General features: G+C 68.5%; 56 protein-coding genes and 2 pseudogenes (2 of these 58 running past the window's edge). 26 read left to right on the plus strand and 32 right to left on the minus strand.

Going from position 1 to position 56,706, the window contains the following annotated elements:
• On the minus strand, positions 1-802 hold the 5' portion of the coding sequence (locus BW733_RS09220) for an MFS transporter (RefSeq protein WP_335755074.1). 539 nt of this gene lie to the left of the window's left edge; 802 of the gene's 1,341 nt are visible here — the first part of the coding sequence; its start codon is at positions 800-802; its stop codon lies beyond the left edge, outside the window.
• 162 nt (positions 803-964) lie between these two features.
• Between BW733_RS09220 and BW733_RS09225 the strand changes: the two genes are divergently transcribed.
• The 8 genes and pseudogenes from BW733_RS09225 to BW733_RS09260 all read left to right on the plus strand — a co-directional run bounded on the left by BW733_RS09225 (position 965) and on the right by BW733_RS09260 (position 9,474).
• On the plus strand, positions 965-1,207 hold the full coding sequence (locus tag BW733_RS09225) for a DUF6458 family protein (protein ID WP_077349890.1): 243 nt from the start codon (positions 965-967) through the stop codon (positions 1,205-1,207).
• 187 nt (positions 1,208-1,394) lie between these two features.
• Positions 1,395-2,681 carry a citrate synthase gene (locus tag BW733_RS09230; RefSeq protein ID WP_077349892.1) on the plus strand — a complete coding sequence of 429 codons (1,287 nt, stop codon included), beginning with the start codon at positions 1,395-1,397 and terminating at the stop codon, positions 2,679-2,681.
• Between the two features lie 584 nt (positions 2,682-3,265).
• On the plus strand, positions 3,266-3,490 hold the full coding sequence (locus tag BW733_RS09235) for a hypothetical protein (protein WP_077349894.1): 225 nt from the start codon (positions 3,266-3,268) through the stop codon (positions 3,488-3,490).
• A 109-nt stretch (positions 3,491-3,599) separates the two neighbouring features.
• A pseudogene (locus BW733_RS17855) lies at positions 3,600-3,803 on the plus strand (IS256 family transposase); the annotation flags it as partial.
• A 114-nt stretch (positions 3,804-3,917) separates the two neighbouring features.
• Complete coding sequence (locus BW733_RS09245) at positions 3,918-5,729, plus strand: ABC transporter ATP-binding protein (protein WP_077349898.1); 1,812 nt, start codon at positions 3,918-3,920, stop codon at positions 5,727-5,729.
• Between the two features lie 721 nt (positions 5,730-6,450).
• Positions 6,451-6,957, plus strand: a complete 507-nt coding sequence (locus BW733_RS09250; RefSeq protein ID WP_161490197.1) for a C39 family peptidase — start codon at positions 6,451-6,453, stop codon at positions 6,955-6,957.
• 197 nt (positions 6,958-7,154) lie between these two features.
• Positions 7,155-8,201, plus strand: a complete 1,047-nt coding sequence (locus tag BW733_RS09255) for a hypothetical protein (protein WP_077349902.1) — start codon at positions 7,155-7,157, stop codon at positions 8,199-8,201.
• A gap of 112 nt (positions 8,202-8,313) precedes the next feature.
• Positions 8,314-9,474 (plus strand): DUF2207 domain-containing protein, encoded by a 1,161-nt coding sequence (locus BW733_RS09260; RefSeq protein WP_077349904.1) that lies wholly within the window; start codon positions 8,314-8,316, stop codon positions 9,472-9,474.
• Between the two features lie 107 nt (positions 9,475-9,581).
• On the opposite strand, the gene BW733_RS19380 is transcribed toward BW733_RS09260, so the two are convergent.
• The 9 genes from BW733_RS19380 to BW733_RS09295 all read right to left on the minus strand — a co-directional run bounded on the left by BW733_RS19380 (position 9,582) and on the right by BW733_RS09295 (position 22,071).
• Complete coding sequence (locus BW733_RS19380) at positions 9,582-9,821, minus strand: hypothetical protein (RefSeq protein WP_237268137.1); 240 nt, start codon at positions 9,819-9,821, stop codon at positions 9,582-9,584.
• A gap of 120 nt (positions 9,822-9,941) precedes the next feature.
• Positions 9,942-10,505 (minus strand): NAD(P)-binding domain-containing protein, encoded by a 564-nt coding sequence (locus BW733_RS19385; protein WP_237268138.1) that lies wholly within the window; start codon positions 10,503-10,505, stop codon positions 9,942-9,944.
• Between the two features lie 2 nt (positions 10,506-10,507).
• A complete protein-coding gene (locus tag BW733_RS19390; protein ID WP_237268139.1) occupies positions 10,508-10,654 on the minus strand; it encodes a hypothetical protein in 147 nt (48 codons plus the stop codon).
• A 174-nt stretch (positions 10,655-10,828) separates the two neighbouring features.
• The gene (locus BW733_RS09270) at positions 10,829-11,101 is read right to left on the minus strand and encodes a hypothetical protein (RefSeq protein WP_077349906.1); all 273 of its coding nucleotides are present in this window, start codon (positions 11,099-11,101) and stop codon (positions 10,829-10,831) included.
• 101 nt (positions 11,102-11,202) lie between these two features.
• Positions 11,203-16,701 carry an ATP-binding protein gene (locus tag BW733_RS09275; RefSeq protein ID WP_077349908.1) on the minus strand — a complete coding sequence of 1,833 codons (5,499 nt, stop codon included), beginning with the start codon at positions 16,699-16,701 and terminating at the stop codon, positions 11,203-11,205.
• Positions 16,702-17,029: 328 nt separating this feature from the next.
• Positions 17,030-19,522, minus strand: a complete 2,493-nt coding sequence (locus BW733_RS09280; RefSeq protein WP_077349910.1) for a polynucleotide kinase-phosphatase — start codon at positions 19,520-19,522, stop codon at positions 17,030-17,032.
• Positions 19,515-20,927, minus strand: a complete 1,413-nt coding sequence (locus tag BW733_RS09285) for a 3' terminal RNA ribose 2'-O-methyltransferase Hen1 (protein ID WP_077349911.1) — start codon at positions 20,925-20,927, stop codon at positions 19,515-19,517. The genes BW733_RS09280 and BW733_RS09285 overlap by 8 nt, the downstream gene beginning before the upstream one ends.
• A 57-nt stretch (positions 20,928-20,984) precedes the next feature.
• Positions 20,985-21,515: a hypothetical protein gene (locus BW733_RS18260; protein ID WP_077349913.1), complete on the minus strand. Its 531-nt coding sequence runs from the start codon at positions 21,513-21,515 to the stop codon at positions 20,985-20,987.
• A 31-nt stretch (positions 21,516-21,546) separates the two neighbouring features.
• Positions 21,547-22,071 carry a hypothetical protein gene (locus tag BW733_RS09295; RefSeq protein ID WP_077349915.1) on the minus strand — a complete coding sequence of 175 codons (525 nt, stop codon included), beginning with the start codon at positions 22,069-22,071 and terminating at the stop codon, positions 21,547-21,549.
• Positions 22,072-22,292: 221 nt separating this feature from the next.
• Here BW733_RS09295 and BW733_RS09300 point away from each other — a divergent pair, with 221 nt between their 5' ends.
• Both BW733_RS09300 and BW733_RS09305 read left to right on the plus strand, forming a co-directional pair.
• Positions 22,293-23,747, plus strand: a complete 1,455-nt coding sequence (locus BW733_RS09300; RefSeq protein ID WP_077349917.1) for a sensor histidine kinase — start codon at positions 22,293-22,295, stop codon at positions 23,745-23,747.
• Positions 23,744-24,409, plus strand: coding sequence for a response regulator transcription factor (locus BW733_RS09305; protein ID WP_077349919.1), 666 nt, complete (start codon positions 23,744-23,746; stop codon positions 24,407-24,409). The genes BW733_RS09300 and BW733_RS09305 overlap by 4 nt, the downstream gene beginning before the upstream one ends.
• Before the next feature lie 12 nt (positions 24,410-24,421).
• Here the strand turns inward: BW733_RS09305 and BW733_RS09310 are convergent, their stop codons facing one another.
• Positions 24,422-24,838 carry a hypothetical protein gene (locus BW733_RS09310; RefSeq protein WP_077349921.1) on the minus strand — a complete coding sequence of 139 codons (417 nt, stop codon included), beginning with the start codon at positions 24,836-24,838 and terminating at the stop codon, positions 24,422-24,424.
• A 78-nt stretch (positions 24,839-24,916) separates the two neighbouring features.
• Entirely contained in the window at positions 24,917-26,095 is a 1,179-nt protein-coding gene (locus tag BW733_RS09315; RefSeq protein WP_077349923.1) for an MFS transporter, read from the minus strand.
• A gap of 203 nt (positions 26,096-26,298) precedes the next feature.
• Here BW733_RS09315 and BW733_RS17865 point away from each other — a divergent pair, with 203 nt between their 5' ends.
• A complete protein-coding gene (locus BW733_RS17865; protein WP_152024643.1) occupies positions 26,299-26,571 on the plus strand; it encodes a hypothetical protein in 273 nt (90 codons plus the stop codon).
• A 30-nt stretch (positions 26,572-26,601) separates the two neighbouring features.
• Positions 26,602-26,835 (plus strand): hypothetical protein, encoded by a 234-nt coding sequence (locus tag BW733_RS09325; protein WP_077349927.1) that lies wholly within the window; start codon positions 26,602-26,604, stop codon positions 26,833-26,835.
• 6 nt (positions 26,836-26,841) lie between these two features.
• Here the strand turns inward: BW733_RS09325 and BW733_RS09330 are convergent, their stop codons facing one another.
• Positions 26,842-27,168, minus strand: coding sequence for a dienelactone hydrolase family protein (locus tag BW733_RS09330; RefSeq protein ID WP_202970157.1), 327 nt, complete (start codon positions 27,166-27,168; stop codon positions 26,842-26,844).
• A 168-nt stretch (positions 27,169-27,336) separates the two neighbouring features.
• Here BW733_RS09330 and BW733_RS19395 point away from each other — a divergent pair, with 168 nt between their 5' ends.
• On the plus strand, positions 27,337-27,588 hold the full coding sequence (locus BW733_RS19395; RefSeq protein WP_237268140.1) for a hypothetical protein: 252 nt from the start codon (positions 27,337-27,339) through the stop codon (positions 27,586-27,588).
• Positions 27,589-27,856: 268 nt separating this feature from the next.
• Here the strand turns inward: BW733_RS19395 and BW733_RS18965 are convergent, their stop codons facing one another.
• From BW733_RS18965 to BW733_RS18970, 5 genes and pseudogenes are all read right to left on the minus strand, one after another.
• On the minus strand, positions 27,857-28,180 hold the full coding sequence (locus tag BW733_RS18965) for a glutaminase (protein WP_202970158.1): 324 nt from the start codon (positions 28,178-28,180) through the stop codon (positions 27,857-27,859).
• 235 nt (positions 28,181-28,415) lie between these two features.
• Positions 28,416-29,168, minus strand: coding sequence for a FumA C-terminus/TtdB family hydratase beta subunit (locus BW733_RS20220; protein WP_443081362.1), 753 nt, complete (start codon positions 29,166-29,168; stop codon positions 28,416-28,418).
• A 27-nt stretch (positions 29,169-29,195) separates the two neighbouring features.
• A pseudogene (locus BW733_RS20225) lies at positions 29,196-30,115 on the minus strand (fumarate hydratase); the annotation flags it as partial.
• A gap of 182 nt (positions 30,116-30,297) precedes the next feature.
• Positions 30,298-31,593 (minus strand): ISL3 family transposase, encoded by a 1,296-nt coding sequence (locus BW733_RS09350; RefSeq protein ID WP_077349928.1) that lies wholly within the window; start codon positions 31,591-31,593, stop codon positions 30,298-30,300.
• Positions 31,594-31,909: 316 nt separating this feature from the next.
• Complete coding sequence (locus BW733_RS18970; protein WP_202970159.1) at positions 31,910-32,239, minus strand: ASCH domain-containing protein; 330 nt, start codon at positions 32,237-32,239, stop codon at positions 31,910-31,912.
• Positions 32,240-32,366: 127 nt separating this feature from the next.
• On the opposite strand from BW733_RS18970, the gene BW733_RS09360 reads away from it, so the two are divergent.
• The 4 genes from BW733_RS09360 (at position 32,367) to BW733_RS09375 (ending at position 36,956) form a co-directional block, all read left to right on the plus strand.
• Entirely contained in the window at positions 32,367-33,248 is an 882-nt protein-coding gene (locus BW733_RS09360) for a hypothetical protein (RefSeq protein ID WP_077349930.1), read from the plus strand.
• A 130-nt stretch (positions 33,249-33,378) separates the two neighbouring features.
• Complete coding sequence (locus BW733_RS09365) at positions 33,379-34,665, plus strand: GAF domain-containing protein (protein WP_202970160.1); 1,287 nt, start codon at positions 33,379-33,381, stop codon at positions 34,663-34,665.
• A 250-nt stretch (positions 34,666-34,915) separates the two neighbouring features.
• On the plus strand, positions 34,916-36,475 hold the full coding sequence (gene exaC / locus BW733_RS09370) for an acetaldehyde dehydrogenase ExaC (RefSeq protein WP_077349934.1): 1,560 nt from the start codon (positions 34,916-34,918) through the stop codon (positions 36,473-36,475).
• A 91-nt stretch (positions 36,476-36,566) separates the two neighbouring features.
• Positions 36,567-36,956 carry a DUF779 domain-containing protein gene (locus BW733_RS09375; RefSeq protein WP_077349936.1) on the plus strand — a complete coding sequence of 130 codons (390 nt, stop codon included), beginning with the start codon at positions 36,567-36,569 and terminating at the stop codon, positions 36,954-36,956.
• On the opposite strand, the gene BW733_RS09380 is transcribed toward BW733_RS09375, so the two are convergent.
• From BW733_RS09380 to BW733_RS09400, 5 genes are read right to left on the minus strand one after another with little or no spacing between them, the layout of a single operon-like run.
• The gene (locus BW733_RS09380; protein ID WP_077349938.1) at positions 36,910-37,500 is read right to left on the minus strand and encodes a hypothetical protein; all 591 of its coding nucleotides are present in this window, start codon (positions 37,498-37,500) and stop codon (positions 36,910-36,912) included. The genes BW733_RS09375 and BW733_RS09380 overlap by 47 nt on opposite strands.
• Positions 37,457-37,798, minus strand: coding sequence for a hypothetical protein (locus BW733_RS09385; RefSeq protein WP_152024644.1), 342 nt, complete (start codon positions 37,796-37,798; stop codon positions 37,457-37,459). Before BW733_RS09385 ends, BW733_RS09380 begins: the two co-directional genes overlap by 44 nt.
• A 53-nt stretch (positions 37,799-37,851) precedes the next feature.
• On the minus strand, positions 37,852-38,232 hold the full coding sequence (locus BW733_RS09390) for a hypothetical protein (protein WP_077349942.1): 381 nt from the start codon (positions 38,230-38,232) through the stop codon (positions 37,852-37,854).
• Between the two features lie 58 nt (positions 38,233-38,290).
• Positions 38,291-38,626 carry a hypothetical protein gene (locus BW733_RS09395; protein ID WP_077349944.1) on the minus strand — a complete coding sequence of 112 codons (336 nt, stop codon included), beginning with the start codon at positions 38,624-38,626 and terminating at the stop codon, positions 38,291-38,293.
• A complete protein-coding gene (locus tag BW733_RS09400; protein WP_152024645.1) occupies positions 38,586-39,065 on the minus strand; it encodes a hypothetical protein in 480 nt (159 codons plus the stop codon). Before BW733_RS09400 ends, BW733_RS09395 begins: the two co-directional genes overlap by 41 nt.
• A gap of 253 nt (positions 39,066-39,318) precedes the next feature.
• On the opposite strand from BW733_RS09400, the gene BW733_RS09405 reads away from it, so the two are divergent.
• The 3 genes from BW733_RS09405 to BW733_RS09415 all read left to right on the plus strand — a co-directional run bounded on the left by BW733_RS09405 (position 39,319) and on the right by BW733_RS09415 (position 41,454).
• Complete coding sequence (locus BW733_RS09405; RefSeq protein WP_418361316.1) at positions 39,319-39,735, plus strand: hypothetical protein; 417 nt, start codon at positions 39,319-39,321, stop codon at positions 39,733-39,735.
• 157 nt (positions 39,736-39,892) lie between these two features.
• Entirely contained in the window at positions 39,893-40,441 is a 549-nt protein-coding gene (locus tag BW733_RS09410) for an RNA polymerase sigma factor (protein WP_077349950.1), read from the plus strand.
• Positions 40,438-41,454 (plus strand): hypothetical protein, encoded by a 1,017-nt coding sequence (locus BW733_RS09415; RefSeq protein WP_077349952.1) that lies wholly within the window; start codon positions 40,438-40,440, stop codon positions 41,452-41,454. The genes BW733_RS09410 and BW733_RS09415 overlap by 4 nt, the downstream gene beginning before the upstream one ends.
• Before the next feature lie 98 nt (positions 41,455-41,552).
• On the opposite strand, the gene BW733_RS09420 is transcribed toward BW733_RS09415, so the two are convergent.
• The 7 genes from BW733_RS09420 to BW733_RS09450 form a co-directional block, all read right to left on the minus strand.
• The gene (locus tag BW733_RS09420; protein ID WP_202970161.1) at positions 41,553-42,968 is read right to left on the minus strand and encodes an MFS transporter; all 1,416 of its coding nucleotides are present in this window, start codon (positions 42,966-42,968) and stop codon (positions 41,553-41,555) included.
• Positions 42,969-43,065: 97 nt separating this feature from the next.
• On the minus strand, positions 43,066-43,833 hold the full coding sequence (locus BW733_RS09425) for an ABC transporter ATP-binding protein (protein WP_077349954.1): 768 nt from the start codon (positions 43,831-43,833) through the stop codon (positions 43,066-43,068).
• Positions 43,830-44,627 carry an ABC transporter ATP-binding protein gene (locus BW733_RS09430; RefSeq protein ID WP_077349956.1) on the minus strand — a complete coding sequence of 266 codons (798 nt, stop codon included), beginning with the start codon at positions 44,625-44,627 and terminating at the stop codon, positions 43,830-43,832. Before BW733_RS09430 ends, BW733_RS09425 begins: the two co-directional genes overlap by 4 nt.
• Positions 44,624-44,890, minus strand: coding sequence for an ABC transporter permease subunit (locus BW733_RS09435; RefSeq protein ID WP_077349958.1), 267 nt, complete (start codon positions 44,888-44,890; stop codon positions 44,624-44,626). The genes BW733_RS09430 and BW733_RS09435 overlap by 4 nt, the downstream gene beginning before the upstream one ends.
• Positions 44,869-45,780: an ABC transporter substrate-binding protein gene (locus tag BW733_RS09440; RefSeq protein ID WP_077349960.1), complete on the minus strand. Its 912-nt coding sequence runs from the start codon at positions 45,778-45,780 to the stop codon at positions 44,869-44,871. Before BW733_RS09440 ends, BW733_RS09435 begins: the two co-directional genes overlap by 22 nt.
• A gap of 129 nt (positions 45,781-45,909) precedes the next feature.
• On the minus strand, positions 45,910-47,739 hold the full coding sequence (locus tag BW733_RS09445) for a chorismate-binding protein (protein WP_077349962.1): 1,830 nt from the start codon (positions 47,737-47,739) through the stop codon (positions 45,910-45,912).
• Between the two features lie 250 nt (positions 47,740-47,989).
• A complete protein-coding gene (locus tag BW733_RS09450; RefSeq protein ID WP_077349964.1) occupies positions 47,990-48,421 on the minus strand; it encodes an OsmC family protein in 432 nt (143 codons plus the stop codon).
• Positions 48,422-48,633: 212 nt separating this feature from the next.
• Here BW733_RS09450 and BW733_RS09455 point away from each other — a divergent pair, with 212 nt between their 5' ends.
• From BW733_RS09455 to BW733_RS09480, 6 genes are all read left to right on the plus strand, one after another.
• Complete coding sequence (locus tag BW733_RS09455; RefSeq protein ID WP_077352862.1) at positions 48,634-49,710, plus strand: branched-chain amino acid aminotransferase; 1,077 nt, start codon at positions 48,634-48,636, stop codon at positions 49,708-49,710.
• 408 nt (positions 49,711-50,118) lie between these two features.
• Complete coding sequence (locus BW733_RS17870; protein ID WP_152024646.1) at positions 50,119-50,901, plus strand: hypothetical protein; 783 nt, start codon at positions 50,119-50,121, stop codon at positions 50,899-50,901.
• Between the two features lie 553 nt (positions 50,902-51,454).
• The gene (locus BW733_RS09465; protein WP_077349968.1) at positions 51,455-52,606 is read left to right on the plus strand and encodes an LLM class flavin-dependent oxidoreductase; all 1,152 of its coding nucleotides are present in this window, start codon (positions 51,455-51,457) and stop codon (positions 52,604-52,606) included.
• A 644-nt stretch (positions 52,607-53,250) separates the two neighbouring features.
• On the plus strand, positions 53,251-53,844 hold the full coding sequence (locus BW733_RS09470; protein WP_077349970.1) for a CE1759 family FMN reductase: 594 nt from the start codon (positions 53,251-53,253) through the stop codon (positions 53,842-53,844).
• A gap of 32 nt (positions 53,845-53,876) precedes the next feature.
• Positions 53,877-54,776, plus strand: a complete 900-nt coding sequence (gene mshB, locus BW733_RS09475; RefSeq protein WP_237268141.1) for an N-acetyl-1-D-myo-inositol-2-amino-2-deoxy-alpha-D-glucopyranoside deacetylase — start codon at positions 53,877-53,879, stop codon at positions 54,774-54,776.
• Between the two features lie 116 nt (positions 54,777-54,892).
• Positions 54,893-55,348 (plus strand): hypothetical protein, encoded by a 456-nt coding sequence (locus BW733_RS09480; RefSeq protein ID WP_077349974.1) that lies wholly within the window; start codon positions 54,893-54,895, stop codon positions 55,346-55,348.
• 169 nt (positions 55,349-55,517) lie between these two features.
• On the opposite strand, the gene BW733_RS09485 is transcribed toward BW733_RS09480, so the two are convergent.
• Entirely contained in the window at positions 55,518-56,141 is a 624-nt protein-coding gene (locus BW733_RS09485) for a cation efflux transmembrane domain-containing protein (RefSeq protein ID WP_077349976.1), read from the minus strand.
• Between the two features lie 196 nt (positions 56,142-56,337).
• Positions 56,338-56,706 carry the 3' portion of an HAD-IA family hydrolase gene (locus BW733_RS09490; protein ID WP_077349978.1) on the minus strand. Its footprint extends 270 nt past the window's final position, so the window shows 369 of its 639 coding nt (coding positions 271-639); its start codon lies off the right edge, out of view — the gene reads right to left on this strand; the stop codon is at positions 56,338-56,340.

The raw sequence follows: 56,706 nt of genomic DNA on the forward strand, positions 1-56,706 counted from the left end.
TGCCGCCGAAGGTGAACACGCCGGCAAGGCCGTCACGGAACAGGGCGGAGGCGACGAGGAAGAAGATGGTGTTCGGGGTGGTGCGCCACAGGCGCCGGATCGAGGCGATCAGTTCCCGGTAGGAGCCGATCACACCGAGCGACGGGACCGGATGATCGGGCCGCTTGTCCTTCACGGTGACGAAGAGCGGGATGGTGAACAGCAGCGTCCATGCGCCACAGATCAGCATCGCGATCCGAACGTCGGAGGCGGAGAAGTCGGACCCGCGGACGACGATGATCAGCAGCAGGATCGTGATGCCGCCCAGATAGCCGAGGCCCCAGCCGAGGCCGCTGACCCTTCCCACGTTGCGCGGGGTCGAGACCTGGTCGATGGCTGCGTAGTAGTTGACGTTGGCGATCTCCTGGACGATGTTGCCGCCTGCGAGCAGGATCGCGCCAAGCCAGAAGTACTCCGGGGACGGCGCCACGAAGTACATGGCGGCAGAGATGATCGCGAGGGCCCACGTCTGCCAGCGCAGATTGAACATGCGCCGACCCCTGCGGTCCGACCCCTGGCCGAGCACAGGAGCGAGGAGTGCGATGAAGATGCCCGCGACGGCGGTGGCCCAAGCCAGCTGCTTGGTGCGCTCGTCCGGATCCCCGAAGGCGTCGCTGACCAGGTAGACGGCGAAGACGAAGGTGGTGATGACGCTCGCGAACGGCTGGGTGCCCCAGTCCCACAACGCCCACGCGAACACCTTGCCCTTGGATGCCTTGGTCGAGGCGAGTGCGGTGGTCGGCATCGGTGCGGTGGAACTCACGCGCTCAACCTAACCGGTCGGCGGGCTCCGCGGCGAGGGTCCGGGGCCCGAATCGGGAACCCGTCGCGCGGCGCTGAGCGTGAGTTCAGGTATTTGCTTCACAGAACGCGCAGAGATGGTTACTCTTTCAAGGTTTCAACCGAACGACCTGAGGAGGTCGACATGCGCATCGGCTCTTCCATCGCGCTGATCGTCATCGGCGCCATCCTGGCCTTTGCCATCAATGCCGAGGTTCCCTACATCAGCCTCGACCTGATCGGCTACATCCTGATCGCGGCCGGAGTCATCGGCCTGATCTGGTCCCTGCTGGCTTCCAACCGCAGCCGGGTCTCCGTGTCCAGGACCGTTCAGGACCCCAACACCGGCGAGACCGTCCGCCGCACGGAGACGCGCGACGGCATCTGACCGATAGACGGAACGCGCCCCCGCCCTCCGATGAGGGTGGGGTGCCACCTGTCAAGCCCCTGACAAGGCGCTTGGACCAACCTAACGAAGTGTTCGCGCTCGGTTGTATGGTGGGGTTCCGCACAGCCAGTAAGCCGGCTAATGGGCGCCCATGGAGGCCGTCCGGAAACCAAAGAAAGGCAATCCCATGACCGATAGCGGAGTCCTCAAGTACGGGGAACACGAGCTCGACCTGCCGGTCGTGGAAGCCACGCAGGGCAACGATGGGCTCGACATCAGCAAGCTGCTCGCCACCACAGGCGTCACGACGCTGGACCCGGGCTTCGTCAACACCGCTTCGTGCGTGTCCTCGATCACCTTCATCGACGGTGACAAGGGCGTTCTGCAGTACCGCGGCTACCCGATCGAGCAGCTCGCCGAGAAGGCGACGTTCATCGAGGTTGCCTACCTGTTGATCTACGGGGAGCTGCCGACCCAGGCGGAGCTCGAGGAGTTCAACGACAAGATCGCACGCCGCATGCTGCTCGACGAGCGCATGCGTGAGCTGTTCCGCGCCTTCCCGCGCGGCGCGCACCCGATGCAGGTGCTCGCTGCCGGCGTGACCGCGCTCGGCTCCTTCAACCGTGAAACCCTCGACGTGCACAACGCCGAGCAGGTCGAGGAGGCCAGCCTGCGCCTCCTCGGTGCCATGCCGACCCTCGCGGCCTACGCGTACAAGTCGTCCATCGGCGCCCCCTTCCTGTACCCGCGCAACGCGCTCGGCTACGTGGAGAACTACCTGCGTCTGTCCTTCGGCACGCCGCAGGAGGAGTACGAGATCGATCCCGATGTCGTCCGCGCGTTCGAGACGCTGTTCATCCTGCACGCCGACCACGAGCAGAACGCCTCCACGTCGACGGTGCGTCTCGTCGGTTCCGCCGATGCGAACATCTACGCGTCGATGGCGTCAGGCGTCCACGCGCTCTCGGGCCCGCTGCACGGCGGCGCCAACCAGGCCGTCCTCGAGATGCTGCGTGAGATCTCCAAGGAGGGCCTCGACATCAAGGACTTCGTTGCCCAGGTCAAGGACAAGAAGTCCGGCGTGAAGCTGATGGGCTTCGGCCACCGCGTGTACAAGAACTACGACCCGCGCGCCAAGATCATCAAGGGTCACGCCGACCAGTTGCTGCGCAACTCCGGAACCTCCAACCACCTGCTCGACATGGCGCTCGAGCTGGAGGAGACGGCGCTGCACGATGACTACTTCATCGAGCGCAAGCTGTACCCGAACGTCGACTTCTACACGGGCCTGATCTACGAGGCGATGGGCTTCCCGTCGCAGCACTTCACCGCGCTGTTCGCCCTCGGTCGCCTCCCCGGCTGGATCGCCCAGTGGCGCGAGCAGCACGCAGAGGAGGGCCGCAAGATCGGGCGTCCGCGCCAGATCTACGTCGGTCCCGCAGAGCGCAGCTACGTGCCGATCAACGAGCGCTGAACCTGACCGGAAGAGGGCCCCGCGACGAGAGTCGCGGGGCCACTTTCTGTCTCCAACAGATCCGCTCATGACGGGTGTGCGGATCCGAGGCGGGTTTCCTCCCGTCACGACGAATTAGGAGGCCGCTCAGCGAGGCGTGAGCGCGGACGCGGATCTGCCGTCACGCCTTCTTTCCTGCCCTGATCTCGGGCGGGCCTCGGCAGAAATGGGTCTTCACTGGCGGCAGAGTGGCGTGCCACGATCTGCCAACGCGGATCGGCGTCGACCCGCGGGGAGGGAACCATGTCACTGCGCTCTGTACCCGCCATCGCGGCCGGAGCCGCGCTCGCTTCCACGCTGCTCCCCGCTCCGGCGACTGCCGCAGGTGCGACGACGTACGTCGACTGTTCCGCCCTGTCGGACGGGGACGGGTCGATCGCCTCGCCGCTCAACTCACTCTCGTCGGTCAACGCGTTGACCCTCGGCGCCGGTGACTCGGTCCTGTTCACGAGGGGGTCGACCTGTCGCGGTCAGCTCAAGCCGAAGGGGAGCGGATCCGGGGGCGCTCCGATTCTGATCTCCGACTACGGAGATGCCGCTGACCGGTGGCCATCGACGCAGACGGCGCGACCCAGGCTGTGCTGCTGCGCAACAACGCCCACCTCACCCTCGACCACCTGGACCTGACCGCCCCGGGGGACGGCCGCACCCTCCGTCGCGGCGTCTACGGGCTGCTGCCTGAGGTCACCCTGCAGGAACTCGACATCCACGACGTCAAGGGCTGCATGCCCGCGACGCTCAACCCGTCCGACTCCAGTAGAGCCCCTTAGAGTGGCGTAGCCCCCACGCAGTGGCCATGACCGTTCAAGACGGCAGGGCGGTCACCGTGGGATCCTTCGAGTTCACCTACCAAAGCTCGCTCAAAGGAAATCAGCCACGATGACCGCTCCTCACATTGTCGACCCTGCCCACGTGCTGGGCAACCTGCTGGCCGAAGCGTCTCCGGACATGATGCGCAGCCTGCTGCAGACGATGATCAACCAGCTCCTGTCCGCAGACGCCGACGCTGTTTGCGGTGCCGAATGGCAGCCTTCCGTCGACAGGCGCGAGGGTCAGGAGGGACTGCGGGCGCGCGGGGCCGACCATCTGGGGAGCCCCATGCCTGACCAGCGGCAACGGACGGGAAGGGGAAGGTCGCCGTCGGGGTTAGTGATTGTTGGTGGCGCCGTCTAGAGTGCGGGCCGAAGGGTAGGCAGCATGCGCAGCATCGTCAGGATTCTCGTCACGGCCAGGGAGCTGTGGCACCTCTACATCGGCATCATCGTCGGAGCGGTCGCGATCGCCGCGACGGCGCTGCTGATGCCGTTCGTGATCGCCCGGGCCACCGACACCGTCGTGGCCATGGCCAGCGACAAGGGCGGCAGCATCGCCGACCTGCTCTGGCTGGCAACCGCGCTGCTTGGGCTGTCGTTGGCCAATACGCTGCTGACCAACATCACCGGCTACTGGGGCGACCTGATGGCGACCCGGCTGCGGGCGATCCTCTCGCAGCGCTACTTCCACAAGCTGCTGCGCCTGCCACAGCGCTACTACGACAACGAGCTCACCGGAACGATCATCTCCAGGCTGAACCGCTCGATCACCTCGATCACGGACTTCCTGCAGATGTTCTCCAACAACTTCTTCCCGATGCTGATCACGGTCTTCGCCGTGCTGATCATCTCGCTTGTCTACTCGCCGTGGCTCGCCCTGCTGCTGATCATCATCTACCCGACGTTCGTCTGGCTGACCGCGCTCACGTCGAAGAAGTGGCAGGTGTGGGAGCACCAGAAGAACGAGCACTACGACATCGCGGGCGGCCGCTTCGCCGAGGTGATCGGCCAGATGCGCGTGGTGAAGTCCTTCGTCACCGAGCGCGGCGAGCTGAAGAAGTTCGGCGACCACTACACCGACGCCGTCGGACTGACCGCGTCGCAGTCGGGGTACTGGCACCGGATGGACAGCATCCGCCGCGCCGTCCTAGACGTCGTGTTCTTCGTCGTCTACGCCATCCTCTTCGTGCAGACGGCGCAGGGGGCCTTCAGCATCGGCGTCATGGTGATGCTGATCCAGCTGGTCAACATGGCCAAGCAGCCCGTCACCGGCATGAGCTACCTGGTCGACACGACGCAGCGTGCCATCGCGGGAAGTCGAGAGTACTTCACCGTCATGTCCGAGATCGACGAGCCGAACAACCCGCTCGACCTTGACGAGTCCGGGGCCGTCCAGCCGGTCGTCGAGTGGCGTGAGGACAACCCCGTCATCGCCTTCGACGACGTCAACTTCGGCTACGGCGACACCACCGAACTGGTGCTCAAGGACATCAATCTCGCCATCGACCGCGGCGAGCGGGTCGCCTTCGTCGGCGAGTCGGGCGGTGGAAAGACCACGCTGGTCAACCTGCTGATGAAGCTCTACCCGGCCACGTCGGGAACAGTCGAGGTGCACGGCCAGTCGGTCCGCGACGTCCCGTCCGAGCTGCTGCGCCGCGAGATCGGCGTCGTCTTCCAGGACGCGAGCCTGTTCAGCGGCACCATCCGCGAGAACATCGCCTACGGCCTGGACGGCGTCACGGACGAACAGCTGGAGACGGCGGCCCGACGGGCGAACGCGATGGGCTTCATCTCCCGCCTGAAGGACGGCTTCGACACCGAGATCGGCGAGCGGGGCATCAAGCTCTCGGGCGGTCAGAAGCAGCGGCTCTCGGTCGCGCGGGCCCTGCTCAAGGACGCCCCGATCCTGATCCTGGACGAGGCAACCAGCTCGCTCGACACCAAGTCGGAGCGTGCCGTCCAGGCCGGGTTGGATGAGCTTATGGAGGGCCGCACGACGCTGATCATCGCGCACCGCCTGTCGACCATCTCCTCGGTCGACCGGATCGTCACGCTGCGTGAGGGACGCATCGACGAGATCGGCACACCCGCCGAGCTGGCCACCACCGGCGGCATCTACGCCGAACTGCTCGCGCTGCAGGGATCGACCTCGAAGGCAGACAAGGCGAAGCTCGCCCGGTACGACATCGTCCGCTGAGCCGCCTGGTCCTCACCGCTCGACCCGCGTTGGTCCGGGGCCTGCCCGCTGCCGAGGCCCTGCGTGCTTCGACGCGCCTGTGCCGTGGACCGACGCGGCCCCCGCCACGTTTAGGACCTCCGATCACATCTGTTGCAAAACGATGTTTCGGACCCTATAGCAGCGCTCGGACATTTACGCGCTCAGTGCCGTGGTGGGCGTACCCCAATGCGGCAAGCCCATCGACGAAAGTTGGTAGTTCTGCCCCGCAACCCACATCCTCACCTAATGCACACCTACCGTTCGTAGTAGATCAGCAGTGAGTGATCGGCTCACGGTAGCGCCGACGCACCTAGGGCCTCGATCCTCGTCATAACCCAACCCCGCGGAGTACAAATGCGGCGCACCCGCCAAACAGCAACCAGACTGACTGTGGCGGTCATGACTACGTTCCTGCTCGCCCTGCCTATACATGCATGGGCCGACACTGGCACTGAGACGACTGACGACACCGAGTTCGGACTCGACTACACCCCTCCGAGCGAACGGGATGAGCAATCGCCCGAAGCTGAAGAGCACATCGTGGAAGCACTGCTCGCCTACGAAAGGGTCGCTGGTCTGACAGCGAGCGATCACGCAGCCATCGACGCCGAGCTTGCCGAGATGGAGAAGAACAATCCTGAAGCGGTCCAAGCTGATGTCACGCGCCTCTGTCACCCCACCCACCGCCCGGACTTTCGTGATGACTCACCAGAAGCAGACCAACGGGTACTACTGCGGGCCGGCGACGGCCTCGATGATCGCCAAGTACAAGGGCAAGACCTACTCCCAGGCAACCCTGGCCGGAAGCAGCTACCTGAAGACCGACGCCAACGGTGCAACCAAGTGGGCGCTCAAGGTGATGGCCCCCACGCTGAACAAGATCGTCGGCACCACCGAGTTTCAGCAGATCCAAAGCCCAACGTTGGCCAGCCTGAAAGCCTCGTTCGTCAACAACATCGAAGGAAACTACCTCCCGGTCGCCATCGACACCTACGAGTACGCGAACTCGGCACATTACAACGGTCATCCCAAGAGCAAGAACATTGGGCACTGGATCGTTGGCCACGGGTATAGCGGCAGCGGCAGTACGCTCGCGTTTCATGATCCCGCGCAGGGTGTGTGGTCAGGTGTCACCGTTCCGGAGACCTTCAGCTATTCGGCTTCGGGTTTCCATCAGTGGGTGACGACGAACGGGATCGTCGCGTGACCTACCCGTGTAACGGATTCGGAATGGCAGGGCTGCTCGTCACAGCAGCCCTGCTGCCCGGCTGCACCGCAGCACCGCAGCCCACCCTCACACCCACCATCGCGGCCACAACCAGCGCTCCTCCGACCTCGACAAGTGGATTGGCAGATCCTCACGCCATCACTGACGCAACGGGCGTCACCTTGAAATTCCCCCTCGTGGAACTCGAGGATGCCAAGCCACTGACCCTGCCCGAGGTCGCGAAGATCACACCCGCTCCGCCTGGTCAGGACCACACAATCCTGCTCGCGCTCAGCAACGACAGGGCTCTGGTTACCGTCTCCCCCAGCGAGAACTTCGATGGACCCGCGCTCATGAAGAGTGGAAGGGTCGGTCTCCTCAGCGACGACGGCGCTATCGACCTCTTTGCCGACACCTCTGGCATCCGCTCCGATGGCCTCCTACGTCAGACATACGCCGGCGACATAGACGAGCAGTGGGCAGTATGGATGGAGACCAGTTCGCAGAATATGTTTGAGTCGAACTGGCGGCTCTTCGCCCAAAACATCAACGGCGGCCAGCCCATCCTTGTGGCTGCAGCTGAGGATCAGCGGAAGGCGACCACGGAGTATCTACCCCTAGTTGGAGGAGACCCCTTTCCCCGCCTATCTGAAGGGCTCGTGTGGTGGTGGACAGCCCACGAACAACCCGATGGAACTTTCCAGCCCAGGATCCTTGCCGCCGACCCCGCCGGCGGAGAACCCAAAGAGATGCTCACCCTCGGCGCGCAACTCTCACCAGTCACCGGAGGCGTTGTTGCTGTGAAGCTTTCCGAAGCGGACGAGCATCCACAGACCGGAATCGTCCGCATCGACACCGACGGCTCAGTGACCGATCTTGTCCGCTTCACTCAAGACACAGAAGCACAATGGGGCGCCCGGAAACTCGCTTCCAGCGGCGACATCGTCGCCATGACCACTGAAGACGCCGTGTTGGTCATGGACACCAGCGCACACCCCATAGCCAAGATCCCGATACCGAACGACCGCGAAGTATGGGACCTCGACGTCTGTGCAGGAAAGGTCGTCTTCACCCCGTACTTACCCGAAGACGGCGACCAAGTGGTCATCTACGACACGGCCACCACCACACTCAACACCATCCATGTCCCAAAGGCCGAAACCGAAAACTACTGCGCAGCTCAGCGCGTCAGCTGGACACAGAACGAGAACAACTGGACCAGCCACACCATCGCCAACTGGTAAGGGACGGGTCTGTCCGGTGGTGGGAGGCCGCGTGCAGAGATGCATGGGCGCTGGAGTGACCACCACCGCGCCCCGGCCGCGGAGTGGTTGAGTCATCCGCGACACTGGATCCATGACCTCCATGGATATCGGGGCCCTCGGCATCGCGATCGTCGTCGGCGGTGTGATGTTCCTCATCGGTGCCCTCGCCAACCGCTTCTTCCACGACCGCATCTTCGTTGGCCTGACGCCCGGCCTCACCCCGGCGCCCGGCCAGACGGCGCCAGTCACCCGCGTCCAGCCGAAGCGGGAGTATTCGGGCGAGGTCCCCGTGGCCTTCTCGCCCCCGCGCGGGCTGCGCCCGGGACTGGTCGGCACCATCGTCGACGGCCAAGCGGATATGCGCGACCTGACGGCCACCATCGTCGACCTGGCGGTGCGCGGCTGGCTCAAGATCGAGGCGGTCGACGTCGACGCCAAGCGCCAGAAGGACCCGAAGAAGAAGGCCCGCGACTGGCGGATCACGCCGAGCGACGCCGCCCCGCCGGCCGACCGCCTGGACCAGTTCGAGAGCGACCTGCTGAACTCCCTGCGCGGCATGCCAGGCTCGGAGGGCGGGGTGTTGATGAGCCGCTGGTCGAAGCAGCGCTCGGCCGACCTGCGCAACGCCCAGGACAACCTGTACCACCAGACCGTCGAGAACGGCTGGTACGAGAAAGACCCCCGGCCCACCTCGCTCGGCTGCCTCGCCACGCTCGGCTGGATCGCACTGATCGGCTGGTGCCTCCTCGTCTTCGCGAACCGGCTCTCCATCTGGACGATCCTGAGCGCCCTGATTCTCGTCGCGGGAGGCGTCTTTCTCACGAAGCGGCTGAAGCCTCGGGTGCCCCGCACCGCCGTCGGAACGGCCACAATGATTCAGGCGCTCGGCTTCAAGAAATACCTTGCCACCGCTGAGGCGGACCAGTTCAGCTTCGAGGAGGCGGCAGGCATCTTCAGCCGCTACCTGCCCTACGCGCTGGTCTTCGGCGTTGCGGAGCACTGGGCGAAGGTCTTCGGCGAGGTCGCCCAGCGCAGCCATGACCTCGGCGGCCCCGACGTGTTCGAGGGGCTGCTCTGGATGGACCTCGGCATGGACGTCGCGTGGAACCTGGCGTTTATGGCGGACCTCGGCGGCATCTTCGACGTCGGAGACGTGATTGGCGGCGTCGGCGACTTCGCGGAGGGGATCGGCGGTTTCGTCGAGGGGGTCGGTGACTTCATCTCCGACATCGACATCGATTTCGACTTCTAGCCGGCCAACCGGTCGCTGACGGCGATTGCCGCGACTCGGCCCGCCCTGGTCGCGCAGATGGTCGAGGCGGTCGGGCCGTGGCCGACGAGTTGGATCCTGTTCGACTTCTAGCCGGCCAGCTGGTCCCTGACGGCGATAGCTGTGACCCGGCCCGCCCTCGTCGCGCCGATGGTCGAGGCGGACGGGCCGTAGCCGACGAAGTGGATCCTGCCGTCCCGGCTCGCGCTGGTGTAGGTGTGCGGGTCGCGCGGAGCCAGCAGTTGGATGCCGCCCTCCGGCCCGCCGAGCCGCAGCGGCGTGAGGTGGTTGACGCTCGGCCGGAACCCGGTCCGCCCAGAGGATCGCATCGGCCCGCTCGAAGTGCCCGTCGGCCCAGCGGACGCCGTCCTCCTCGACGCGGGCGAACATCGGGCGACGCGCGTCGTAGATGCCCATCTCGGCCGCCCGGCGTTCCTGCGGGCGCAGCATCAGGCCGGTGACGCTGACCACCGACCTCGGGGGCAGCCTTGGCGGACCCGGTCCTCGACCAACGCGACCGCCTCGCGCCCGGCGTCGGGATTGAACTCGCCCGTGCGCCAGACCGGTTCACGCCTGGTGGTCCACACGATCTCGGACGCGATGCCCGCGAGTTCCCCGATGGACTGGACGGCCGAGGCGCCGCCACCCACGACGACGCCCCGCAGTCCGCGGAAGAACTCCGGGCCCGGATAGTTGGCCGTGTGGAACTGGGGACCCTTGAAGGTGTTCACGCCCGGGTAGAAGGGCAGGAACGGGGTGTCCCAGGTGCCCGTGGCGTTGACCACGGAGCGGGTCTCCCAATCGCCCGCGGTGGTGCCGACCAGGAGCGGGGCGTCGTTCGCCTCCCCGAGCGGGGTCACCTCGAGCACGGTGACCGGACGCTCGACGGGTAGGTCGAAGTGGGCCTCGTAGCTGGCGAAGTACTCAGGCACGGTGACGTTGGCGCGCGCCGTCGGGTCGACGTTGGGCACCGGCATGCCGGGCAGCTCGGCCACGCCGTGTACGTCGTGCATGGTCAGCGAGTCCCAGCGGTGCTGCCACGCTCCGCCGGCGCGCTCGTTGGCGTCGAGGACGACGAGCCGATGCCGAGCCGTTGCAGGTGGTAGGCAGCCGAGAGCCCCGCCTGACCTGCCCCGATCACGACGGCCTCGACTCGCTTCATTTGCACCCCTTCCCCGTCGAGCATAGGTCGCGGCCCCTCGCGGCTGGTGTGGTCTCGGCGCGGTGCCTGGGCGTGCGCCTTGAGCACTTTCCGGAACTCGTTCGCCGACACGCCGAGGCGGCCCGGCGTGTCGCGAAACGAATTCGGAAAAGTGCTCAACGAAAGGAGCCCGGCTCAGCCCAGGATGACCAGCTCGCTCGTCGCCCTCGTCATCGCGACGTAGCGGTCGACGGCGCCGCGGACGCCTTCGCCCCAGACTTCTGGGCGGACGAGCACGACCAGGTCGAGCTCGGGTCCCTTCGTCAGCTCCGGCGCGAGCGAGCTGACCCGCTCTTGACGAGCTTGTCCATCCGACGCGTCGAGACGCCGGCGAGGTAGCAGTCGGCGATCATGGCGGCGTGACCGGTCTGTCGTGCACAGTTCTACGAGGAGCGGGATCAGTGCCAATAGAGGCACGAGTCTCGCTCACCGTAGGTTTGTGCACGCCTTTCACCGACCACCGCTTCACCGCCCACCGCTGCGACGGCGTCCGCTCTGCGGGTGGGCGGTTACTTCCCGTAGGCCTCGATCGTCTCGATGATCGCGGGGCGGATCTGGGCGGCGGAGATCACCTTGTCGACCGAGCCGACCTCGACCGCGCGGTGGATGCTGTGGATGCCGTCGAACTCGGCGGCGATCTCCGAGATTTTCTCGGCGCGCACCGCCTTGCGGATGTCCTCCAACTCCACCTGCAGCGCCGCGCGCTCCTCGGCCGAGGCCGATCGCAGGCGGGCGCCCAGCCCGGCGACCCGGGGATCGGCAGCGGTCCGCGTCTCCACGTCTCGGGCGAACACGACGGCCGCTGCGGGCGCCCCACCGATCACCGAGGCGAAGCTGCCCTCGACGGCGAGCACCGTCATGTTCGGGTTCAGCTGCTTCGAGAACACCACGAACGCGCCGCCGTGGTAGCGCGAGATGACGACGAAGACGATCGGCCCGTCGAAGTTGACGATGGCGCGGCCGATCTCGGCGCCGTACTCGAGCTGCAGGTTGCGCATCGACTCGGGCGATCCGTCGAAGCCGGACAGGTTGGCGAGCACCACGAGCGGACGGTTGCCGGAGGCCGCGTTGATCGCGCGGGCCGTCTTCTTCGACGAGCGCGGGAACAGGGTTCCCGCGGTGAAGGTGTCGGGTCCGTCGGTGGGAGGGAAGCCCGCCCGAGGCACCGGCTTCGACTCGATGCCGAGCACCGCGACCGAGTGTCCGCCGATCCTGGCGTCGATCACCACCGATGTCTCGGCCTCGGCCATGCCTGCCCACCGCTCGACCCGCTCGTGGTCCTGGTCGGTGACCGCGGCGATGACGGTGCGGATGTCGAACGCCTTCTTCCGGTCAGGGTTCGTCTCGGGGGAGAAGATCTGGCCGACCGTCGTGAAGTCCGAGCCCTCCGCCTGGTGCGGGAAGTCGGATACGTCGCGGTCCGACGGGTCGGTCGTCTCGGCGTGACGGGGACCGTCCTCGCCTGGCACGACGTAGGTGTGGTCGTAGTGCGACAGCAGGATCTCCATGGCCGCGCCCAGGTTCGGCGCCCAGTACTGCGCCTGCCCGTTGGGGCCCATCACGCGGTCGTAGCCGCCGATGCCGAAGTTGTCCTCGGCGGAGACGCCGCCGGAGAAGTCGAGCGACTGCTTGCCCGTGAGCACCATCGCCGAGTCCGGGGTCATCACGAGGATGCCCTTGGTGTGCATCAGCATCGTGGCCTCGGCGTTCCAGTACGGCTGGGCGCCGACGTTGATGCCTGCCACGACGATGTTGATCTCGCCGCCGTCCTGGGTGAACTCGACGATCCGACGCAGCGCGGCGCCGACCCAGTCCATGTTCTCGGTGCCCGAGTCGCGCGAGATCTTCGCGCCCGAGCTGAGCGTGAACCACTCGAGCGGGACGTCGAGCTCGTCTGCAAGGTCGATCGCCGCGATGATGCGGGAGCATTCGGGTTCGGCGAGCGCGCCGAGGCCCTTCGTCGGGTCGCCCGACAGCACGATCCGGGTGATTCCCTCGGGATGCAGCGGGGTCGGGGTGGTGACCTTCGCGACGATGATGGCCGCCTTGTTCAGGCCCGGGTCCCGGTTGGCCTCGACCAACCTGCCGTCGGCGTCGAAGTCGAGCTCGGTCAGCGTCCCGCCCGGTCCCGCGAGCGTCGAGGACAGCTCGTAGGGGTAGACGAGGCCGCGACGGCGCGCGCGGAGCACCTTCCCGGCGTAGTCGTCGAGCGGCTTGAGCGGCTCGGTTGGCGGCGGTCCTACCGTCGCCGTGACTCCGGCGCCGGGCTGGGAGTGGAACCGCACGGCGAGCGGAATTAGGCGGTCGCCCTGACGGAAGCGGCCCTGGCAGAGGACCTCCTCGATGCCGGCGCCGTCGGAGAGCGGGGTGATCTTCGACTGGAGAGGGGTGATGTCCTCCAGCGACAGCTCGACCTCGGGCCACACGTCGATCCAGACGTGGTTCATGTCGAGCTTGCTTCCCGCCGCGCCGCGGGAGGCGCGGGTGCGGCGGATCGCCTCGAGACAGTTGGCGACCGCGCGCTCCGCATGCGGCAGGGCGAGCAGGTTGCCCTCGCGGTCACGGACCGCGGCCAACTGACGGACCTGGCCCATCGCGACCAGACGACGGTCGTTCGGGTTCGACTTCGCGACGCATTCGAACAGCCACACGTCCTCCGGTGCCGGAAGGCGCGTCACGTCGAACTCGCGCAGCCGCCACAGGTCGAGGCGCCGCCCGGCCATCGGGTGCAGCCCGCGCACGAGCTCGTCCTCGACGGGAACGCCGTCGGTGAAACGGAACGTGTAGTACTGCACCTCGCCGTCGGCGGTGCACACGCCGATGGCGATCCGCTTGACCTCGGAGGGCAGGTTCCAGGAGGCGAGGATGCGGGCCAGTTCGTCGGCCGCGTCCTCGGGGTCGGGCTGGGCCGCGAAGCGCACGTACAGCTCGCCCACCGCGTCGTCGCCGTCGCCCCGGGCGGCAAAGCCGTCGGCGAGGACGCGGTGCAGCGGGCCGTCGGCAGCCAACTCGTCCGAGGTGCCGACCGTGCTGACGAAGCGGCGCGTTCGCCCGTCGAGCACGTAGTCGGCGGTCACCACGGCGCGACCGTCGACGGTCGCGCGCCCGATGCCGGAGAGCCCGTACTCGCTGTAGTACTTGTGCAGAAGCACCTCGAGCATCGGCTCGACCGCGGGAACCCCCTTGCCGAGGCGCGAGGCGAGGTAGTTGGCCGTCCACTCGTGCACGTTGGCCAGCGCGCGGGTGCGTTCGACGTAGTCGGCGGCCTGCGGATCGGCCGCGAGGGCCTCGATCTCGTCACCGAAGCCGGCGAGGACGGCGTCGCGCTCGGCATCGACCTGCGGCTGGTCGAACCAGCGGAACCGGACGGAGCGGGTCATGTCGCCGATGGCGGGGAAGCGGAGCTGGGTTGCCCGCAGCACGCGCTCGAGTTCGGCTCGCGCGGCGTCGGACTGGTCCGCCGCGGGAGCGGGTTCGTTCATCCACCGGCCGAGGATGCCGAGCACGATCGGCAGATCGGCGTTGACGCGCTTCTGGGCGAGGAAGATCCGGAACACGGCCTCCTCCAGTTCGGGCGTCCGGTCGAGCGAATCGACGCCGTAGTGGCGCAGCACGCGGCCCAACCGGTCGACGAACTGCGCGGGCAGCTTGGAGCGTTCGGCGTCGAGCGTGGTCAGATACCGGTGGAAGTGCTCGCGGTCGGAGTGGATCCTCAGTTCGGTGTGGTCCTGCTCACCGAACGGACGGTTACGCGACAGTTCGGCGAGATCGGCGAACAGCCCGATCAGGGCGATCTCGCCCGGGAGGACGTCTCCGCCCTCCTCGCGCACCGCTTCGCGCGCGTCGAGGTAGGAGGCGAGCGTCTTCTCCGACGGGTCCGACTCAAAGCCGAGCAGGATGGCGGAGAGGTCCGCGCGCAGCCGGTCGGCGCGCGCCACGGCGTCCCGGTCGGCGAGCGGGGCGGGCAGTTCGACCTCGGCGGCCTGCTGGCCCGCCTCCTCCTCGCCGGCGCCGATCGGTTCGAGGCGCACCAGCGGCGCCATCGTCTCGACCTGGGAGCCGGTGATGACGTGCAGTTCCTTGACGACGGCCTCGAACGGGGCCGGAATGACCGTCTCCATCTTCATCGACTCGAGCACCACGACGGGTGCGCCGGCGTCGACCTTGTCGCCCACAGCGACCGGGGTGGCGACCACCAGCGCCGGCGCGGGGGAGCGGAGAACGCCGCCCTCATCGCGCGAGACCCGGTGCATGACGCCGTCGACCTCGATCAGGTGGACGGGGCCGTGCGTTGCGCTGATGATCCGGAAGACGGTGTCGCCGACGCGGATCCGGCCGTGCACCTCGTCCAGGCGGGTCAGCTCCGCGTTGACGGCGGTGCCGTCCACGACGACGCGGTAGCGGCCGGGGCCGGTGGCGTAGGTGACGACCTGGTGCACGACGCCGCGCAGCTTCAGCTCCACCGAGGCGCCGGCCTTGTGCTGGGTCTGGGGGCGACCGCCCTGCGCCGTGCTGAGCAGACGCTCCGACTCGAAGCCGGTGGCCTCCTCGTAGGCCTCGATCGCGGCCACCACGAGCGCGACGCCCGCGTGCTCGTCGGCGACGAGCCCGCCCTCCGCACGGACGCGGTCGATCCACCCGGTGTCGGCCCATTCGACCTTCGCGGCCCGGCGCGCGGACTCGGCCGGCGGGCCGGTGACCTCGGGCTGGGACAGCAGTTCGAGGACGAAACTCTTGTTCGTGGCGCCGCCCTCGATGACGACGGTGGTCTCGCGCATGGCGCGACGGAGCCGTCCGAGCGCCTCCTCGCGGGTGCGGCCGTAGGCGATGATCTTGGCGATCATCGAGTCGAAGTCGGCGGGGATGGTGTCGCCCTCTGCGACGCCGGTGTCGACCCGCACGCCGGGACCGGCCGGCAGGTCGAGGCGCGCGATCCGGCCGGGTGCGGGCGCGAAGTCGCGGTCCGGGTCCTCGGCGTTGAGCCGGGCCTCGACGGCGTGGCCGAACTCGGTGGGGCGGTCGGTGAGCGTGCCGCCGGACGCGACATGGATCTGCGCCTTCACAAGGTCGAACTCGTTGGTGACCTCGGTGATCGGGTGCTCGACCTGGAGGCGGGTGTTGACCTCGAGGAAGGCGAAGAGATGCTGGCCGGGGTGGTACAGGAACTCGACCGTGGCCGCGCCCCGGTAGCCGACGCGCAGCGCGAGCCGCTCGGCGGCGGCCTTCACCTCGGCGGTCTGTTCGGGGGTGAGCAGCGGCGAGGCCGACTCCTCGATGATCTTCTGGTTGCGGCGCTGGACGGTGCAGTCGCGCACGCCGAGCGCCCAGGCGGTCTCGCCGTCGGAGATCAGCTGCACCTCGACGTGGCGGGCGCCGGTGACCAGCTTCTCCAGGAACACGACGCCGGAGCCGAACGCGCGCTCGGCCTCGTCGCGGGTGCGCTGGTAGGCGTCTGCGAGGTCTTCGGCGCCGTCGACGCGGCGGATGCCGCGACCGCCTCCGCCCGCGGTCGCCTTGAGCATGAGCGGGTAGCCGATCCGGTCGGCAGCAGCGAGCGCGTCGTCGAGGGTGTCGACGCCACCGCCTGACCAGGGCGCCACCGGCACCCCGACCTCCTCGGCGATCAGCTTCGAGCCGATCTTGTCTCCGAGTTGGCGCATGGCCTCGCCCGAGGGCCCGATGAAGGTGATCCCGAGGCTTTCGACCAGATCGGCGAAGGCCGCGTCCTCCGCGACGAAGCCCCAGCCGACCCAGACGGCCTCGGCGTTGGACTCCTGCAGCACGCGGGCGAGTAGTTCATGGTTCAGGTACGGGCGCTCGGAGGCGGGGCCGATCGGGTAGGCCTCGTCGGCCTCGCGGGCAAACATGGCGGAGCGCTCGCCTTCGGTGTAGAGCGCGATGGTGACGAAGGGGTCCCGGTCTGGATGTTCAGCATTGAGATCGCGGACGGCGTGGATGAGCCTCATGGCTGACTCGCCTCGGTTGACGATCGCGATGCGCTTGAACATGTAACCTCCTGGGCACGACGGATGCCGGACTATGCAAGACTTCCGCATCCGGGGGCCCTGGGGCCGTTGTCTCGCCCCCAATGTCGGTTGGCGATGTTTGTGGGGTATCCACAAGGGCCGAGCCCGCGCCGACGACGTGAGCCAGTCGACGGGGAAGGCCGTTGGGCGTCCGACCTCCCGATCGGGGCGATGCGGACCTGGCAGGGCGTTTTGCGTCGTGTGGCTCCGTCAGGCGGGAACCCGGCGCAGAGGCCAGAGGAGCTCCGCCAGGGTGGCGCAGCACAGCCCGAGTCCCCACGCCGTGTGAACTGTGCACACCTGCCGAGGGTCAGAGCCGCGGGTCGACGGGCTCCGACTCCATGGCGAGGACGGCGAAGACCGCCTCGTGGACCCGCCACAGCGGCTCTCCCCGCACCAGGCGGTCGAGCGACTCCAGCCCCAGCGCGTACTCGCGCAGCGCAAGGGAGCGCTTCTTTCCGAGGTTCCGGTCCCGCAGGCGCGTCAGGTTGTGCTCAGCGAGGTAGTCGGGGCCGTAGATGATGCGCAGGTACTCGCGGCCTCGCACCTTGAGGCCCGGCTGGACCAGCTGGGGGTGCCGCACCAGGTTCGCGAGCGGCTTGACCACCATCCCCTCGCCACCGGCTCCCGTCAGGTCCTCCCACCAGGCCACACCGGCGTCGGTGCTCGCCTCATCGCCAGTCGCGACCCGCAGCCGTCTGGTCGGCCGGACGAGGGCCGGATCGGCCTCGACCAGCCGGTCGGCGAGGGACAGGTGCCACAGGTGGTCCCGGTCGGCGAAGGTCGCGCCCTCGGCCGCGAGCAGTTGGAACGGGGCGATCTGGATGCCGTCGAGGCCATCGGTCGGCCAGGCGTAGCGCCGCCAGGCCTGGTTGTACCTGGCCATGGCGTCGGCGCGGAAGCGGGTCCGCTCGAGCAGGTCGGACACGTCGAGGCCCCGCGCGGCCGAGCGTTCGAGCGCCTCGACCTCGGCGGTCAGCGCCTGGGTTCCGGCCGAACCGGTCGCGGCGTACTGCTCGCGCAGGAGGGGGCCAGCCTTCATCGACCAGGGCAGGATCTCCGCGTCGAAGAGCAGCCAGTCGGTGTCGAACTCGGCGAACAGGCCCGCCTCGGTGGCGGCCGTCGTGAGGCGGTCGAGGAAGCGTCGCTGCAGGTCGTCGGGGAAGAAGGCGCGGCCGGTGCGCGTGTAGACGGCTCCGAGCTCTGGGTGGAGCCGCACGACGGCCCGCGAGCCCATGTGCTTCTCCTCGCAGAGCACCTCGTCGACGCCCCATGCCCGGTACTGCGAGAAGGCCCCGTCCGGGTGTTCGAGGTACCCGTCACGCCGGGACGACGCGACCGGCGACATGGTCGGAGGCAGATACGGCACGAGGGAGGGATGCAGCGCGAAGCGGCTCATCACCTCGAGCGCCCCGGCCGCCGAGTCCGCCCGCACGGCCACCCTTCCGTGGTGCGCCGTCTCGACGTGGTGCTGGCCGAGCACGTCGGTGAGCCGGAGCTCGTCGGTGCCGCGCCCCGTCGACGTGGTGAACGGCTTGGCCGGCTCGTAGTGGACGGCGTGGGCGTCGACCTGCACCGTCTCGCGCTCCGGGTAGCGCAGCGCAGAGAGCCGACCGCCGAACGCGCAGCCCGTGTCGAGGCAGAGCGTGTTGTTGATCCACTCGAGCCTCGTGGTCGGCGTGTGACCGTAGACGACCATCGCCCGGCCGCGGTACTCGTCCGCCCAGGGGTAGCGCACGGGAAGCCCGAACTCGTCGGTCTCGCCGGTGGTGTCGCCGTAGAGCGCGAACTGGCGGACGCGCCCCGAGGCCCTTCCGTGATAGGTCTCCTTGAGCCCGGCGTGGGCGACGACGAGGTTCCCGTCGTCGAGCACCAGGTGTGAGACGAGCGAGTAGCACCAGTCGCGCACGGCCCGACGGAACTCGGGCGTCTCCCGCTCGAGCTCCGCGAGCGTCGTCTCCAGGCCGTGCGTGGCCTTGACCTTCGCGCCGTCGAGCGCCCGGATCAGCTTCGCCTCGTGGTTGCCCGGCACTGCCAGCGCGTTGCCGGAGGCCGTCATGCCCATCGCCAGCCTCAGGACGCCGACGCTGGAGGGGCCCCGGTCGACGAGGTCGCCGACGAAGACCACCGTGCGACCGTCTGGGTGTTCGGCGTCGACCGGTCGACCCTCGGCGTCGGTGGTGACGGCGTAGCCGAGGCGATCGAGCAGCTCGACCAGTTCGTCCAGGCAGCCGTGCACGTCTCCGACGATGTCGAAGGGGCCGTGCTGGTCGCGGTGGTCGTTGAGCAGCGGCTCGCGGACGATCTCGGCTGCCTCGATCTGTTCCGGGGAGCTCAGGGTGTGCACGACGCGGAAGCCCTCGCGCTGCAGCCCCCTGAGCGACTTGCGCAGCTGCGCCTCCTGGCGCCGGACGGGTCCGGGGCCGAACTGGCGGTCCGCGCGCGACTCGTTGCGCGCGATCGCCGTCGCAGGGTCGACGTCGAGCACGATCGCCACGGGAAGCACGTCGTGATCGCGCGCGACGCGGATCAGGTTGGCGCGGGCATCCTTTGACACATTCGTCGCATCAACGACCGTGAGCAGGCCGCGGCGCAGCCTCACCCCGACGAGGTGGTGCAGGACGTCGAAGGCGTCGGCGGAGGCGCTCTGGTCGTTCTCGTCTCCCGAGACGAGGGCACGGCAGAAGTCGGAGCTGACCGCTTCGAAGGGGGAGAACTTCTGCGCCGCGAAGGTCGACTTTCCCGAACCGGAGACGCCGATCAGGACGACGAGGCAGAGCTCGGGGATGCGGATCTCAGCCACGGTGGCTCCTCTCGTCGATGCGGGTGAACAGGGCGAGCTGCGTCGGCGGGCCGGATTCGGGGTCCTCGTCGCCGACCGGCCGATACTCCACCGTGTAGCCGGTCCGCGAGGCGACGCCGTCGGCCCAGGTCCGGAACTCCTCGCGCGTCCACTCGAAGCGGTGGTCGGGGTGCCGAAGCTCTTCCGGTGCCATCCCGAACAGATGATTGTGCTCCACGTTGGGCGTGGTCACCACGACGTGGCGGGGTCGGGCGGCGCTGAAGACGGAGCGCTCCAGCGAGTCGTGCCGGTTGGGCTCGATGTGCTCGACGACCTCTACGAGAAGGACGGCGTCGAAGCCGCTGAGGTCGTCATCGATGTAGGTGACCGACGACTGCTTCAGGGAGATCCGGGCCCGCTGCTGGTCGGAACGGCGCTCCAGCCCGAGCTTGCGCTCGGCGCGGTCGAGCTCGCGCGCCGAGACGTCAAGGCCGAGGATCCGCGTGAACCGCGGGTCGTCGAGCAGGGCGCGCAGGTAGAAGCCCTCGCCACAGCCGACGTCTGCGACGCTGCGGGCGTCGACGTCGCGCAGGGCGTCGAGGACGGCGTCCAGGCGGCGCAGCTTGAGCGGTGGGGGCGGCGCGTCCTCGTCAGTAGGGGCCTCCTCCACGCGGTCGTCGAGGGCATCGAGCCGGGTGAGCGCGTCGTCGACCCAGTCGCGCCGGGCGGCGAGGTACCGGCGCGTGATGAGGTCGCGCTCGGGATGGGTGGCAAGCCACCCCTCGCCGCGGCGGATCAGCTTGTCCACCTCCTCCATGGACGCGTGGTAGTGCTTCGCGTCGTCCAGAACTGGCAGCAGGACGTAGAGGTGGCTGAGCGCGTCGGCGAGCCGCTGGTCGCCGGTGAGGGTGAGGTCCAGGTAGGGAGAATCTCCCCAGCCGAGGCCCGGGGCGAGTTCCGAGACGCCCACCTCGACGCTCCAGCCGAGAGGAGCGAAGAGCCGCTCGACGAGGTCGGCCCCGCCCTCATCGCCGCGACCAGCCCGCGCGGCGACGGCGGGGAGGTGAAGCCTGAGGGGAAGCCGGACGTCGGGGAGCTCCGGACGGGCGGTGCAGGTACCGCGCATGGCCGTGCTGAAGATGCGTCCGATCGCGACGGAGAGCATCGAGCCCGCCGCGTAAGGGCGGTCGTTGACGTAGCTGGCGATGCTGCCCGGATCGCCCCTGCGCCCGCGGCGCCTTGCCAGCGAGATCGAGTCGACCTCGATCTGCAGCGCGACGGTGCAGCGCTCGGCGGTGGCCTCCGGGTAGTGGACGAAGGCAGAGCCGAAGGAAAGGTCGAACTGCTGGACCCGGTCGGGATGCTTGTGGAGCAGGTATCCGAGGTCGCTCGCCTGGGCGGCGGTCGAGGTGAGGGTCAGCAGCATGCCCCCGATTGTTGCAGGTCAGACCGGGCAACGCCGTCGAGTCGCGGCAGGCCTGGCTCAGTCGTCGCGGTCGTCACCGTCGTCGCGGGCATCTCCGTCGTGGCGGGCGTCATCCTGATCCCTGTCGTGGTCATCGTGATCGTCCCTGTCGCTTCGCTCGTTCCCATCGTGGGGGTCGTCGTCGCCGCGGTCGTGGTCGTCCTTGCGGCTGTGGCCGTTGTCCGTGTCGTCGTCGCCGTCCGAGCTGCTCCCAAGACGCGCCGACGGGCTTGTCGAAGGAGCAACTGACGGCGCTGACGCAAGGGGCGGGGCCGAGGTGGTCGGCAACGCATCGTCGCCGACCACCGGCCCCTCCGGCGGGACGCTGCCCGCCTCTGTCGCCTCGGGGAGAGCCGGGGTGGCGACAGGGGTCGTGGTGCCCGAGGTAGGTGTGGGGCGCGCACTGGTTGCCGCCTCGCCTTGGCTGGAGGAGGTGGGCCCGGACCCACCCGGTGCCGGTGGGATCAGGAGGGCCACCAGGCCCGCGATGAACCCGGCACCGACGATGCAGGCCCCGACGATCAGAGCTGTCGTTGACCTGCTGGCCATCGTTCAGTCCTCCCGTGCCCGAGCCGGGTGGTCAGTCGTCGTCCCCGTCGTCGTCGGAGTCGTCCGCGTCGTCATGGGAGTCGTCCCGCTCGTCGTCCGCGTCGTCCCGATCATCGGAGTCATCGCGGTCATCGTCCGCGTCGCGGGCATCGTCGCGGTCGTCCGTGTCGTCGTCCCAGCGGTCGTCGCGGTCGTCTTCACGATCGGAGTCATCGCGGTCGTCCGAATCGTCGTCGCGGGAATCGTCGCGGTCGTCGTCCCAGCGGTCGTCCCGATCGTCATTCAGGTCGTCCCAGCGGTCATCATCGTCGTCGTCCCAGCGGTCGTCGTTCAGCGGGGTGCTGACCGGGGCGGGAGCGACCGGAGCCGGGGATGCCGGCGAGGTCGGCGAGTCGGGGGAGGCCGTCTGGATGGCGGGTGCGGGCATCGCCGGGGCGTAGGTGCTGGCGGGCTGAGCGTCCTGCGGGGCTGCGTACGAGGTGAGCAGTCCGCCGCCGACAGCGGCGATCCCGAACGCTCCGGCCAGGATCCAGGGGGTGGTCTTCTTGATCGCCATGGTTCGTCTCCTTCGTAGTGGCTGATGTGTTCCATCACACCGGCCGAACATGAGGGCACCAGCCCCGTGGAGGTGAGAGGTTCCTCATGCGGATGACCCGCGCTCAGATGAGAGAGCTCTCAGAAATCCCTCATCCTCGGCTCAGTAGGATCGGCGACCATCGCAGCCATGGAGCTGAGCGGACGCGACTGCGCGGCCCGCGCGGCGGGCAGGATGGTCCCATGACCCCGCAGAGTGAGCAGGCGGCAAAGGCGAGCCTCCGCACCCGGATCATGGTGCCGATGATCCTGCTCACCGGGCTCGCCCTGATCGCGGCGGGGGCCATCGTCGCGGTGATCGAGAGCCGCAACGTCGAGTCGAGCGTCGATCAGCGGCTGATGCGCATCCGCGACGAGTTGCGGGTGCTGGCCGACAAGGGCGTCGATCCGGAGACAGGCAAACCGTTCGCGGAGCCCGCCGACCTGCTGCAGACCTTCATGGAGCGCACCGTGATCGGCGAGACCGAGGGCGAGGTCGTCTTCACCGGCGACCGGGTGGCGCTCGTCCCAGAAGGGGTGACCGCGCTTCGCCTCCAGGACGATCCCCAGTTGATCGAGGCGGTCAGCCCGCACGCCGTCGGAAACGAGGTGGTGATCACCAGCATCTCGACGGATCAACGGCGCTATCGCGTGCTGGTCGCTCCGGTCCAGTTCGGCACCTCGCAGGGGGCGCTCGTCTACGCCTACGACATGCGGGCGATGATGCAGCCGCTGCGCGGCACCATGCTCATCTACGCGGTCGTCGCCTGCGTGCTGCTCGCCCTCGTCGCGCTGATCGCCTGGCCGCTCGTCGGCCGACTGCTCCGGCCGATCGAGGAACTGCGCCGTGCGGTCGACTCGATCGACGAACTCGACCTCACCACCCGGGTCCCGGTCCGCGGCCGCGACGAGCTCGCGGCCCTCACCGGCACCGTCAACCGGATGCTCGACCGAGTTCAGCGCACCGTCGGGGACCAGCGCCAACTTCTCGACGACGTCGGCCACGAACTGCGCACCCCGATCACCGTCGTGCGCGGCCACCTCGAGCTGGTCGACCCGTCCGACCCGTCTGACGTCGTCGCCACCCGCGACCTCGCCATCGACGAGGTCGACCGGATGGGCGTGCTGATCAACGACCTGCTCGTGCTCGCGAAGGCTGGGCAGTCGGACTTCGTCGTGCCCGCCTGGACCGATCTGGCCCCGCTGACCGACCAGACCCTCGAGAAGGCGCGCACCCTCGGCAACCGTCGGTGGCGGCTGGAGAGCGTCGCCGCCTCCGAGGCGTGGGTCGATCCCATGCGCATCACCCAGGCCTGGCTCCAGTTGGCGGCCAACGCCGTCAAGTACTCCGACGACGGATCGGTCATCGGGCTCGGCTCGAGGATCCACCGGGGCGAGGCGGAGCTGTGGGTCAGGGACCAGGGGATCGGGATCGCCGCCGACCAGCTCGACCATGTCCGGGAGCGTTTCGGCCGCGGGCGGGAGGCGTCGTCGCATGCGCAGGGTGCCGGGCTCGGCCTCAGCATCGTCGAGTCGATCCTCGTCGCGCACGGCGGGCGGCTCGACATCCAGTCCACCGAGGGGATCGGGTCGACCTTCACCATGGTCGTCCCGCTCGCCCCAGCCAATGAACCCCAGCCGAAGGAACCTGAGCAGTGAGCACAGTTCTGATCGTGGAAGACGAGGCGCGGATCGCGTCCTTCATCGCCAAGGGCCTGAAGTCGGCGGGCTTCACGTCCCACCAGACGGCCTCGGGGGCGGAGGGCGCGACGCTCGCCGTCCACGGCAACTTCGATCTCGTGATCCTCGACGTCGGCCTGCCCGACCTCGACGGCTTCGAGGTGCTGGAACGCATCCGTGGCCAAGGGGTGACCGTGCCGGTGATCATGCTGACGGCCCGCTCGTCGGTGGAGGACCGGGTCGCCGGCCTAGAGGGCGGGGCCGATGACTACATGCCGAAGCCGTTCTCGTTCGAGGAGCTCCTTGCCCGGATCCGGCTGCGGCTGCGCTCTGAGCGGCCGAACGCGCAGGACGGGGCGACGCAGCTCAGCCACAACGGGCTGACGCTGGACTTCCGCACCCGTAAGGCGCAGGTCGACGGGGAGTGGGTCGATCTGTCGGCGCGCGAGTTCACGCTCGCAGAGACCTTCCTGCGCAACGCGGGCCAGGTGCTCAGCCGAGAACAGCTGCTCAGCAACGTCTGGGGGTTCGACTTCGACCCCGGTTCGAACGTGGTCGACGTCTACGTCCGCTACCTGCGCGGGAAGCTGGGCAAGGAGCGCTTCGAGACGGTCCGGGGGATGGGCTACCGACTGGTCTGAGGCGGAGTCGGCTCAGCCGTCGTCGCCGTCATCATCGTCGTCGACGTCGTTCGCATCATCGTCATCGTCATCGTCGTTGGTGGCGGTGACCGGTGCCGGCTTCGGGCGGGGCGGCTTGACGGTTCGCGGAGCGCTCGCGCTGGCGGGCGTGCTCGCCGCGGCGCTGGTCTTCGGAGCGGTCGACGGAGTCGGGGTGGGCGTCGCGCTCGCAGCGTCGGCCGTCGGGCTCGGCGTATCGGGCGTCCGGGTGCCTGCGGGGGTGGCTGAGCCGGACGGACCGGCGGTAGGTGCGGAGCCGGGCTGGGAGACGACGATCGCAGGTTCGGGATCGGGGTCGCCGTCCGGTGAGGCGAGCGCGGTCACGACCCAGCCCGCCAACAGGCCGAGCACCACGACGATGCCGACGCCAAGGATCCGCTTCTTCTGCATCTTTCCTCCCTCAGAGATTCACCATTCAACCCGCCTGGGATGAGGGGGGCGTCAGGCGCGGATGAGAGAGTTCTCATCTCATTCGGTGACGTGGCGGCCGAGCCGGACGAGCGGGATGAACCCGGCGGTGCCGAGGAGCGCGGTGATCCACAGGAAGTTGCCCACGCCGATCGCCTCGCTGGCCCAGCCTGCGGCCAGCGCGCTGATCGGCATGATGCCCCACACGATGAAACGCACCGACGCGTTCATCCGGCCGAGCAGGTGCGGCGGGCAGAGCCGCTGTCGCAGGGAGACCTGGGTCACGTTGTAGGTGAGCACGGCGCCGTTGCCGATGAATGAACCGGCGATCAGCACCACGAGTGAGGATGTGCGGTCGGGCAGGGCAAGAGCGAAGGGGTAACAGAACACGGACAGGGCCCCGGCGAGGGTGGAGAACCGCACAGCGTTCGCCGTCCCGATCCTGCGTGCGATCCTGCCAGCCGCCCCGGCGCCGAGCAGGCCGCCGACCGCGCCGAGGGTCATGATCAGGCCGTACTGGAAGGCCGAGAATCCGAGCAGCCGCAGGATCACGATGGGCACGAGGGTGAAGGTCGCCGTCGAGGCGAAGTTCGTCAGGAACGACGCGAGCGTGATCCGGCTGATCGCCGGCTGACGGAACACGAACCCGAGCCCCTCCGCGATCTCGCGGCGCAGGTTCCTCGGCGGGGGAGTGCCACGCTTCTCGCGGTACTCGGCCTCGTGGTCGCGCGTGACGAGGAGGAACCACCAGCTGACCAGGTAGCCGACGGCGTCGGCGAGAAGCAGGACAGGGGCGCTCACGATCTTCAGCAGCAGGCCGCCGAGCGCCGGGCCGGCGAGCCGTGCCAGCTGCGCAGTCGCCTCCATCCGGGAGTTGGCCCGCGAGATCAGCCCAGGAGCGACGAGCATCGGGATGAAGCTCTGGTAGGCGACGTCGAAGAACACCGTCGCGATGCCGATCACGGCGGCCACGACGTAGAGGTGCCACAGTTCAAGCAGCCCGAGGAAGTAGAGCGTGGGGACCACCGCGATCGCGATGCCGCGCGCGAGATTCGCCCAGATCATGGTCGGCCGCTTGAACCACCTGTCGACCCAGGCGCCGGCTGGAAGGCCGAGCAGCAGGAAGGCGGCCGTCGAGGCGGCGTTCAGATAGCCGAGCTGCGATTCGCTGGCGTGGAGCAGGTCGACCGAGATCACGGGCAGCGCGACCGCGCCGAGCTGGACGGCGAAATGGGACAGCGATTCGCCGGTCCAGAACTTGTTGAAGTTTCCTGTCCAGCCCCGGGTTTCGCACCCTGCTCACACTCCTGAGAACCATCGGACGCGCGAGGTCGGGCGGCTGCCCGGAGCGGCGATCCTACTCCGGCGCGGACTGGGCGGCCAACGGTGTTCACCCTGCCCGGGTGTGACCGGTCGGGGTTGCGCGGCCGGGCACTTCGGTGGTGTCCCCCGAGTCGATCGTCCACCTGTCGGCTGCGCTGCTCGGCGCCGTCGTCGGCGGGGTGATCTCTTGGGTCGTCGCCTCGCGCGCGGCGAGACGGGAACGTCGCGCCCGGTACGGCGAGCGGCTGATGGAGAGCTTCCTGTCTGCCCACCGGAAGGTGGCGAGGGCACTCTCGGAGTTGGAGGCCTCGGGCGCGGAGGCCCTCCCGGCATGGTTGGCGTTCCCCGACGAGGCGACGGCGATCTGGACGCAGGCGGAGATCGCGAGTTGACTGGAATGGTCGCGTTCGAACCGTCGCGCCATGCAGGGTTGGGCCGTCACCCACTTCGACGCGCTGTACCAGGGCGCGACGACGAAGGCCCAGCGTCAGTGGTTGGAGCGTCTGCTCGACCTCGGCCTGTATCTGGTGATCGCCTGGACGGTGTGCCATGCGACCGGCGCCGACTTCCGCCGACCTGCGGACGAGGTCGCCGCCCTGTTAGCTCCGGACCCGACCGCGGCGGACACCCCCGACTACGGGCGCCCGCCCAGCTGACTCTGCTCAGAGGCGGGCCAGGAAGGCCTCGGCCCGCTCAAGAAGTTGGGCCGTGGCCGCTTCGTCGTGGTCGGGGCTCGAGGTGTCGGCGAAAAGGTGCGCCGTGCCGGGGTAGCGGAAGATCTCCAGGTTTGCGTGCTGGGCTGCGATGGCTTCGGCTGCCCAGTCGCCCTCGGCCATGTACGGGTCGTCGGCCATGCCGTGGACCTGGGCCGGGATGCCCGAGGGCCACGGGTCGTCCAGGTAGGACGGGTCGATGAAGCCGAACAGGAACAGCCCGCCGCGGGCCTCGGCGTTGGCCTGCAGCATGATCTGCGCCGACGCGACGAGCACCCAGCCGACCCGCTGTCCGAGCTTGGCGCCGTCATCACGAGCGCCGCGACGGCCAGGCCGGAGACGACGATCGTCGATCCGGCCACCGTCGGTGGAACCCCGAAGTCCTTTCCGATCCCGCCAAGCAAGATGGGCAGGGCGGCGACGTTGAACGACATCAGCACCTGCGTGAGCAACAGGCCGATCATCGGCATCCAGGAGCGACGCTCCTCAGCATTCATCTCGTTCTCCCTGATCGTCGTATCCCTCGGCGTGCGAGGCGAAGAGGTTGAGGCCGAGCGCGCGCGCGAGGTAGGCGCGCACGCGCGCTGGCCGCGGATGCTGTTGCCGGCGTCATCGAGCGGGGGCGAGAACGCGCCGAGCACGCCCTTGCCAGGGGCGACGGGGTTCCGGTGGTTCGTGCGCGCCTCGGAGCGGTAGACGTCGCCGTCGAGTTCCAAGGGGTGGCCTGCGAAGCGGGACAGCCCCATCCGACTACCAGTTGTTGAGCATCGGCGGCGCCTCGGATCACGCCTGGTTCGAAGGGGTCGACGTGCCCGTGGTCGGCGTGGATGTTCTGCCACCTCTCGACGGCGGTCTCGCCGCCGACAAGGGCCGTTGTGGCGAGGGCGCCGGCATTGAGCATCGAGTTGAGCGGGCTGCCGTCGTTGAGTCGATCGCCATCACGGTGAATGCGACGCCGGTGTGTTCACCCCGACCGACGGCGCACCTCCTCGTGCCCCAGTTCCTCGCAGACGAGGGCGAACACGAGCGCCTTGGAGATGGACTGGATGGAGAGCGAGACGGTGGTGCCGCCAACCTCGTAGGCGCGGCCGTTCACACCCACGAGCGACAGTCCGAACCAGCGGGGATCGGCCTTTGCCAGGATCGGGATGTAGTCGGCCACCACGCCCTCGCCGTGGTCGGCGTCGCGCGCATGGGCGGCCCTGACCAGGCCGGTCACCTGTGGATCTGGCGGCAGCCTTCCGGTGTGCGCCTGTTGCTCGACGGCGAGCACGTCTGCTGTGAACAAGGGAGCCTCCCCGACGTGGGCTGGCGCCATCGCGGCGCCGACACACGCTCAGGTTGGCACCGTGAAGGGAGGTGACGTGGGGCCATGGCCGGTGGCCATCCGTGGCGGGGGAGCGCGGACGACTTCAGCGCGATGGCGCCGTCCGGCACGCAGAACGAAGCGGCGACACCGCAGGTATGCAGTGCCGCCCGCTTCGCGGATCATGGACCGGGGCGCTACGCCCGGGTGCTGAGGCTCAGAGGCCCTCGCGCTTGGGGATGCTGAGTACCAGCGGCTTGTTCACCTCTGCGAAGAAGTCGTTGCCCTTGTCGTCGACGACGATGAAGGCGGGGAAGTCCTCGACCTCGATCTTCCAGACGGCCTCCATACCGAGTTCTTCGTACTCGACGACCTCGACCTTCTTGATGCAGTCCTGGGCGAGCCGCGCCGCGGGCCCACCGATGGAGCCGAGGTAGAAGCCACCGTGCGCGTTGCAGGCATCCGTGACGGCCTGCGACCGGTTGCCCTTCGCCAGCATCACCATCGAGCCGCCGGCAGCCTGGAACTGGTCGACGTAGGAGTCCATGCGTCCAGCGGTGGTCGGGCCGAACGAGCCCGAGGCCATGCCCTCGGGCGTCTTCGCGGGGCCCGCGTAGTAGACGGGGTGGTCCTTGAGGTACTGCGGCATCTCCTCGCCGGCGTCCAGGCGCTCCTTGATCTTCGCGTGCGCGATGTCGCGGGCGACGATGAGCGGCCCGTTGAGCGAGACGCGGGTCTTGACGGGGAACCGGCTCAGCTCGGCCAGGATCTCCGGCATCGGCCGGGTCAGGTCGATCTTGACGACCGCGCCCTTGCCGGTGCCGGTGATGCCGTCGGTCTCGGCGTCGAGGTCGGCGTCCACTGTCTCGGGCATGAAGCGGGAGGGCTCCATCTCGAGCTGCTCGATGAAGACGCCCTCGGGGGTGATCTTGCCGAGGCACTGCCGGTCGGCCGAGCAGCTGACCGCCATGGCGACGGGAAGCGAGGCGCCGTGTCGGGGCAGCCGAATCACGCGCACGTCATGGCAGAAGTACTTGCCCCCGAACTGCGCGCCGATCCCGAGCTTGCGGGTCAGCTCCAGCACCCGTTCCTCGAGCTCGTGGTCGCGGAAGCCGTTGGCCGCCATCGACCCCTCGGTGGGAAGCGTGTCGAGGTACTTGGCAGAGGCGTACTTCGCCGTCTTCAGGGCGAACTCGGCGGAGGTGCCGCCGATCACGATGGCCAGGTGGTAGGGCGGGCAGGCGGCGGTGCCGAGGGCCCGGATCTTCTGCTCGAGGAAGGCGATCATGGAGTCGGGGTTGAGGATCGCCTTCGTCTCCTGGAACAGGTAGGACTTGTTGGCCGAGCCGCCTCCCTTCGCCATGAACAGGAACTTGTAGGAGTTCTCGTGGCCTTCTGCCGTGTCGGCGTACAGCTCGATCTGGGCAGGCAGGTTGGAGCCGGTGTTCTTCTCGTCCCAGGTGGTGAGCGGGGCGTTCTGCGAGTAGCGCAGGTTCAGCTTCGTGTAGGCGTCGAAGACGCCGAGGCTCAGCGGGCGCTCGTCGGTGCCGTCGGTGAGCACCTGCTGACCGCGCTTGCCCATGATGATCGCGGTGCCGGTGTCCTGGCACATGGGTAGCACGCCCCGGCCGCGATGTTGGCGTTCTTGAGCAGGTCCAGCGCGACGAACTTGTCGTTCGCGGAGGCCTCGGGGTCGTCCATGATGGTGCGCAGCTGCTGCAGGTGCGCCGGGCGCAGGTAGTGCGCGATGTCGTGCATGGCCGTCTCGGCCAGCAGCGTCAGCACCTCGGGCGCCACCTTCAGGAACTTCCGGCCGTCGGGCCCGTCGATCAGCTCCACACCTGCCGTCGTCAACAGGCGGTAAGGCGTCTCGTCCTTCCCGATCGGGAGCATGTCAACGTAGCGAAATTCCGGCATCGGTCCTCCTTGTGATTGCCTCGACCATCTTCTCAGACGTCGGTGCGGCGATGGGGGCCGGGGTCCGCGGCGTCAGGTAGCACTCGGGCGCACGCGTTCATCCCCCGTGGCGGGTGGCCGATGAGGGAGTCTGTGCCGCGGGTTCGGGCAGGGTTTTCTGGCTCTTCTGCTGGATGTGTGGGTCAGGTTCGGCCGGGGAGTCGGGGTTTGGGGCCTGCGAGGTTGAGCATGGCCAGGGCGATGAGGGGTTCGGGGCCGTGGAAGCCGAAGCCGATGCGGGTGATGAGTCGGATCTTGGTATTGACGGATTCGATCAGCCCGTTCGACATGGTGTGCTGGATCGAGGCGAGGATCTCGTCGCGGTGTTTGAGGAGTCGGCGTTGGAGGTCGACGAACGCGGGCAGGTGTGAGCGTCGGGCCCAGGCGATCCACTGGTCGAACGCTGTTTCGGCTTCGTCGGGGGCGAGTTTGAAGAGGGTCCTGAGGGCTTCCTTCAGCAGGTAGGCCCGATGCACGTCCGGGTGTGACACGGCGATCCATTGGAGTTGGATCTGTTGTTTGGCGGTGAGGTTCTCCGGGTTCTTCCAGAGCGAGTAGCGGGCTCGTTGGAACGCTTGCGCGTCGCCGATCGAGCGGGGCTGGGTTCCGGTGGTGGGGTCGTGACGGCGACGTCCCGAGGCGGCGGTCCAGGCCTGCCGACGGACCGTGTCGAGAGCTTCGCTGGCCCATTTGACGACGTGGAACGGGTCAGCACACAACACCGCCTCGGGACAGCGGTCCCGGATCACCGCTTTGATCCAGTTCGCCCCGTCAGCGCTGACATGGGTGATCATCGAGACCCGATCCTGGCCAGCGGCGTCACCGGAGGCGGCCAGTTCGTCGAAGAACCGGTTCAGGGTTGCCTTGTCACGTCCCGGGGCCGCCCAGACGAGACGTCCGGTGTCATGGTTGACCACCACGGTGAGGTACTTGTGTCCGCGTTTGTAACTGATCTCATCGACACCGATCCTGGTCAGGTCAGCGAACCGGTCAAAACTGCGCGACACGTCATCCCAGACGCGGGTGATGATCGCGCCGACACTGCGCCACGCGATCCGCATCAGCTGGCTGACCGCACGCTTGGAGCATTGGGTGACCAGCCACGCGACCTGCGCATCGAAATCACGGGTATGGCCCGCGTCGTGACGGGCCCACGGGACCTGCGCGACCACCACCCCATGCTCCCGGCACCGCACCCGCGGCGCGTCGGCCTCGAGGAACACGGGCATGGTCCCCAAATCCAGGCTCCGCCACCGTCGACGTCCCCGGCCCCGGTCGAACCGGGTGGCGCGCCGTCCACACCTGCCACACCGGTGAGCGCGGCGTTTCATCGGCCGCACCGACACGATCACTGTCCCCGCGGCCTCATCGAGGACAACATCCTCAACGATGGTGTGCTCGACACCAAGCACCCTGGCCCATAGGCTGACACCACGCACACCGCTTCTCGCTTCCCGGTCCTGTTCTTAGACAAACAAGAACCTAGCCAGAAGCGGTGTGTCCTATCCCCAGCACCCACACATACGTCACTAGAGCCGGAAAAGTGCTCAAGGTGAGTCCTGTCCCGAGCCCCCGTCGTCCCGCCGCCAGGCGAGGTAGGCGGCCCCGCGTGGGGAGAGTTCGTAGCCGACGTCGTGGCTGATCGTCAGCCCAGGGCCTTCAGCTTGCGGATGTCCACCTTCAGCGGCAGCAGGTCGACCTCGCGCTGGGCGGCCAACTCCTTGGACACGACGCGCGGATGGTCGCGGATCCAGGTCAGCACGTCCAACGTCCAGGGACCGTTGGGGCGCCGGTCGAGTCGGTCGAGGCGTCGTGCGATCTCGGCCAGACCCGACGCGGCGCACCCGGGTCGCGCGGGGCGAGCATCTTCCTCAGCGCTGCCGCGTCCCTGAAGCCCGCGGCACGGGCCGCCCGGTCGGTGACCCGCTCCAGGGTCGGCACCCGCGCGACGCGCGTGAACCGCACGAGTCCCGACGGTGTGAGCTGCGTCCCGCCGACCTTCACACTCGGCGCGTCCCAGCGTCGGTACTGCGTCGTGATCCGGCCCTCGCGGATGCCTTCGGAGATCGCCTTGGTGATGAGCACGCCCCATCCTCACATCCCGAGCCCACGCGTCGGGCAACCGGCAGCCTCCACTTGATGCCGCGCCGGGGCGAGGCCTGCACCCGACCCCGACTACGCTCGATCCACCGGTTTCGACGATGGGGAAGACATGGCGTTCTACGAACTGCTCAGCGACCAGAAGCTGGGCCGCAAGCTCAAGTCCTACGCATACCTGCCGCGCAACCGGAAGGAGGCTGACCGGATCGCCAAGTCGGCCACCCCCGACGCCGTCAGCGACCTGGGCGAGGTGTTCCGCACGGCCGATCTCGCGGAGCTGAGCTCGGCGCCCCCGTTCAGCATGGCCGTCGCGCTGCTCGCGAACGCGGCTGGCGGGCAGGATCCGGCTGCCGCGGAGGAGGCGGGAAGCGTCCTGTACGACGTCGGGCTCCGGCTGCGCGACGACAACACGTCGGAGAGCCCCCACTACGACCCCACGTGGCGCTACGTCTTCTGGGAGACGCTCAGCCTCTTCCCCGACATCCCCGCCGCCGCGCGTGCCTTCGATCTCCTCGACGAGGTGTACCGCGAGCTGCCGGAGAGCCGCGTCGAGGCATGGGCGCGAGAGGCGGGTATCGACCTGCCGCGCGGGCGGTCGTGGACCGTGAAGCTCGTCGTTCCGAGCGCGGAGCCGCCCCACTTCGACCTGGAGCTTGACCTCACCTGGGTACCGGAACGGGAGGCCCGAGGGCAGATCCGCGCCTGTGAACACTGGTGGTCGGCCGACCCTGAGGATCTCTTCTGGGCGCATCCTGTGTACGCGACCCAGCCGCCGATCGACTCTCAGCGGATCGACCTGACCACGCAGGATGACGGTGGCCGGACGCTGCAGGCAACGCTCGCCCATCCCGTGACAGGGCCGTGGGACTTCAAGCAATTCGTCGACGACTTCGAGGCGGCGACCGGAACAACCCTTGATCGCTCGAAGACGGCGGTGACGGAGGCGAAGGGGCAGCGCTCGACCGCGGCCGTCAGGAAGTGGCTCAAGGGCTGATCGACGGCGTGTCGCGCGCGATCGCCTTCGCCGCCACCGACCCTGCCCGGCCTCGACCTAGACTGGGGCACCACAGCTCCACCGGGAACGGAGCCCGCCCTTGTCATCGCCATGGTCTGATCACCGCGACGTGTCGGCAGAGACGCGCCGCCTCCTCGAACGTGCGCGCGCCGACCTGCTGACCGGCGACACCGACGCGAAGCAGTTGCGGGCCGTGCGCTCCCTCGTCCGCGACTCGTGGCAGAGGGCGCTCGCCGGGCGGGTGAAGGCCGACGGCCTGCCCCCGCTCGACCTGCGGGGCGACCAACTGGACGACTACCTCAAGGGCCATCCACTGGCCGGGGCGCTCGACCTCATCTACGGGCTCCTGCTCCCAGGCGGCACGGACGACACCGGCGTCATCGTCGCGGTCGGCGACGAGGCGGGTCGGCTGCTGTGGGTCGAGGGGGACAGAGACGTCCGCAACCGGGCGGACGACATGGGCTTCATCCCAGGAGCCAACTGGTCCGAGGCCGCCGTCGGCACCCCCGCGCCGGGCACGGCCATCGCGCTAGGCCGCTCGGTCCAGATCCACGGCTCGGAACACTTCAACCTGAAGGTCGCGCCGTGGTCGTGCACGGCCGCCCCGGTGCGCGATCCGGAGACGCGGCGCGTGATCGGGGTGATCGATGTCACGGGCGGCGCCGAGGCCGCGACGCCCCAGGCCCAACTCCTCGTCGATGCCACCGCCCGCGCCGTCGAGTCCGAACTCCTGATCACCCGGATGCGTGCCCGTGAGCACACGCCGCAGCGTCGACCGCTGCGCAGGCGCAGGACGACCAACGCCACCCTCCAGGTCCTCGGTCGACAGCGCGCCGCCCTCGAACTCGAGCGCGACGACGGCGCAAGCGTCGTCGAGTTCGGACGACGCCACGCCGAGATCCTGCTGATGCTGCGGCTCAACCCGGCGGGTCTCTCCGCCGAACGACTCGCCGAGCTCGTCTACGGCAAGGGCGCGGACCCGGCGACGCTGCGCCCGGAGATCGTCAGGCTCCGCAAGGCGCTGCGAAGGGCCACCTCCGAGATCGACATCGCGTCGCGGCCCTACCGGCTCGTCGGTTCGCTCACCACCGACGCCCACAGCGTCCTCGGCCTGCTCGACCGCGGCGCGCACCGGGTCGCGCTGGCCGCCTACCGCGGCGAGGTGCTTCCCGGCTCCGAGGCGCCCGGGGTCCTGGCCTTCCGCGACACGGTCAGCACCGCCCTGCGTGAGGCGCTGATGGCCGAGGCCAGCGCCGACGTGCTGCTCGCCTACGCAGACACCGAGGAAGGGGCAGACGACCGCGAACTCCTCCTGCTCCTGCTCGAACAGCTCCCTCCACGCTCACCGAAGCGCGCAGGCGTGCTCGCCCGGATCGACCGGATCGACGCCAGCTGAGCAGGCGATCGCACCGATCCGGGGGCCTCGGGCAAGGAAACTCCGGCGCGGCCGCCCGGTCGGTTCCGCCTTCACCCTTCCGGTCCAGGGCAGGCCGATGCGACGCCCGCGGCGTGGCCGGTCGGCCTCCCTGTGACGCAACCTAGGTGCAACCTGTGCCTCAGTAGCGTGAATCCATCGTCGCCGGGGCAGAGGCTTCGCCCCACCGGGAGCGCGACGCTGAGCAGTTCGAGTCGAAGGAGACACGACAATGACGATCACCGAAGAGGAAGTAACCACCTCGTCGACCACCTACGCCGCGCCGGGCCAGCCCGGTTCGAAGGCCGAGTACAAGCCCCGCTACGGGCACTACATCGGCGGCGAGTTCGTGGAGCCGGTCAAGGGTGAGTACTTCGAGAACATCTCTCCGGTCACAGGCAAGCCCTTCACCGAGGTCGGCCGCGGCACCGTCGAGGACATCGACCGGGCCGTCGATGTCGCCTGGAAGGCGTTCTCCGGATGGAAGAAGACCTCGCCCGCCGAGCGGTCGATCATCCTCAACAAGATCGCCGACCGCATGGAGCAGCATCTCGAGTCCATCGCCGTCGCGGAGACATGGGAGAACGGCAAGCCGATCCGCGAGACCCTCGCCGCGGACATCCCGCTCGCCATCGACCACTTCCGCTACTTCGCGGGGGTGCTTCGCGCCCAGGAGGGCTCGCTCAGCCAGCTCGACGAGAACACCGTCGCCTACCACTTCCACGAGCCGCTCGGCGTCGTCGGGCAGATCATCCCGTGGAACTTCCCGCTGCTCATGGCCGTGTGGAAGCTCGCCCCCGCTCTCGCCGCAGGCAACTGCGTCGTGCTGAAGCCGGCGGAGCAGACCCCCGCCTCGATCCTGTTCCTGTTCGACATCATCGGCGATCTCCTGCCAGCCGGTGTGGTCAACATCGTCAACGGGTTCGGGATCGAGGCGGGCGCCCCGCTCGCCAGCCACAAGCGCATCCGCAAGATCGCGTTCACCGGCGAGACGACGACCGGCCGCCTGATCATGCAGTACGCCTCGCAGAACCTGATCCCCGTGACGCTCGAGCTGGGCGGCAAGTCGCCCAACGTGTTCTTCGAGGACGTGGCGAGCAGCACCGATGACGCCTACTACGACAAGGCCCTCGAGGGCTTCACGCTGTTCGCGCTCAACCAGGGCGAGGTGTGCACCTGTCCGTCGCGCGCCCTGATCCAGCGCTCCATCTATGACACGTTCCTCGGCGACGGCCTCGAGCGGGTCGGCAAGATCGTCCAGGGCAACCCGCTCGACCTGAACACCATGATCGGCGCGCAGGCCTCGAACGACCAGCTCGAGAAGATCCTGTCCTACATCGACATCGGCAAGCAGTCGGGCGCGAAGCTGCTCGTGGGCGGCGAGCGCGTCGACCTCGGCGGTGACCTCTCCGAGGGCTACTACATCGCCCCGACGGTCTTCGAGGGCACCAACGACATGCGGATCTTCCAGGAGGAGATCTTCGGCCCGGTGCTGTCAGTGACGAGCTTCACCGACTTCGACGACGCGATCTCCATCGCCAACGACACCCTGTACGGCCTGGGCGCCGGGGTGTGGAGCCGGATCGGGGACACCGCCTACCGGGCAGGTCGCGCCATCGAGGCGGGCCGCGTCTGGACCAACACCTACCACCAGTACCCGGCCCACGCCGCATTCGGCGGCTACAAGCAGTCGGGCATCGGGCGCGAGAACCATCTCAAGATGCTCGAGCACTACCAGCAGACCAAGAACCTGCTGGTCTCCTACGCTGAAGGAGCCATGGGCTTCTTCTGACAGACCGACTCGGTTCTCCCATGCCGAGTCAGACCTGGAGGGCGGGGGTCCCGGCCCCCGCCCTCCGCCCCATCGTGAAGGAAGGTGCGTGATGAGCGAACCCAGCCGGGTCGACGTCAGCGACGAGGCCGCCGACCTGCTGCGCACGCTTTCTGCCCAGCACGGCCCCCTGATGTTCCACCAGTCCGGCGGCTGCTGCGACGGCAGTTCGCCCATGTGTTACCCGGTCGGGATGTTCCTCACCGGCCCGTCCGACGTCCTCCTCGACACGCTCGCCATCGACGGCATCGACCCGGTCGAGGTGTACATGTCCGAGTCCCAGTACGACTACTGGAAGTTCACCCACCTCACCATCGATGTGGTCCCAGGCAGGGGAGCGGGGTTCAGCGTCGAGGCCCCCACGGGTAAGCGGTTCCTGATCCGTTCCCGGATGCTCACCGACGACGAGGTCGCCTTCTTCGGACTGCTGCCGAAGCTGTGACGTCGTCCACCTGGACCTCTTCAATCGACGGCCAGGCGCTGCGGACGGTGGCAGCGGTGACCCGCTGCTCGTGTTCGGCGAAGACCTCCAGCAGCACGAGCACGCCGAACAGGACGAACGAGACGTAGAGCAGGTCGCCCCAGTCGTGCCCGGCAAGGGGAGCCTGTCCATCTGCGCCCTCCAGGGTTGCGGACAGGGAGAACCAGCTCACCGTCGCCACCCAGAAGCCCAGCGCAACGCAGGTGACGCGCAGCGGCGACGGACCCCCGAGCAGCGCGGTGACGATCTTCTCGTCCGGTCGTGACCGGTCCGCGTCGTCCCCCTTGGCGAGCCGACGGTAGTGCTCCCTACGCGGAAACTCGATGCTGAGCGTCACCACGACGGAAGCGGTGATGCACGCGACCGACGCGACGATGAGCACGAAGCCGATCAGCATGCCCTGGTCGATCAGCCATTCGACGGGGTCGGAGTAGTAGCGCGGCTCGCAGTGGCGGCAGGGCTTACGCACGAACGCGGGGATGAAGGTCGCGACGGCTGCGGCCACGACTCCTGCCGCGCCGATGCCCAGCAACCAGGTGGCGAGCTTCTCCCGCTTCGCCCACCGGGCGAGGCCGGGATCGTCGCGCAGCGTTCGCTGCGTGTGTCGGGTGCGCAGCGGCGCGCTCCGCCTTCTCGATCCGGCCCTCGTCGAGGTAGGGCGGGTGTGGTTGGGCGCCCGATTTCTTGACGGAGCGGATCCACAGCAGGCCGAAGACCGCGGCGAGGGCGGCGCACACCCCGAGGCTCCACAGGAGATAGAACAGGGCCTCGGCCTCGTCGAGCAGGAAGAACAAGGTGAGCACGAGGACGCCCACGAGGGTGAGCGCTGCGATCGTGGACCGGCTCGCGAGCGCGGTCAGCCGGCGGTAGCGGGCGTCGGCGACGGCGGCTGGGGCGGCGCGGGCCCCTCCGTCCCTGAGGTTGCCGCGTGGCGCATCAGGTCGCGGTGGGTGGAGAAGGCGATGGCGACCCACAGGGGTTCGGGAAGCAGGCCGAGCCCGAACCCGCCGAGCAGCATCGACAAGCCGAGGAAGTTGCGTCCCAGGCCGTCGAACTGGTCCCACGACCGCGGCAACTGGACGGCGTTCTCGTCGAAGACGAGCAGGAAGATCAACCCGACGCCGAAGGCTGCGACCGAGCCGATGATCAGCGACATGATCACCGACCGGGCGATGACGAGGCTCCGGGTCAGCGGAGAAGGTGGCACCTCGACGAATCGGTAGGTGTCGCTCGGCATGTGGCGACGATACCCGGCCGAGCCGTCGTCCGTGGTGCTGATCCTGACGACCTCAGGCTTAGCCGTCGGCCGCCTGGCCCGGCTCGACCACGGGCCAGGCCCTCCTGACGACGGCGGTCACTTCGCGCCGTTCGTGCGCTGCATAGGTCTCCAGCACGACGAGCAGGCCGAGCAGGACGGCGGAGACGAGGAACGTCGGCCACCAGGTGACTCCCACAAAGGGAGGCTGCCCAGCGGCCGCCTCGCGCGTCGCCGCCACCCCGAACCAGAAGACGGCCACCACCCAGAAGGCGAGGCCGAGGCAGGCCAGACGCAGCGGCCACGCGTCGGTGAGGAGCTGAAGCAGGGTCTTCTCATCGGGACGGTTGGCCCCGGCATACGGGGTCGCGGCCATCCGCAGGTGGTGCTGACGCCAGCGACGGGTCCCGAGCTGCTATGACCGACCCGATCGTCAGCAGGATGAGCGCCGCGGCCATCGCCACCGCGGCGAAAAGCAAGGCCTGCACGATCAGGTTCTCGACCGACTCGTCATAGGTTTGCACGTCGCATTCCTGGCACGGCTTGCGCACGACCGTCGTCACGTAGGCGATGATCGCCGTCACGGCGACGGCGATGCTGCCGAGGGTGAACACGATGCTGCCGACGCGTCGCGCTCGCGCACCGGGAACCGCTCCGACCTGTCCGACTGCTTGCGTCTGCTCGGCGGCGAGCCGGCGCGTGGTGGCTTCCGCTGCCTTGATCCGGCGCTTGCCTTCGTAGGGCGAGGTGGGTTCCGCGGCGCGTCTCACCCGCGCGCGGCGGGAGAGCAGGTAGCCGCCCACGCCGATGGCCACGAAGAGGGGCATCGCGATCGCGGAGAAGCCCGAACAGGATCGCCGTCGCCATGCTGAGCGTGGACTGGGCGATCCCCAGCCGCCTCGTGCCGGGTGAAGCAGGAACCTCGATGAACCTGGGACCATCGGCGTCAGACAGGGGGGAGAACCTACCGGGAGGAGATGTCAGGCGGACGAAGAGCGAGGGGGGCTCCCGCCCCGCAAGAGCTGAGCCCGCCGTCGGTGCCATGCCTGGTCGGGTTAGGCTGTGCCCGTGGCAGAGGAACTGAGCGAGCGACAGAAGGCTGCGCTGATCCGGCAGCAGCTGAGCGACGCCAACGCCCGCGGCGAGGCCGCGAGGGCGAAGGTGCTGATCGACGAGTTCCTGGCCGCCGCGAAGGAACGCGGGCTGCAGCCGCGTCCGCTGAAGGCGCGCACCCTCGACGGCCACACCGTCAAGACGGACAAGACCGGCTGGTACCTCCGCACGAACCACTCCGTCGCGCTCGACACCGAGGGCAACTACTACTCGCTGGTCGTACCGGGAGGGTGGAAGGAGCGCCTGCGCGGCGTCAGGCTCCAGCCCACCCTCGCGCCGCTGGTGATCGGCCGCGGTGGCCGTGACGGCGAGACCGGCGACCTCAGGGAGTTCCTGGCCTGGACCCTCGACGGGACGATCCCCCAGGACTGAGCGGAACCGAAAGCTCTCGCTCTCCTGGTCGCTGCCCACCGGCCGAGCGCTGCCGACCGGGCACCTCGACCGGACGTCGGAGCCTCCACACGAGGAGGTCGCTAGGATTCCGGGCATCCAGCTGTGACGAAACGACGACTCGCGGGAACTACCGGGCATGAGAGCGTTACCCCCTCCCCAGGACCAGGAGTGGCTTGAGGCACTGTTCGAGCTCAACGCGACGAAGGTCCGCGCCTACGCGATCCGTCGCGTCGGCCACGACTCCGCAGATGACATCGTCTCCGAGGTCTTCGCCACCGCCTGGCGACGTCGCCACGATGTCCCGGAGCCCGCGCTCGCCTGGCTGCTGCGCACAGCCCACCACGCCGTCGCACACGAACGCCGATCGCTCGCCCGGCGGCTCGGGGTGCGTGACGCCGTCGCGGGAAACCTGACCGACACATCGTCGCCGGGCGCAGACGCCTCCGGCCGTGCGCTCGCCGAGAGCGTGCTTTCCCAGCTCGCGCCCACCGACGCCGAGATCCTCCGGCTCACCGCCTGGGAGCAGCTCACCCCTTCCGAGATCGCGGTCGTGCTCGACCTCAGCGACTCGGCCGCCCGCACCCGACTCATGCGCGCGAGGCAGCGTGCCAAGCGGCTCCTCGACGAGCCGCCAGCGCCGTCGCGTGCCGCCGCCGTCCCACAGCTTCAAGGAGAACCCTCATGAACGACATCGACACCCTGCTCCGCGCCGCAGACCCCGCAGCGGAGACCCCCGACTTCACCGACGCCGAGCGTCGGGCGATCCTGACCGCCGCCCTCACCCCGCAACAGCCCTCGCGGCGCAGGCTCGGCTGGCGGATCGGAGCGGTCGCGGCCGCGACCTTGACGGCGATCGGCCTCGGGATCGGCAACCTCGGCGGGTCGTCCGCCGAGGCCCGCGCCGACGAGGCGCTCAGCCAAGCCGCGATCAACGCGGTCGACCCAGTTGCGCAACCAGGCCAATACTGGAAGATCGTCACGACTGCTGACTCCGTCGACCTCGTCACCAGCGGAGAAGACATCGATGAGGACGGGGCGGTCTCAGCGGAAGAGCAGCAGGAGTTGAGGTGCCCACGCACGGTGAGCCGCACGGAGTACGTGGCGGTCGACGGATCGCGACCGAGCTGGTTCGCGCAGTCCCGGAAGGACAAGCCCGAGGCGCCCGCTGCCTGCCAGGGCCTCTTGGGAGGACCCGGTGACCCGGAGGTGTGGACGACGAATCTCGCACCCAACGACTATGTCGAAGAGTCCTGGCAGATGCCGTCGACGGCCTTCCTCGCAGCCTTGCCGCGAGACTTCGGCTCCCTGCGGGAACGCCTGTACGCCGACTCCGACGGTCGTGGCACCTCGCCAGACTCCTCGGCCTTCGTCTACGCCGCAGACGCCCTGCGCTCCGGTCTGGTTCCCGCCGACCTTCGATCGGCGCTGTTCGAGGTAATGAGGAGCATTCCCGGCGTGGTGGTTGCAGAAGACTCGAACGTCGATGGAGGAATCGTGGTGATCGAACATCGAGATGATCGGCAACAGTCGCTGCTGGTGGACCCGGATGGTGGCCAGGTCGTGGGGGAGAGTAGTGGCGAGGACTGGACAGCACGGATCACCCGCGAGCTAGTGGACGAGGTTCCCGCGGACGTTCGGGACTCTGCAGTGCGACAGGAGTGCGAGGTCCTCGCGAGCGGCGCGGTGGAGTGCTCGTGAGCGCTCAGCATCGGTGGTGCGAGGTCCTGCGCCTGGGGTTCAGCCCGGCCCGCTCCTTGTGAACCAGGCACGCTTCCAGCCGCGGCACTGTTCCTCTTTCAGTGTTCCGTCAGGCCCTTGCCTAGCACATCCGGCCCCGGTTGATCCGGGGCCGGACCCGCGTCGGCGGGGGCATCTGAGGTCAGGTCGGCGTTGACGTCGCCTGCCGCGTAGCTCTGGTTGAGGATCCGGTAGGTCCTCGTCAGGAAGGCCAGTGCGGTGATGACGAAGCCGACCAGGCTGGCCAGCACGAAGACCAGCGCGATCCCGCGCGCCTGCCCGTCGCCCAGCAGCCAGCCCCAGTCGGCGCGACCCTGCGGTGACTCCGCGTAGGGGATCAGCCAGTATTCGGCGAGCGGCCCGAGCAGGAACGCGCTGATCGGTGCGGCCGCCACCTCGACGGCCTGCGCGAACCCGAACACGCGGCCCTGTTTCTCCAGCGGAACGACGCGCTGGAGAAGGGTCTGCTCGGCGGCCTCGATGAAGGGGATCAGCGTCATGTACAAGAAGATGCCGATCACCAGCAGGACGACGGAGTCGCGGATGGTGAACACCCCTGAGATCACCCACATCACCAGGCAGGCGAGCAGCAGCGTGCGCAGCGGCTTCGAGCCGAGCCCCAGCTTCGCGATCAGCGCGCCTCCGACGATGAAGCCGATGCTCGACAGGCCGAACAGGATGCCCCACGTCTCGACGGGAAGCAGTTCGAGGCCGTAGGCGTCGAGCAGCGACATGAAGGCGCCGCCCAGGAAGTTGTTGAAGGTGGAGAAGATGATCAGCCCGATCAGGCCGGGCACCACGACGATCGCCCTCCACGCGGCCTTGAAGTCGACGGCCTTCGGCGTCCCGTCGGCGTGCACGATGGTGGGCTCGGGGATCCGGATCAGTGCCAGATGCACCATGGACGCCGCCATCACGACGATGCCGATCAGGATCACCGCGCCCATCCCCAGCTGGCCGACGGCCAGGCCGGACAGGACGCCGGTGACCAGCATCGTGACGCCGTTGACGGTGCCGACGAGGCCGTTGGCCTTCGCCCGGTCGTCCGACGGGACGAGCATCGTCACGCAGGTCGACAGCGCCAGGCCGCGGATCATCGAGACAAGCGCGCCGAGCAGCGTGATCGAGGAGAAGACCCAGAACCAGGGTTGGCCGAGGTCGATCAGATCCCGTGCAGGGACGAGGAGGTAGATGAGCCCGGCGATGAGGAAGCACACCGTCGTCGCGACGGCGGAGATCATCATCATGACGTGCTTGCGGAACCGGTCGATCAGGGACCCGAACGGCACGCCGAGCACCGCCATGCCGAGCATGTAGGAGCCGCCGAGGAATGCCGTCGTGATCACGGAGCGGGTCTCGAGGTAGGCCCAGAAGGTGATGGCGTACCAGAGGAAGGCTGTTCCGAGCATGGCGGCGGCCGAGTTCCCGAGGACGTGGTGGAAGGCCCGCGTCTTCGCCTGCTGTTCGGTGCCCACGCTGCAAACTAACACGCGCCTCCGACATTCGGAATGGGGTGTACCCTGACCCGTCACCCGTTGCGTCGTGCCGCCCGGCCTGCCGATGGACGCCGGCTCAGCCGACGGCGGGCAGGCGTGGGATGGCTGCGATCAGCGCCTTCGTGTACGGCTCCTGCGGGTCGGCAAGCACCGACAGCGTCTCGCCCGTCTCGACCACGCAGCCGTCCTTGAGCACCATCACCTGTTCGCACAGGGCCGCGACGACGCTCATGTCGTGCGACACCATCACCACGCTGAGGTCGCGTTCGGCCTGGAGCTTCGCCAGCAGTTCGATCACGTCGATCCGGGTGGTCACGTCGAGCGCGCTGACCGGCTCGTCCGCGACGAGCACCATCGGGTCCGTGACAAGCGCCCTGGCGATGGCGATGCGCTTCCGCTGCCCTCCGGAGAACTCGTGCGGGTAGCGGGTGAGGGTGTCCGCGCCGAGCCCTACCTCGGCCAGGACGGAGGCGACCCTGGCCCGCCGGCTGGCCCCGTCCCGGTCGATCCCGAGCGAGATCAGCGGCTCGGCGACGATCCGGTCGACCCGCATCCGGGGATCGAGCGAGGCGTATGGGTCCTGGAAGACCGGCTGCACCTCTCGGCGCAGCCGGCGCACCACGTCGCGTCCGGTCAGGTCGACGCCGTCGAAGCGCACGGCTCCCTTCTCGGGGCGGGCGAGCCCGAGCAGCAGGTTCAGCGCGGTCGACTTGCCCGACCCAGACTCGCCTACGATGCCGAGGCTGGACCCGCGCTCGACGGTGAGGCTCACGTCCCGCAGCGCTGGCTCGAGGGCCCCGCGGTAGCGGAAGGTGACGCCGTCGAGTTCCAGGAGCGCGTTCATGGCAGCCTCCCGGTGATCAGGGCCTCGTCGAGCGCCCGGGCGCTGCCCACGAGCTTCTGGGTGTAGGGGTTGGTCGGAGCGCCGATCAACTGGTCGATGGTGCCCTCCTCGACGATGCGGCCACGCTCCATGACGAGGCCGCGGGTCACCGTCTGGGACACGACTGCCAGGTCGTGTGACACGAAGATCAGGCCCATGCCACGCTGCTGACACAGCTGGCGGATCAGGGTGAGGATGTCGGCCTGGACGGTCACGTCGAGCGCGGTCGTGGGCTCGTCGGCGATCAGCACCTGGGGTTGGCAGGCGAGGGCTATCGCGATCGCGACGCGCTGCCGCTGGCCGCCGGAGACCTCGAACGGGAACGAACGGATCATCCGCTCCGGGTCGGGGAGCCTCACCTCGGCCAGAGCCGCGAGGACGCCGTCGCGAAGCGTTGAACCGGAGAGCCCCTGGTGTCGCTGCAGTGGCTCCTCGAGCTGCCTGCCGATGCGCATCAACGGGTCGAGTGCGGTCGACGGGTCCTGGAAGACCATGGCGACCCGGCTGCCGCGCACCTGGCGGAGGGTGGACTGGCCTGCGCCGACGATCTGAGTCTCGCCGACCAGGATGGAGCCCTCGGCCTTCAGGGCGCGGGGCAGCAGCCCCATGACGGCAAGCGTCGTCACGGACTTGCCGGAGCCGGACTCGCCGACGATGCCGAGGCGTTCGCCGTCGGCCAGGGTGAACGAGATCGAGTCGACGACTTTCCTGCCGGAGGGCAGCGCGATGCTGAGGTTCTGCACGTCGATGTTCATCCCCGCTCCCTCCTGGTCGGGTCGAAGCGTTCGCGCAGTCCGTCGGCGAGGAAGTTCGCGCCGAGCACGATGGCCACGATCACCACGCCCGGGGCGATCGCCGCCCACGGCGAGGTCAGCACCGTCGACTCGGCGCCCTGGAGCAGTCGGCCGAGCGACGAGTTGGGCGGCGGAACGCCGAGGCCGAGGTAGCTGAGGCTCGCCTCGGCCAGGACGGCGGTGCCGAAGATCAGTGCGGCGGTCACGACCAGCGTCGGCCACATGTTGGGGAGCAGATGGCGCACGACGATGCCCCAGGGTCGTTGAACGGCTCGACGCGGTCGTTGAAGGCGAGCAGCTCCTTGGTGGTGGAGGTGCCCTCGCTGATCGTGAAGTCGTCCCTGCCCTCGAAGGGGGTCAGGGAGTCGGGGCTCTGGATGCTGGTGACCAGGTCGATCTGGTCGGTAAGCAGGGCGTTCGACTCGGCCGACGCGTCGGTGAAGTAGTGGAACGTGACGCGCGCGTTCTTGGCCTTCTCGCCCCAGTAGTCGTCGTTGCGGACGATCGACAGCGTCGAGCCGCGCTTCCACTCGTCGAACGAGTAGGGGCCGGTGCCGTCGGCGTCGGTCTTCGCGTCCGCGAGTTCGGGGTTGACGATCCACACGTAGGCCATCAGGTAGGGGAAGGAGATGGAGGGCCGCTTCAGGGTGAAGCTCACCGTCTTCTCGTCGGGGGTGTCGATCTGTGAGACGACTTGGTAGTTGCCCTTGCGTGCGGCCTGCGAGGTCTCGGACACGACGCGCTCGAAGCTCGACTTCACGTCGGCCGAGGTGAGCTTCTTGCCGGAGTGGAAGGTGACACCGTCCTGAAGGGTGAAGGTGTAGGTCAGGCGGTCGTCGCTGACCTTGTACTCCTTGGCGAGCAGCGGGGAGATCGAGCCGTCGTCGCCGAGCTTCATCAGCGACTCGTACACGTTGCCGTGGAGCGCCTCGGTGACACCCTGACCCCCAGCGTCGACGTTGCTCAGGTTGCCGGGCTCGTACAGCGAGCCGATCTCGATCTCTGCATCAGCGCCTGCGGCTCCGTCGTCGTTGGACCCGGAGCAGCCGGCGAGCAGCAGCCCGGTGGCGACGACGGAGGCGAGTACGCGCGTGACGCGGCGTGGGAGGGTCATGCGGTGTTCCCTTATCTACGCGCGGGACGGCTATCAGTGCCCCGTGACCGGTGACAACCACCGTCGGGCGGATTCCATTCCGCTGGCGCGGGGATTTGTCGCGATTGCCGCGATCGTGTGTGTCGGCCGTCAGGTCAGCGCGTGCTCGACCAGCGCCTCGAGCACCTCGAGGCCGTTGCGCGACAGGATCGACTCCAGATGTCCCTGGACGGAGGCCGTGTGAGGCCCTCGGAGCGCGTGGACCGCGCCCGTCTCGTCGGCCGCCACCTCGAGTTCGACGGTGTTCTCCCCGTCGACGAGCGCCGTGAAGGTGTTGTAGAAGCCCACTGTCGCGGGCAGGCCGAAGATGTCGACCTCCTTCTGCAGCCCCTGGTGCGGCGAGTCGAGCGGGACGAGGTCGAGGCCGATGCTGTCGGCGAGTATCTGATGGCTGAGGCACACGGCGAGCAGCGGCGCCCCGACAGCACGCCGCGCCGCGATGATCTCGCGCATGCGGGCGATGCGAGGGCTGCCTGCGTCGCGTGGGTCGCCCGGGCCGGGACCGGCGACCAGTAGGTCGGCGGCCGCCACCTCGTCGTCGGTGACCTCGTCCCAGGCGACCCGCCTTGCTTCGAGGCCGAGGTGGCGCAGCTGGTGGACGAGCATCGTGGTGAACCGGTCCTCGGCGTCGACGACGAGGGCGTCGGTTCCGGTGAAGCGGGCCTCGTCGTCTCCCTGCGGGTTGAGCCAGAACGGCGCGAGCCTCGAGTTCCGGGCCTCGAGGAGTGCTGCGATGCGTGGATCGCCGGCGAGCGGGGCCGTCGGCGTGGACGCGGGGTCGCGCTCGACGGCGCCGATCGCGCCGAGCACCCCCGCGGCCTTTCCGTGCGTCTCGCTCACCTCTCCCTCGGGCGAGGAGTGCCGGACAAGCGTCGCGCCGACGGGAACCCGCAGCCGCCCGTCGGCCAGGTAGGCGGTGCGGATCAGGATGGGCGCGTCGAGGTCGTGTCCGCCGTCGTCGTTGGGTGTGAACAGCGCCGCGACTCCGGAGTAGTGGCCCCGCGGTGAACGCTCGTGGCGCTGGATCACGGTGCAGGCATTCTGCATCGGCGAGCCAGTGACGGTCGGGGCGAACATCGTCTCGCGCAGGATGTCGCGCGGATCCATCCGGCTCGACCCGCGCAGCATGTACTCGGTGTGCGTCAGGCGGGACATCTCCTTCAGGCGCGGGCCGGTGATCCTGCCGCCGTCGGTGCACACGGCGCTCATCATCTTGAGCTCCTCATCGACGACCATGAACAGCTCCTCGGTCTCCTTCCTGGAGGTGAGGAACTCGATCAGGTCCTCGCGGTTCGCCCCGCCTGCGGGATGTCGGAACGTTCCCGAGATCGGGTTCATGGTCACGACGCCGTCCTCGGCGGTGACGTGGGCCTCCGGGCTCGCGCCGACCGCGACGTGGCCGTCGGTGACGATCGCGAAGGTCCAGTAGGCCCCGCGTTCGTGTTCGAGGAGGGCCCTGAACCAGGTGAGCGCCGCGAGCCTGGGGTCGGCGTCGACGTCGGCCGTGTACGCGCGGTGGATGACGAAGTTGGCCCCCTCTCCGCGTCCGATCTCATCGGCGATGACCCGCTCGACGATCTCGGCGTAGTCGTCGTCGGAGATGTCGAAGCCGCCGTCGGTGAGCACGATCTGCTCGATGGGCAGGGAGTCCACCAGTTCGTCGCGCTCGACGCTCAGGTGCTCGTCGACCACGAGGCAGCGCAGCGGGGCGCCGTCGTCGACGGCGGTGAACCCGCGCTCTCGCACCTGGCGGTAGGGGATGAGCGCGAGGACCTCGTTGGGTCGCCCGTCGGGTTCCGACAGCGGGATGTCGGCCAGCAGGTCGATGTCGACCACGTGGCCGGACAGCACCTCGATGGTGGGGGAGCCCTGTCGCGCGAGTAACGCGAACGGGGTCTTGGGCAGTTGGATGCCGGTCATGGATTCTCCTGTCCGGGCCGCCACACGCATAGACCGCCCGGTGGTGGGGCGGTAAGTGGGTACGCGAACTCACCGCCTCAGCGGGAGCACCACCAGGACTGGCTCGCGAACATGGTCAGAACCTAGCACGGCACCGTCGCGAGGCCCTCCACCGTGGAGTCGCCTTGAGCACTTTTCCGGGTTCGTTTCGCCAGATGGCCTGTAGACGGCCCACAGGCGCAACGAGTCCGGGCAAGTGCTCATCTGATCATCAGTCCACGGAGCGCATCGCCACCGGGGTGCCGAGCTCGATGGTGCGCGAGACGGTGCACAGCTTGTCGTGGGCCGACGCGATGGCGCGGTCGATCAGCTTGCGCGCCCGGTCGCCGTCCTCGCCTTCGGGGAAGCGGAGCAGGAAGTCGACCTCGATGTTGTCGACCCGGTTGCCGTCGGCGTCCTTGACCCGGTCGGCGTTGACGTCGACGTCGAACGTTTCGGGCTCGACCCGGCGGGTGGTGGCGATGTCGACGTCGATCGCGGAGCAGGCGCCGATCGCGACGAGGAGCAGTTCGACCGGGGTGAAGTCGTCGGACTCGCCGCTGCCGATCGAGATGGCGCCGCCGCGGGCGTTGGTGGCGGTGAAGGCCTTGGACGCGGTGCGCGCGATGCTGACGGTGGTGGGGCGACGGGTCTCTTCGGTCATGCGGCAACTGTACTGACGACCCCCGCAGCCGCCGGGCGTCGGTCGTCGGGCGCCGTCGCGTCGGGCGCGAGACGGTACGTGCGACCTCCTCGCACATCACTGCGGCCAGGACGACGTCGCGGCCGCTACACCCTCGCCACGCGCATGGCGGCCCCGGCGTCGCCCTGTGATACGAGAGTTCGCGCGAATCTGGGCAAGTTACCATCGTGGGCATGTCCGAGTTCTCACTCACCCGCACGACCACCCCCACATCCGAGGCCGCCCGCAAGGCCGCGTTGGCAGATCCCGGATTCGGTCGCTACTACGTAGACCATCAGGTCGTCGTCGACTACATCGAGGGGGACGGCTGGCAGGAGCCGCGCGTCATCCCCATGTCCGACTGGGCGCTTCACCCTGCCGCCGCCGTCCTGCACTACGGGCAGGAGATCTTCGAGGGGCTGAAGGCCTACCGTCGCGACGACGACTCCATCTGGCTGTTCCGCCCCGACCGCAACGCCGCCCGCTTCGTCCACTCAGCTGAGCGGATGGCGATGGCTCCGCTGCCGGAGCAACTCTTCCTCGACTCGGTGACCGAGCTGGTCAAGCTCGAGAAGGACTGGGTGCCCGTCAGCGAGAACGAGCAGAGCCTCTACATCCGCCCGTTCATGATCGCATCCGAGCCGTACCTCGGCGTGCGCGAGGCCAACACCTACCGGTTCGCCGTCATCGCCACCCCGGCCGGCCCCTACTATTCCGAGCCCGTGAAGCTGTGGATCACCCCGAACTACACCCGTGCCGCCCCTGGCGGCACCGGGACGGCGAAGTGCGGCGGCAACTACGCCTCCAGTCTCATCGCCACCAGGGAAGCGGCCGCGAACGGCTGCGGCCAGGTGCTCTGGACCGACGGCGCCGAGCGCAAGTGGGTCGAGGAGTGCGGAACGATGAACATCATGTTCGTCACCGCCGACGGTGAACTGCTCACCCCAGGGCTGGGCTCGATCCTGGCGGGCGTCACGCGTGAGTCCATCCTCACGCTCGCCTCGGAGCACGGGCTCAAGCCGGTCGAGCGTCCCATCACCATCGACGAGGTCCTCGACGGCGTCGCCTCCGGACAGATCCCCGAGGTCTTCGCCTGCGGCACGGCCGCGGTGGTCACGCCGATCACCGGCTTCAACTCGCCCGATCGCGGCGTTCAGCAGGTCGGCGACGGCCAGCCCGGCGTCAAGACCCGCGAGATCCGCCAGCACCTCGTCGACATCCAGTACGGACGCGCGGACGACCTGTTCGGCTGGCTGCGCCAGGTGGTCTGAGACTCCCCGCGGAGCGTGACGGGGCGGTCGGGCTGACCCCTGACGACCTCGAGTATCTGGTGGCGCTGGGTGTCGCTCACTCCGCTCCTTGAGCGGCTGGCGTCAAAGGGCTGTCGGCCGTGGCCATGACCGCAGTCGACCGGGAGGCTGTGGCCAGGACTGTGGGTGACCATCGGGGCCTTTCGACGACGGGCGCCGCCGCTTCGCGGGGCAGCTCTGCTCAAGGAACGGGACTAGCTGTAGCGACCACCACCGCCGGCTCGCCGGCGGCCCTGCTCAAGGTACGGGGAAGACGACGGGCGCCGCTGACGCGGGGCGGCCCCGCTCAGGGAATCGAACAGCCCAAGGGTGCAGGGCTTTACCGCGACCCCGGCTAGTGCCACCCTTGGAGCGACGAAGGGAACCGCTATGTCGGATCAGCAGAGGCCAACCGGCGACCCGTACGGTCAGCCCGGGCAGCCACAGAACCCGCAGCACCACTCGATGCCCTACGGCCGACAACCCGGGGTTTCGGGACCGGGCGTCGGAGCCAGCTACGGCCAGGGGGCTCAGGGAAGCTACAGCCAGCAGATGCCGGGCGGCGCGCCGGGTCAGCCAAGAGACCAGCGCCCCTACGGCCAGCCGGGTCCGGGCCAGTACAGCGGTCCGGTTCCCCCTCCGCCCTACAACGCGCCCCATAAGCCGCCGAGCAAGGCGCCGAAGATCATGATCATCGTCGGCGCGATCCTGATGGCCGTCTCCGTCGTGCTCTTTGTGCTGTTCGCCACCCAGCTCATGTCGGCGATCCCCAGCGAGGACGACGTCGTGACCGTGAGCGGACCCACCGAGGTGCAGATCACCGGGGAAGAGATGAAGGTCATCTACGCCTCCGACGTGTCGGTCGGCTGTGACGTGACCGGCCCTACGGCCGATGTTCCGGACGTCACCCTCCGGATCTCGATGAACTGGGGCCGCAACGGCGAGAACTACACAGGCATCGGCAAGGTCGGTGGCGACGGGCAGCCCGACGGCACCTACACGGTGGAGTGCGATGGCGACGGCGTGGTGATCGCCCCGCCGATCAGCCTCTCAGGCATCACCACCTCGGTCCTCTCTGCCGTGGTCGGGGGCTTCGCCGGCCTGATCGGCCTGGTCCTGCTCATCGTCGGACTGGTCTTGAGGGCGGGACAGAAGAAGCGCGTCGCTGCCTGATCCCCACATCCGCCTGAGGACGCGGCCGCTTCGGCGGCCGCGTCTTCGTGTGCACAGAGGGTCGGGCCAGGCCGGTGCCCCTGCTTGGCTGTCAGTGTCGGGGTCGAGATGCGTGGCAGGTCCGGCGCTCGGGCCCGGCCCGGTGCCTGCTTGCGCGGGAGTCTTGTGGGGTCGAGATACGGGGCACCGCCGACCAGCACGCGTGCCGCTCCCGCGAGCGCGATGCCGTCGAAGACCGCGGCGACGAAGGCCTTCAGGCCGGGGCCCCGGTGCTCGGGGGCTTTCCAGGTGAGGGAGGTCGCTGGGTTGTGCGATCGGCGTGCCGTGGAGCGTCGTTCACTCGGTACCGGTGGTCGGGGCCGCACGGCGGCTGCCTTGCCCAGAGTGAAAGACAGAGGTGGGGGCGAGAGCCGGAGAAACCCGAGGGCATCGGTCCGTGAAGGCGGCTTCGTCGTGCCCTGCGCCCGAAACTCCCGGCCCCTCGCGGCACGAGCGGAATAGTTGAACACTCAATCATGTTGTAGAGTGATGCACGAGCTTTCAGGAGGCAACCATGCAGTTCGGCATCTTCAGCGTCGGTGACGTCACCACCGACCCGACCACCGGTCGCACGCCGAGCGAACACGAGCGGATCAAGGCGACCGTCGAGATCGCGCTCAAGGCCGAAGAGGTCGGCCTGGATGTCGTCGCCGTCGGGCAGCACCACAACCCGCCCTTCGTCGCGTCGTCTCCGACCACGACCATGGCCTACATCGGCGCGCAGACGAAGAACATCATCCTCTCGACCGCCACCACGCTGATCACGACAACCGATCCGGTGCGCATCGCCGAGGACTACGCGACGCTCCAGCACCTGCTCGACGGCCGCATGGACCTCACCCTCGGCCGCGGCAACACCGGCCCGGTCTACCCCTGGTTCGGCAAGGACATCCGCGACGGCATCGCGCTCGCCGTGGAGAACTACGCCCTTCTGCACGAACTCTGGACCGAGGACGTCGTCAACTGGGAGGGCAAGTTCCGCACCCCGCTGCACGGCTTCACCGCAACGCCGCGCCCACTCGACGGCGTCGCGCCGTTCGTCTGGCACGGCTCGATCCGCTCTCCCGAGATCGCGGAGCAGGCCGCCTACTACGGCGACGGCTTCTTCCACAACAACATCTTCTGGCCCTCGACCCACACCAAGCGCATGGTCGACCTGTACCGCCGCCGCTTCGCCCACCACGGCCACGGAACCTACGAGCAGGCGATCGTCGGACTCGGAGGCCAGGTGTTCATGCGGAAGAACTCGCAGGACGCGGTCAAGGAGTTCCGACCCTACTTCGACCACGCCCCCGTCTACGGCGGCGGCCCGTCGCTCGAGGACTTCACGCGCGAGACTCCGTTGACGGTGGGCTCGCCGCAGCAGGTGATCGAACGGGTGCTCGGGTTCCGTGACTATGCAGGCGACTACCAGCGTCAGCTGTTCCTCATGGATCACGCGGGACTCCCGGTCAAGACGGTCCTCGAGCAGCTCGACCTGCTCGGCGAGGAGGTCGTTCCGGTGCTGCGCAAGGAGTTCGCCGCGCTCCGCCCGGCGGGCGTTCCCGACGCCCCGACCCATGCGTCCATGGTCAAGGCCGCGGGCGGGCCCGTGGAGTCGAACATGGAGGAGCCGCAGGTCGACCGCTGGACCGGCACCCGTGCCGAGGACGACAACCGGCTCTGACCGCTGAGCCCTGAGGCCCGCCCCGCTCGCCGGGGCGGGCCTCTCGCGTTCCCGGGGGCTTCGGTCGTCCGTTGGCCAGCTGGGTGCTTGGCCTGGGACGGGCATCGCTTCGTCCGGTGGCAGCGACGGCGCGGTTCGGCGCTGCCTTTCAGGGCCTGTCCGAGAGGCATCCTGGTCGTCCTCGACCGGCTCGACGCTGTGTCCCACCGGCCCGCGCTGGTCGCGCGACGTCGTCCCGTTCGGTGAGTGTCGCCGGCTCAGCGCCCCTCGGGTCTACGCTCTGTCCCGATGGCCGGCTTGAGGCCGCCTGGGCCCGGTGACGGGAGAGGCGCGGCTGCGTCGATCGTCCCCGGGTCGATCCGTCAGCGGCGGAGGTTGTCTCCCGGGTCACCTCCGGATGCCGAGGGATCGCCCGTCCAAGGCCGGGGTCACGCCGTGCAGGATTCGCGTCGACGCTGGCAAGAGGCTGTCGGCGGAGACTGCGGGTGGGACCGGCGTGCGGTGGGCTTCAACCGGCACCGCCCGGGTCGGGCCTCGGCGGCGGGGTCGACGCCGACCCGCTCGGTGAAGGTGGGCTGGCAACGGAATAGTTGAACGTTGAATTAGGTTGTATCATGGTGAAAGACCTCTCAGAAGGAGTTGCCATGTCCCACGTCGTCGTCATCTCCGGCGGCCTCGGCTCGCCGTCCAGCACCCGCGTGCTGAGCGATGACATCGTCGCGCGGCTGCGTGAGTCGCTCGCCCTGAAGGGGGAGAACCTCGAGGCCACCGTCGTCGAGCTGCGCGAGCTCGCGCACCCCATCACCGACGCCATGCTCACCGGGTTCCCGACCGGGGAGCTTGCCAAGGTGATCGAGAAGGTCGCCGAGGCGGACGCGCTCGTCGTCGTCAGCCCCACCTTCTCCGCCTCGATCTCGGGCCTCGTCAAGAGCTTCTTCGACATCCTCGAGACCGGGACGTTGACGGGCAAGCCCGTCCTCATGGCGGCCACCGGCGGAACCGAGCGGCACTCGCTGATGATCGACTTCGCGATGCGCCCGCTGCTGAGCTACCTCGGTGCCCTCCCGGTGCGCACGGGCGTGTTCGCCGCGACCTCCGACTTCGGTGGTCCGCAGGCCGCTGCCCTGGCCGGGCGAGTCCGGCAGGCGGCCGACGAACTGGCCGATGCGATCGTCGGAGCACCACATAAGGCGCGTGAGGACGACTTCGTCGAGTTCGCCACGCTGCTCGGCAAGTGATGACCGGGCCGAACGAACCTATGCTTGCCCCCGTGACGAACGATCGCAGACTCCTCCTGGTCCACGCCCACCCCGACGACGAGTCGAGCCAGACGGCCGCGACCATGGCCCGGTACCTGGCCGAGGGCGCGAAGGTGACGCTCGTCACCTGCACCCTCGGTGAGCTGGGCGAGATCCTGGTGCCCGAATGGGCGCACTTCACCCCCGCCGAGCTCGGGCAGCACCGGATCGGTGAGATCGACGCGGCCATGGGCATCATCGGGGTGGACGACCACATCTTCCTGGGCGGTGCCGGCCGCTACCACGACTCCGGGATGACCACCGACGAGAAGGGTCGCGCAGCCGTCCCGGACGAGATGCCGGACAACGCCTTCTGGAAAGCCGACCTGCTCGAGGCCGCGAACCTCCTGGTCGAGATCATCCGAGATCGCCGTCCCCAGGTCGTGATCACCTACGACCCGCACGGCAACTACGGCCATCCCGACCACATCCAGGCGCACCGGGTGACGATGTACGCGACGCTCCTCGCAGCTTCGCCGTCGCACCGTCCCGACCTCGGCGATCCGTGGCAGATCAGCCGCGTGCTGTGGAACACCCACAACACCACGCGGTGGGCTGAGGCCTACGAGATCGCGCGCGAGCGCGGCATCGAGCTGTGGCCAGACGGTGAGCGCGACACGGACTCCTTCGGGCCCGATCCCTCGAAGTTCGTCGCCGTGATCGAGACCGGCCCCTGGCTCGAGGTCTGCCGCAAGGCGCTGGCCAACTACCGCAGCCAGGTCGACACGACGCACCCGTTCTGGCAGTTCTTCCAGATTATGCAGGAGCTCCCCGGCTCCGGTGAGACCTACCTGCTGGGCTACGGTCTGCCGTTCCCGGACAGCGAGGTCCCCTCGACCGACCTGTTCGAGGGCATCGCCGTCAGCGCCTGACTCCTCGGTTGGGAAAGTGCTCAAGTCATCTCCCGCGCCGCGCGTCGCCTCCGTGGGCCTGCAGGCGGCCTGAGCGGGCCGAGGGGCGTCGGACGGGGCTCGCATAGACTGGCCCCATGTTCACCCGCCTTGGCGCCGCAGCGCTCTCCGCAGTCGCACTGATCACGTTCTCTGCCTGCTCGGGCGAGCCCGAGGCCGGGCGATGCCCGACGGCACCGGCCCCCGCCGATTCCAACGAGACGTTCGACGGAGAGGTGACTTCCGACTCGATCAAGGTCGGCCCTCAGGACGTGGTTGTCCCGAAGGGGATCACCCTCCCGGAAACGACCATCGTCTCCGACTCACAGGACCTGATGGTCATGATGATCGACGAGGACCCGGCGGCCGTCATCGAGGCCGTCACCGACAGCGCGGCCGCCGCGGGGTACGAAAAGTGCGAACAGCCTTCCCCGGAGACCTACCTCTGGGTCGGTCAGGGCAATGCCGTGTCGCTTCTGGCCGTCCCTGGAGCGCAGCAGCTGGTCTGGGGTCCGGAGTCGATGGCCGGAGTACTCGCCCGCACCCCCGCCTGACCTGTCCGAGAGTGGTCGGCCCGCGGCCTCGTTCATTTCATCAGGGCACTCACACCCAGATGGCCGAGACTCACCTCGCGACCTTTCAGAATGGGCGGTTAGCCTCACCTCAACGGCGTTCGTCTGCGGCCCTGCCTGGGATGAGGGTTGGCTTCCCGCCCGACCTCATTCAGTCGTCGTCGACCTCGCCCGCGAGGGCCTTCGCCGCGAGGTCCTCCTCTTCCGCGACCTCCCAGACCTCTTTCGCGGCGTGGAAGTTCAGCACCACGATGCCAAGGCCGAGGAGCAGGTCGGGCCAGGCGTTGGGCACGAGGGTGAGCGTCAGCGCGCCCATGGCGAGGATGCCGAGGTTCACCACCACGTCATTGCGGGCCGCCAGCCAGGCGGCCTTCGACATCGACCCGCCGTGATCGCGGTGCCGCAGCAGCAGGGCGGCGCTCACGGTGTTGACGACGACGGCACCTCCCGCCGTCAACATGAGGGAGAGCGGATCCGGGGCCTCCGGGTTCGAGAACTTCGTGACCGCCTGCCACAACGCCGCCGCCGCGGGGACCATGATGATCACGGCCATCGTCTTCCCCGCCTTCGCCCGATGAGCGAGAGGCCAGCCGGTCGCGACGAAGATCAGCAGGTTGACCGCGGTGTCCTCCAGGAAGTCCACGGAGTCGGCGAACAGGGAGACCGACCCGATCGACCAGCCGACGCCCGCCTCCACGAAGAAGTAGCCGAGATTCAGCAACGCCACGAGCAGCACGGTGCGGCGTAGCGCAGAAAGGGAAGGCTGATCCGTCACGGCGTCAGGCTACAACCCAGCTCCCGCGTGCACCGCTCACCATCCTCCTGACCCGTAGCTCTGTGCACGCAGGAGCGCCGACGAGTCGTGCGCGAGCCGTCCAACGCTTCTTGTCAGTCGCCGCGGCCCGGGTTGCCGCATCGGCCGTCGGCGGATCTTGGACCGCGTCAGCTCGGTCAGCCTCCAAAGGGCCTGGTCACACCTCCGCCGGCTCCAGCCCGAGCAGCGGGCGCAGGTCTTCCAGCTTCTCGACCGAGTGCTCGGCCGCGTCGTCGACGGGAGCGGCGGACGACTCGAGCGTCGCCGCCGTGATACCCGCCGCCTGGGCCGCCTCGGCGTCGATGGGACGATCGCCGACGGCGAGACACTCGGCCGGATCAAGGCCCTGACGTTCGAGCAGTTCGGTGTACATGGCAGGGTCGGGCTTGCGGGGGAAGCCGTCCGCGGTCGAGATCAGGTCATCGACCACCAGCCCCAGCCCATCGAGGAGGTTGACCGCGCTGAACCGGTCGCGGTGGGTGACGACGAGGTTCTTACCGCCCGCGGCCCGCACGGCCTCGATCAG

The organism is Tessaracoccus flavescens (genome assembly GCF_001998865.1).
Lineage (GTDB): Bacteria > Actinomycetota > Actinomycetes > Propionibacteriales > Propionibacteriaceae > Arachnia > Arachnia flavescens.

What these genes read in the sequence shown, in the direction of transcription:
- BW733_RS09450 (WP_077349964.1), bottom strand. Translation starts at nt 48,421, where the DNA reads ATGACCGAAGAGACCCGTCGCCCCACCACCGTCAGCATCGCGCGCACC.
- BW733_RS09395 (WP_077349944.1), bottom strand. Translation starts at nt 38,626, where the DNA reads ATGGCCGCGACCCCGTATGCCGGGGCCAACCGTCCCGATGAGAAGACC.
- BW733_RS09445 (WP_077349962.1), bottom strand. Translation starts at nt 47,739, where the DNA reads ATGACCGGCATCCAACTGCCCAAGACCCCGTTCGCGTTACTCGCGCGA.
- BW733_RS09225 (WP_077349890.1), top strand. Translation starts at nt 965, where the DNA reads ATGCGCATCGGCTCTTCCATCGCGCTGATCGTCATCGGCGCCATCCTG.
- BW733_RS18260 (WP_077349913.1), bottom strand. Translation starts at nt 21,515, where the DNA reads ATGGCCAGCAGGTCAACGACAGCTCTGATCGTCGGGGCCTGCATCGTC.
- BW733_RS09435 (WP_077349958.1), bottom strand. Translation starts at nt 44,890, where the DNA reads ATGTGGCCGACGCTGGTCGTGACCGCCGCACTGATCTTCGGCACCGCC.
- BW733_RS17870 (WP_152024646.1), top strand. Translation starts at nt 50,119, where the DNA reads ATGTCGGATCAGCAGAGGCCAACCGGCGACCCGTACGGTCAGCCCGGG.
- BW733_RS09260 (WP_077349904.1), top strand. Translation starts at nt 8,314, where the DNA reads ATGACCTCCATGGATATCGGGGCCCTCGGCATCGCGATCGTCGTCGGC.
- BW733_RS09465 (WP_077349968.1), top strand. Translation starts at nt 51,455, where the DNA reads ATGCAGTTCGGCATCTTCAGCGTCGGTGACGTCACCACCGACCCGACC.
- exaC (WP_077349934.1), top strand. Translation starts at nt 34,916, where the DNA reads ATGACGATCACCGAAGAGGAAGTAACCACCTCGTCGACCACCTACGCC.
- BW733_RS09440 (WP_077349960.1), bottom strand. Translation starts at nt 45,780, where the DNA reads ATGACCCTCCCACGCCGCGTCACGCGCGTACTCGCCTCCGTCGTCGCC.
- BW733_RS09470 (WP_077349970.1), top strand. Translation starts at nt 53,251, where the DNA reads ATGTCCCACGTCGTCGTCATCTCCGGCGGCCTCGGCTCGCCGTCCAGC.
- BW733_RS09310 (WP_077349921.1), bottom strand. Translation starts at nt 24,838, where the DNA reads ATGCAGAAGAAGCGGATCCTTGGCGTCGGCATCGTCGTGGTGCTCGGC.
- BW733_RS09410 (WP_077349950.1), top strand. Translation starts at nt 39,893, where the DNA reads ATGAGAGCGTTACCCCCTCCCCAGGACCAGGAGTGGCTTGAGGCACTG.
- BW733_RS09480 (WP_077349974.1), top strand. Translation starts at nt 54,893, where the DNA reads ATGTTCACCCGCCTTGGCGCCGCAGCGCTCTCCGCAGTCGCACTGATC.
- BW733_RS09250 (WP_161490197.1), top strand. Translation starts at nt 6,451, where the DNA reads ATGACTCACCAGAAGCAGACCAACGGGTACTACTGCGGGCCGGCGACG.
- BW733_RS09430 (WP_077349956.1), bottom strand. Translation starts at nt 44,627, where the DNA reads ATGAACATCGACGTGCAGAACCTCAGCATCGCGCTGCCCTCCGGCAGG.
- BW733_RS09415 (WP_077349952.1), top strand. Translation starts at nt 40,438, where the DNA reads ATGAACGACATCGACACCCTGCTCCGCGCCGCAGACCCCGCAGCGGAG.
- BW733_RS19385 (WP_237268138.1), bottom strand. Translation starts at nt 10,505, where the DNA reads ATGCACGACGTACACGGCGTGGCCGAGCTGCCCGGCATGCCGGTGCCC.
- BW733_RS09275 (WP_077349908.1), bottom strand. Translation starts at nt 16,701, where the DNA reads ATGTTCAAGCGCATCGCGATCGTCAACCGAGGCGAGTCAGCCATGAGG.
- BW733_RS09390 (WP_077349942.1), bottom strand. Translation starts at nt 38,232, where the DNA reads ATGCCGAGCGACACCTACCGATTCGTCGAGGTGCCACCTTCTCCGCTG.
- BW733_RS09325 (WP_077349927.1), top strand. Translation starts at nt 26,602, where the DNA reads ATGCAGGGTTGGGCCGTCACCCACTTCGACGCGCTGTACCAGGGCGCG.
- BW733_RS09375 (WP_077349936.1), top strand. Translation starts at nt 36,567, where the DNA reads ATGAGCGAACCCAGCCGGGTCGACGTCAGCGACGAGGCCGCCGACCTG.
- BW733_RS09245 (WP_077349898.1), top strand. Translation starts at nt 3,918, where the DNA reads ATGCGCAGCATCGTCAGGATTCTCGTCACGGCCAGGGAGCTGTGGCAC.
- BW733_RS19390 (WP_237268139.1), bottom strand. Translation starts at nt 10,654, where the DNA reads ATGAAGCGAGTCGAGGCCGTCGTGATCGGGGCAGGTCAGGCGGGGCTC.
- BW733_RS09360 (WP_077349930.1), top strand. Translation starts at nt 32,367, where the DNA reads ATGGCGTTCTACGAACTGCTCAGCGACCAGAAGCTGGGCCGCAAGCTC.
- BW733_RS20220 (WP_443081362.1), bottom strand. Translation starts at nt 29,168, where the DNA reads ATGGCGGTCAGCTGCTCGGCCGACCGGCAGTGCCTCGGCAAGATCACC.
- BW733_RS09455 (WP_077352862.1), top strand. Translation starts at nt 48,634, where the DNA reads ATGTCCGAGTTCTCACTCACCCGCACGACCACCCCCACATCCGAGGCC.
- BW733_RS19380 (WP_237268137.1), bottom strand. Translation starts at nt 9,821, where the DNA reads ATGCGATCCTCTGGGCGGACCGGGTTCCGGCCGAGCGTCAACCACCTC.
- BW733_RS09285 (WP_077349911.1), bottom strand. Translation starts at nt 20,927, where the DNA reads ATGCTGCTGACCCTCACCTCGACCGCCGCCCAGGCGAGCGACCTCGGA.
- BW733_RS09300 (WP_077349917.1), top strand. Translation starts at nt 22,293, where the DNA reads ATGACCCCGCAGAGTGAGCAGGCGGCAAAGGCGAGCCTCCGCACCCGG.
- BW733_RS09295 (WP_077349915.1), bottom strand. Translation starts at nt 22,071, where the DNA reads ATGGCGATCAAGAAGACCACCCCCTGGATCCTGGCCGGAGCGTTCGGG.
- BW733_RS09425 (WP_077349954.1), bottom strand. Translation starts at nt 43,833, where the DNA reads ATGAACGCGCTCCTGGAACTCGACGGCGTCACCTTCCGCTACCGCGGG.
- BW733_RS09230 (WP_077349892.1), top strand. Translation starts at nt 1,395, where the DNA reads ATGACCGATAGCGGAGTCCTCAAGTACGGGGAACACGAGCTCGACCTG.